Source organism: Kumtagia sp. (genome assembly GCF_059502445.1).
The window spans coordinates 1-54766 of record NZ_JCACER010000038.1 but is presented as its reverse complement, the minus strand read 5'-3'; the positions used below and the strand labels follow the sequence as shown (position 1 = coordinate 54766).

55 protein-coding genes and 1 pseudogene (1 of these 56 cut by a window edge) are annotated in these 54766 nt (G+C 66.5%); 29 read left to right on the top strand and 27 right to left on the bottom strand.

The features are described from left to right. On the top strand, positions 1-469 hold the 3' portion of the coding sequence (locus AC5JDC_RS14350; protein WP_495842077.1) for a tetratricopeptide repeat protein. Its footprint begins 197 nt before the window's first position; the window shows 469 of its 666 coding nt (coding positions 198-666); its start codon lies beyond the left edge, outside the window; its stop codon occupies positions 467-469. A gap of 124 nt (positions 470-593) precedes the next feature. On the opposite strand, the gene AC5JDC_RS14345 is transcribed toward AC5JDC_RS14350, so the two are convergent. The 11 genes from AC5JDC_RS14345 to AC5JDC_RS14295 form a co-directional block, all read right to left on the bottom strand. Then, on the bottom strand, positions 594-1793 hold the full coding sequence (locus AC5JDC_RS14345; protein WP_495842075.1) for an aromatic ring-hydroxylating oxygenase subunit alpha: 1200 nt from the start codon (positions 1791-1793) through the stop codon (positions 594-596). Positions 1794-2190: 397 nt separating this feature from the next. Then, positions 2191-3282 (bottom strand): ABC transporter ATP-binding protein, encoded by a 1092-nt coding sequence (locus AC5JDC_RS14340; RefSeq protein ID WP_495842073.1) that lies wholly within the window; start codon positions 3280-3282, stop codon positions 2191-2193. Further along, positions 3275-4300 carry an ROK family protein gene (locus AC5JDC_RS14335; protein WP_495842071.1) on the bottom strand — a complete coding sequence of 342 codons (1026 nt, stop codon included), beginning with the start codon at positions 4298-4300 and terminating at the stop codon, positions 3275-3277. Before AC5JDC_RS14335 ends, AC5JDC_RS14340 begins: the two co-directional genes overlap by 8 nt. Then, positions 4300-5022, bottom strand: a complete 723-nt coding sequence (locus AC5JDC_RS14330; protein WP_495842069.1) for a ribulose-phosphate 3-epimerase — start codon at positions 5020-5022, stop codon at positions 4300-4302. The genes AC5JDC_RS14335 and AC5JDC_RS14330 overlap by 1 nt, the downstream gene beginning before the upstream one ends. After that, positions 5019-5849, bottom strand: coding sequence for an alpha/beta fold hydrolase (locus AC5JDC_RS14325; protein ID WP_495842066.1), 831 nt, complete (start codon positions 5847-5849; stop codon positions 5019-5021). Before AC5JDC_RS14325 ends, AC5JDC_RS14330 begins: the two co-directional genes overlap by 4 nt. Then, complete coding sequence (locus AC5JDC_RS14320; RefSeq protein ID WP_495842064.1) at positions 5846-6667, bottom strand: sugar phosphate isomerase/epimerase family protein; 822 nt, start codon at positions 6665-6667, stop codon at positions 5846-5848. Before AC5JDC_RS14320 ends, AC5JDC_RS14325 begins: the two co-directional genes overlap by 4 nt. After that, the gene (locus AC5JDC_RS14315) at positions 6667-7743 is read right to left on the bottom strand and encodes a Gfo/Idh/MocA family protein (RefSeq protein ID WP_495842062.1); all 1077 of its coding nucleotides are present in this window, start codon (positions 7741-7743) and stop codon (positions 6667-6669) included. Before AC5JDC_RS14315 ends, AC5JDC_RS14320 begins: the two co-directional genes overlap by 1 nt. 9 nt (positions 7744-7752) lie before the next feature. Further along, on the bottom strand, positions 7753-8574 hold the full coding sequence (locus AC5JDC_RS14310) for a sugar phosphate isomerase/epimerase family protein (RefSeq protein WP_495842060.1): 822 nt from the start codon (positions 8572-8574) through the stop codon (positions 7753-7755). A gap of 4 nt (positions 8575-8578) precedes the next feature. Continuing rightward, positions 8579-9415 carry a carbohydrate ABC transporter permease gene (locus AC5JDC_RS14305; RefSeq protein ID WP_106773995.1) on the bottom strand — a complete coding sequence of 279 codons (837 nt, stop codon included), beginning with the start codon at positions 9413-9415 and terminating at the stop codon, positions 8579-8581. Next, positions 9412-10344 (bottom strand): carbohydrate ABC transporter permease, encoded by a 933-nt coding sequence (locus AC5JDC_RS14300; protein WP_495842057.1) that lies wholly within the window; start codon positions 10342-10344, stop codon positions 9412-9414. Before AC5JDC_RS14300 ends, AC5JDC_RS14305 begins: the two co-directional genes overlap by 4 nt. A gap of 4 nt (positions 10345-10348) precedes the next feature. Continuing rightward, a complete protein-coding gene (locus AC5JDC_RS14295; RefSeq protein ID WP_495842056.1) occupies positions 10349-11695 on the bottom strand; it encodes an ABC transporter substrate-binding protein in 1347 nt (448 codons plus the stop codon). A 163-nt stretch (positions 11696-11858) separates the two neighbouring features. On the opposite strand from AC5JDC_RS14295, the gene AC5JDC_RS14290 reads away from it, so the two are divergent. Then, positions 11859-13010, top strand: coding sequence for a Gfo/Idh/MocA family protein (locus tag AC5JDC_RS14290; RefSeq protein WP_495842054.1), 1152 nt, complete (start codon positions 11859-11861; stop codon positions 13008-13010). A 23-nt stretch (positions 13011-13033) separates the two neighbouring features. Then, positions 13034-14005, top strand: a complete 972-nt coding sequence (gene lipP1 / locus AC5JDC_RS14285; protein ID WP_495842052.1) for a LipP1 family hormone-sensitive lipase — start codon at positions 13034-13036, stop codon at positions 14003-14005. Between the two features lie 18 nt (positions 14006-14023). Here lipP1 and AC5JDC_RS14280 read toward each other — a convergent pair whose 3' ends face one another. Further along, a complete protein-coding gene (locus tag AC5JDC_RS14280; protein WP_495842050.1) occupies positions 14024-15037 on the bottom strand; it encodes a LacI family DNA-binding transcriptional regulator in 1014 nt (337 codons plus the stop codon). 368 nt (positions 15038-15405) lie between these two features. Here AC5JDC_RS14280 and AC5JDC_RS14275 point away from each other — a divergent pair, with 368 nt between their 5' ends. From AC5JDC_RS14275 to AC5JDC_RS14265, 3 genes are read left to right on the top strand one after another with little or no spacing between them, the layout of a single operon-like run. Further along, entirely contained in the window at positions 15406-16317 is a 912-nt protein-coding gene (locus tag AC5JDC_RS14275; protein ID WP_495842048.1) for a tagatose-bisphosphate aldolase, read from the top strand. A 4-nt stretch (positions 16318-16321) separates the two neighbouring features. Next, positions 16322-17200 (top strand): ROK family protein, encoded by an 879-nt coding sequence (locus AC5JDC_RS14270; protein WP_495842046.1) that lies wholly within the window; start codon positions 16322-16324, stop codon positions 17198-17200. Next, positions 17197-17724 (top strand): P-loop nucleotide/nucleoside kinase family protein, encoded by a 528-nt coding sequence (locus AC5JDC_RS14265; protein WP_495842044.1) that lies wholly within the window; start codon positions 17197-17199, stop codon positions 17722-17724. Before AC5JDC_RS14270 ends, AC5JDC_RS14265 begins: the two co-directional genes overlap by 4 nt. Positions 17725-17727: 3 nt before the next feature. On the opposite strand, the gene AC5JDC_RS14260 is transcribed toward AC5JDC_RS14265, so the two are convergent. The 7 genes from AC5JDC_RS14260 to AC5JDC_RS14230 all read right to left on the bottom strand — a co-directional run bounded on the left by AC5JDC_RS14260 (position 17728) and on the right by AC5JDC_RS14230 (position 24592). Beyond that, positions 17728-18789 carry an ABC transporter ATP-binding protein gene (locus AC5JDC_RS14260; RefSeq protein ID WP_495842042.1) on the bottom strand — a complete coding sequence of 354 codons (1062 nt, stop codon included), beginning with the start codon at positions 18787-18789 and terminating at the stop codon, positions 17728-17730. 10 nt (positions 18790-18799) lie between these two features. Continuing rightward, entirely contained in the window at positions 18800-19843 is a 1044-nt protein-coding gene (locus AC5JDC_RS14255; protein ID WP_495842040.1) for an NAD(P)-dependent alcohol dehydrogenase, read from the bottom strand. 50 nt (positions 19844-19893) lie between these two features. After that, entirely contained in the window at positions 19894-20133 is a 240-nt protein-coding gene (locus AC5JDC_RS14250) for a DUF2160 family membrane protein (protein ID WP_106773986.1), read from the bottom strand. A 4-nt stretch (positions 20134-20137) separates the two neighbouring features. Then, the gene (locus AC5JDC_RS14245) at positions 20138-20974 is read right to left on the bottom strand and encodes a carbohydrate ABC transporter permease (protein ID WP_106773985.1); all 837 of its coding nucleotides are present in this window, start codon (positions 20972-20974) and stop codon (positions 20138-20140) included. After that, positions 20974-21855, bottom strand: coding sequence for a carbohydrate ABC transporter permease (locus AC5JDC_RS14240; RefSeq protein ID WP_495842037.1), 882 nt, complete (start codon positions 21853-21855; stop codon positions 20974-20976). Before AC5JDC_RS14240 ends, AC5JDC_RS14245 begins: the two co-directional genes overlap by 1 nt. Positions 21856-21969: 114 nt before the next feature. Continuing rightward, positions 21970-23403 carry an extracellular solute-binding protein gene (locus AC5JDC_RS14235; RefSeq protein ID WP_495842035.1) on the bottom strand — a complete coding sequence of 478 codons (1434 nt, stop codon included), beginning with the start codon at positions 23401-23403 and terminating at the stop codon, positions 21970-21972. A gap of 211 nt (positions 23404-23614) precedes the next feature. Continuing rightward, complete coding sequence (locus AC5JDC_RS14230; RefSeq protein WP_495842033.1) at positions 23615-24592, bottom strand: helix-turn-helix domain-containing protein; 978 nt, start codon at positions 24590-24592, stop codon at positions 23615-23617. A gap of 384 nt (positions 24593-24976) precedes the next feature. Here AC5JDC_RS14230 and AC5JDC_RS14225 point away from each other — a divergent pair, with 384 nt between their 5' ends. The 8 genes and pseudogenes from AC5JDC_RS14225 to AC5JDC_RS14190 all read left to right on the top strand — a co-directional run bounded on the left by AC5JDC_RS14225 (position 24977) and on the right by AC5JDC_RS14190 (position 33215). After that, the gene (locus AC5JDC_RS14225; RefSeq protein ID WP_495842031.1) at positions 24977-25861 is read left to right on the top strand and encodes a sugar phosphate isomerase/epimerase family protein; all 885 of its coding nucleotides are present in this window, start codon (positions 24977-24979) and stop codon (positions 25859-25861) included. Between the two features lie 149 nt (positions 25862-26010). Next, positions 26011-27225 carry an ROK family transcriptional regulator gene (locus AC5JDC_RS14220; RefSeq protein ID WP_495842029.1) on the top strand — a complete coding sequence of 405 codons (1215 nt, stop codon included), beginning with the start codon at positions 26011-26013 and terminating at the stop codon, positions 27223-27225. A gap of 187 nt (positions 27226-27412) precedes the next feature. Continuing rightward, positions 27413-28411, top strand: coding sequence for a tagatose kinase (locus AC5JDC_RS14215; RefSeq protein ID WP_495842027.1), 999 nt, complete (start codon positions 27413-27415; stop codon positions 28409-28411). Beyond that, the gene (locus AC5JDC_RS14210; protein WP_495842025.1) at positions 28408-29688 is read left to right on the top strand and encodes a D-tagatose-bisphosphate aldolase, class II, non-catalytic subunit; all 1281 of its coding nucleotides are present in this window, start codon (positions 28408-28410) and stop codon (positions 29686-29688) included. The genes AC5JDC_RS14215 and AC5JDC_RS14210 overlap by 4 nt, the downstream gene beginning before the upstream one ends. A 36-nt stretch (positions 29689-29724) precedes the next feature. Then, complete coding sequence (locus AC5JDC_RS14205; protein ID WP_495842023.1) at positions 29725-30489, top strand: SDR family NAD(P)-dependent oxidoreductase; 765 nt, start codon at positions 29725-29727, stop codon at positions 30487-30489. A 65-nt stretch (positions 30490-30554) separates the two neighbouring features. Then, entirely contained in the window at positions 30555-31283 is a 729-nt protein-coding gene (locus tag AC5JDC_RS14200) for an SDR family oxidoreductase (RefSeq protein ID WP_495842021.1), read from the top strand. A 26-nt stretch (positions 31284-31309) separates the two neighbouring features. Next, positions 31310-32081: pseudogene (locus tag AC5JDC_RS14195) on the top strand (SDR family NAD(P)-dependent oxidoreductase). Between the two features lie 135 nt (positions 32082-32216). After that, positions 32217-33215, top strand: a complete 999-nt coding sequence (locus tag AC5JDC_RS14190; protein ID WP_495842019.1) for a LacI family DNA-binding transcriptional regulator — start codon at positions 32217-32219, stop codon at positions 33213-33215. 5 nt (positions 33216-33220) lie between these two features. Here the strand turns inward: AC5JDC_RS14190 and AC5JDC_RS14185 are convergent, their stop codons facing one another. From AC5JDC_RS14185 to AC5JDC_RS14170, 4 genes are all read right to left on the bottom strand, one after another. After that, a complete protein-coding gene (locus AC5JDC_RS14185) occupies positions 33221-33961 on the bottom strand; it encodes an ATP-binding cassette domain-containing protein (RefSeq protein WP_106773973.1) in 741 nt (246 codons plus the stop codon). After that, the gene (locus tag AC5JDC_RS14180) at positions 33954-35006 is read right to left on the bottom strand and encodes an ABC transporter permease subunit (protein ID WP_207771044.1); all 1053 of its coding nucleotides are present in this window, start codon (positions 35004-35006) and stop codon (positions 33954-33956) included. The genes AC5JDC_RS14185 and AC5JDC_RS14180 overlap by 8 nt, the downstream gene beginning before the upstream one ends. 70 nt (positions 35007-35076) lie before the next feature. Beyond that, positions 35077-36066, bottom strand: a complete 990-nt coding sequence (locus AC5JDC_RS14175) for an ABC transporter substrate-binding protein (RefSeq protein ID WP_495842016.1) — start codon at positions 36064-36066, stop codon at positions 35077-35079. Positions 36067-36264: 198 nt separating this feature from the next. Next, positions 36265-37248 carry a cupin domain-containing protein gene (locus tag AC5JDC_RS14170; RefSeq protein WP_495842014.1) on the bottom strand — a complete coding sequence of 328 codons (984 nt, stop codon included), beginning with the start codon at positions 37246-37248 and terminating at the stop codon, positions 36265-36267. A 191-nt stretch (positions 37249-37439) separates the two neighbouring features. Between AC5JDC_RS14170 and AC5JDC_RS14165 the strand changes: the two genes are divergently transcribed. The 13 genes from AC5JDC_RS14165 (at position 37440) to AC5JDC_RS14105 (ending at position 49485) form a co-directional block, all read left to right on the top strand. Next, the gene (locus AC5JDC_RS14165) at positions 37440-37937 is read left to right on the top strand and encodes a flavin reductase family protein (protein ID WP_495842012.1); all 498 of its coding nucleotides are present in this window, start codon (positions 37440-37442) and stop codon (positions 37935-37937) included. Between the two features lie 27 nt (positions 37938-37964). Further along, positions 37965-38750: an SDR family oxidoreductase gene (locus AC5JDC_RS14160; protein ID WP_495842010.1), complete on the top strand. Its 786-nt coding sequence runs from the start codon at positions 37965-37967 to the stop codon at positions 38748-38750. Between the two features lie 29 nt (positions 38751-38779). Next, positions 38780-40018 carry a styrene monooxygenase/indole monooxygenase family protein gene (locus AC5JDC_RS14155; RefSeq protein WP_495842008.1) on the top strand — a complete coding sequence of 413 codons (1239 nt, stop codon included), beginning with the start codon at positions 38780-38782 and terminating at the stop codon, positions 40016-40018. Between the two features lie 84 nt (positions 40019-40102). Beyond that, positions 40103-41080, top strand: coding sequence for an AraC family transcriptional regulator (locus tag AC5JDC_RS14150; protein ID WP_495842006.1), 978 nt, complete (start codon positions 40103-40105; stop codon positions 41078-41080). A 114-nt stretch (positions 41081-41194) separates the two neighbouring features. After that, the gene (locus tag AC5JDC_RS14145) at positions 41195-41950 is read left to right on the top strand and encodes a tryptophan synthase subunit alpha (protein ID WP_495842003.1); all 756 of its coding nucleotides are present in this window, start codon (positions 41195-41197) and stop codon (positions 41948-41950) included. Then, entirely contained in the window at positions 41943-43418 is a 1476-nt protein-coding gene (locus tag AC5JDC_RS14140) for a xylulokinase (protein WP_495842001.1), read from the top strand. The genes AC5JDC_RS14145 and AC5JDC_RS14140 overlap by 8 nt, the downstream gene beginning before the upstream one ends. A gap of 34 nt (positions 43419-43452) precedes the next feature. Beyond that, complete coding sequence (locus AC5JDC_RS14135) at positions 43453-44364, top strand: sugar ABC transporter substrate-binding protein (RefSeq protein WP_495841999.1); 912 nt, start codon at positions 43453-43455, stop codon at positions 44362-44364. A gap of 2 nt (positions 44365-44366) precedes the next feature. Further along, positions 44367-44702: an ATP-binding cassette domain-containing protein gene (locus AC5JDC_RS14130; RefSeq protein WP_495841996.1), complete on the top strand. Its 336-nt coding sequence runs from the start codon at positions 44367-44369 to the stop codon at positions 44700-44702. Then, entirely contained in the window at positions 44632-45879 is a 1248-nt protein-coding gene (locus AC5JDC_RS14125; RefSeq protein WP_495841994.1) for a sugar ABC transporter ATP-binding protein, read from the top strand. The genes AC5JDC_RS14130 and AC5JDC_RS14125 overlap by 71 nt, the downstream gene beginning before the upstream one ends. After that, positions 45879-46808, top strand: a complete 930-nt coding sequence (locus tag AC5JDC_RS14120; RefSeq protein ID WP_495841992.1) for an ABC transporter permease — start codon at positions 45879-45881, stop codon at positions 46806-46808. The genes AC5JDC_RS14125 and AC5JDC_RS14120 overlap by 1 nt, the downstream gene beginning before the upstream one ends. A gap of 2 nt (positions 46809-46810) precedes the next feature. Continuing rightward, positions 46811-47998, top strand: coding sequence for a pyridoxal-phosphate dependent enzyme (locus tag AC5JDC_RS14115; RefSeq protein WP_495841990.1), 1188 nt, complete (start codon positions 46811-46813; stop codon positions 47996-47998). Positions 47999-48048: 50 nt separating this feature from the next. Further along, positions 48049-48843 carry a tryptophan synthase subunit alpha gene (trpA, locus tag AC5JDC_RS14110; protein ID WP_495841988.1) on the top strand — a complete coding sequence of 265 codons (795 nt, stop codon included), beginning with the start codon at positions 48049-48051 and terminating at the stop codon, positions 48841-48843. Between the two features lie 243 nt (positions 48844-49086). Continuing rightward, the gene (locus AC5JDC_RS14105) at positions 49087-49485 is read left to right on the top strand and encodes a hypothetical protein (RefSeq protein WP_495841986.1); all 399 of its coding nucleotides are present in this window, start codon (positions 49087-49089) and stop codon (positions 49483-49485) included. Between the two features lie 183 nt (positions 49486-49668). Here AC5JDC_RS14105 and AC5JDC_RS14100 read toward each other — a convergent pair whose 3' ends face one another. Next, positions 49669-51747, bottom strand: coding sequence for an ATP-binding protein (locus tag AC5JDC_RS14100; RefSeq protein ID WP_495841984.1), 2079 nt, complete (start codon positions 51745-51747; stop codon positions 49669-49671). Between the two features lie 30 nt (positions 51748-51777). Next, entirely contained in the window at positions 51778-52557 is a 780-nt protein-coding gene (locus tag AC5JDC_RS14095) for a response regulator (protein ID WP_207771043.1), read from the bottom strand. 45 nt (positions 52558-52602) lie between these two features. Between AC5JDC_RS14095 and AC5JDC_RS14090 the strand changes: the two genes are divergently transcribed. Then, entirely contained in the window at positions 52603-53289 is a 687-nt protein-coding gene (locus tag AC5JDC_RS14090) for a winged helix-turn-helix domain-containing protein (protein WP_106773957.1), read from the top strand. Between the two features lie 13 nt (positions 53290-53302). Here the strand turns inward: AC5JDC_RS14090 and AC5JDC_RS14085 are convergent, their stop codons facing one another. After that, positions 53303-53461, bottom strand: a complete 159-nt coding sequence (locus tag AC5JDC_RS14085) for a hypothetical protein (protein WP_165816145.1) — start codon at positions 53459-53461, stop codon at positions 53303-53305. Positions 53462-53617: 156 nt separating this feature from the next. Further along, positions 53618-53788: a hypothetical protein gene (locus AC5JDC_RS14080; protein WP_495841981.1), complete on the bottom strand. Its 171-nt coding sequence runs from the start codon at positions 53786-53788 to the stop codon at positions 53618-53620. Positions 53789-54120: 332 nt separating this feature from the next. Here AC5JDC_RS14080 and AC5JDC_RS14075 point away from each other — a divergent pair, with 332 nt between their 5' ends. Continuing rightward, a complete protein-coding gene (locus tag AC5JDC_RS14075; RefSeq protein ID WP_106773956.1) occupies positions 54121-54582 on the top strand; it encodes a L,D-transpeptidase in 462 nt (153 codons plus the stop codon). Positions 54583-54766: the final 184 nt, after the last annotated feature.

Genomic DNA, 54766 nt, shown 5'->3' with positions numbered 1-54766 from the left:
CGTGGCGCTCGACGCCATTCGCCGGGCCCAGGAACGCGATCCGAACTCACGGGCCATCCTCGCCAACAAGGCGCTCATCCTGTATCACGCCGGTCAAGTGGAGGAATCCGGCAAGCTACTGAGGGAATTCGCTGAAAGCGCCCCGACTATCCGCCGCCGCATTTCTATCTCGCCGACATCTATTTCGACCAGGGCCGCTACCGGGAGTCGCTCGCTGAATCACTGGAAGCGGCGCGGATCGTCGGGGACGAGGGCATGGCGAAGATCTACCGGGCGGCGCAGCAGGGCTATGCCGCCGATGGCCGGGAAGGCCTGCTGGAGGCGATGCTGGCCGAACAGCTTGGGCAGCATGCGCAGGACAAGGTATCGGCCTACAAGGTCGCGCGCACGCTGGCGTTTCTCGACCGGACCGAGCCGGCCCTCACCCATCTCGCGCTCGCCGTCGCCGAGCGCGAGCCGGACAGCCTAGGCATAAAGATCGATTCGGCGTTCCGCAGCCTGCACGGCAATGCCCGCTTCCGCGGGATACTCGCGCAGGCGGGACACGCCATGTCCTTTTCCGGAGAAGCCGTCGAACTCACGGTCGACGGCGGTCAGGAGGGGGACCGAAGCGCCTCGTTGAGACCCCACATGTCCTTCTCTTCGGGCGCCGTCTCCAGTTCCAGGATCGGCAGGAGCCCGCGCAAATGGTCGTGGTGGCTGCGCACGCCGTATTCGAGATCCGACAGATAGAAGCCGGAGAAAGCATCCGACAGCATGGATTCGTTCGACCACACGGTGAGCTGGATGTCCTCGGCGGTGGTCTCGCGGTCGATGCGCCAGGCCAGATAGCGCGCCGCCGCCTGCTGGCGCGTCTCGTCGGCATAGCGGTAGATGGCGCCGCGCAGCAGCGTCTGTCCGGTGGAGAGCGGGAATTCCTGATAGAACTGTGCCGTCTCCGGCGTGACGGCGATCACCGCGTTGGGGAAGAGGCCGTAATAGATCCAGGCCTTGCGCAGAGTCTCAGGCAGGCGCTCCGGCTGGGGCGCGATGCGGACATAGTTGCGCACGCTCCAACGCCGCCCGGCATGCGGATTGTAGGTGGCGAAGGAGCGCGAAACGCCGTTGGCGAAGGGCTCGTCGAAATAGGTCGCGCCGTAGAGATCCTGCAGGGCCGGGTGCGCCATGGCGACATGGTAGCCCTCGTTGTCGACGTCACGCACCGACTTCCAGTTGACCGGTGTCTTCTGCGTCCACACGCCATAGGCCGGCACCATGCCGGCAATACCGTAAGGGGCGATCTCCGCCTCGACCGGACTGAGGAGTTCGGCGACCGAGGGTTGCGGCCCTTGCCGGAAGCGTACGAAGATGAAGCCCATCCAGATGTCAAGCTCGAGCGGCGACAGCCCGAACTCGGCCTTGTCGAGATCCGGGAAGGAGCCCGGCCGCGCCGCGCCGCGCAGGGTACCGTCGAGATTATAGACCCAGCCGTGAAAGGGGCAGACCAGCGCATTGCGGCAAGTGCCCTTGTCCTCGGCGACGACGCGGGAGCCGCGATGCCGGCACATGTTGTGGAAAGCCCGCACCACGCCGTCCTTGCCGCGCACGACCAGGGCGCGCTCGCCGACGACGTCCATGGCGAGGTAGTCGCCGGCATTGGGCACGTCGGAGACGTGGCCGACGATCTGCCAGTGATTGCGGAAGACGTGTTCCTTCTCCAGGTCGAGAAGGGCAGGGCTATGATAGCTCCAGCCCGGCAACCCGCGGCGGTCCCAATCGTTGGGGATGGCCACGTCACGGCTGTGCAGGTTCATAAATAGGCTCTTGTTTTGTTTGAACGCTCATTCAATATAATCATGTTTTTCTATTTTTTGCAATGTGTTGCGGGTTGCGTTCGTGTCTTTGTTGGTGGACAGGATGCCTCGCTCCCTACCCGGAAGCGCCGGCGAGGCAGATGAAAGCTGGGCATTCCCAGCGGCTTAGCCGACCACACGCGCGGGAGCCCTGCCTCGGAATCGCGAACTCGATCCGACGGCAAATGATCCGTCTTCGGACGAGTCATGCATGGTAGGTCAGGGCTAACGAGCGGACTTGCGCGATTTTTGGCGACGAACCGCTCGCGCTGCTCAATCAATCGGATCGGCTGCAGCGCCGGCGGTGGCCAGCCCTCATGTCAGCCTGGTGGCCGACGTCCGCCAATGCCTGCCGCCGCTACTTCGCGTGGAGCGAAGGCAAGGCCTGCCCATCCTGGCGGAAGAGGTGGCAGGACGCCGGGGCGATATCCAGGGCGATCGGACTATGGAGAGGCGTCGCGTCGCCGCCGTCTGCCTGCACGACCAGCGTAACCTCAGGTGCGACCTTCACATGCAGGATGGTCAGGCTGCCCAGTCTTTCGGCGAGCATGGCCTCGCCCCTGAACTGCCCGTCCGGCGCCACGCGCAGATGTTCCGGGCGGATGCCGAGCAGCACCTCGTTGCCGACACTGACCGTATCGGCGACGGCGGGAACGGTAATCGTGTGGCCGCCGGGCAACGTGACCGACACGCCGTCGGGGCCGGTCGAAGCCACCGCCGTCGTCAAGAAATTCATCTTGGGCGAGCCGATGAAGCCGGCGACGAAAATGTTCGCTGGCCGGTGGTAGAGGTCGAGCGGCGAGCCGACCTGCTCGATCTGGCCGCCGTTCAGCACCACGATCTTGTCGGCCATGGTCATCGCCTCGATCTGGTCGTGGGTGACGTAGATCATGGTGGCGGCCAGTTGCTCGTGCAGGCGCATCAGCTCGAGCCGCATGCTGACGCGCAAGGCGGCGTCGAGGTTGGACAGCGGCTCGTCGAACAGGAACACTTTCGGATTGCGCACGATGGCGCGGCCGATGGCGACGCGCTGGCGCTGGCCGCCCGACAGTTCCTTGGGCCGGCGGTCGAGCAGTTGCGAAAGCTGCAGAGCTTCGGCTGCCTCCAGCACCTTGCGGCTCCGCTCCTCCAGGGACACGCCGGCGATCTTCAGGGCAAAGCCCATGTTCTCGGCCACCGTCATATGCGGATAGAGCGCGTAGGACTGGAACACCATGGCGAGCCCGCGCTCGGACGGATCGATGTCGTTGGCGCGCTCGCCGTCGATGACGAGATCCCCGGCGGTGATCTTTTCCAGACCGGCTATCATGCGCAGCAGCGTCGATTTTCCGCAGCCTGACGGGCCGACGAAGACCACGAACTCGCGGTCTTCGACGTCAAGGTCGACGCCCTTGATGATCTCGACGGCGCCGTACGACTTGCGCACGCCGCGCAGCTTGAGTTCAGCCATGAAGTGCCTCGCCGGAAACGGTGTTTTCGGATGCGTCCTCGTCCTGCGCGATCGCGATCGGTGCGCCGGGCTCGCCTTCCCACAGGATCAGGCTGGCGGCGCCCACCAACCCGGCATTGCCGCCGAGCTGTGCCGGCATGATGGGGACATCGCGATAGGCGGGCATCGCACGCCGGCTGACGGTCCGCCGGACAGTGCCGATCAGCAGGTCGAAGCCGTTGGATAGACCGCCGCCCATCACCAGCACGTCCGGCGAATAGAGATGCAGCAAGTTGGTGAAGCCGATGCCGAGCCACTGCGCCTCGTCCTCGATCAGCGCCAGCGCCGCATGGTCGCCGGCGCGCGCCGCCTCGACCACATGCCGCGCCGTGACGTCGCCGTTCGCCGATAGCCGCCGCATCGGCGAGCCGTCGCCGGGCGCGGACAGCGCCGTGGCGCGGCGGCCGAGCGCCGTGCCGGAGGCGACGGCCTCGAAGCAGCCCACGGCGCCGCAGAAGCAGCGCTCGCCCTCGCCGGTGATGGTCATGTGGCCGATCTCGGCGGCGAGCCCGCGCCGGCCATGGTAGAGACGGCCTTCGGCGATGACGCCGCCGCCGATGCCGGTCGATACGGTGACGAAGACCAGCGACTCCGCTCCGCGCCCGGCGCCGAAGCGCAATTCGCCCAGCGCGGCGGCGTTGGCATCGTTTTCGAGCCGCACCGGCAGGCCGAACCGGCTGATGAGGATGTCCATCAGCGGCACCTCGTGCCAGCCCGCCAGCGTCGGCGGGCCGATGACGATGCCGGCCTTTGGATCGAGCGGACCCGGCGCGCCGAGCCCGATGCCCGCCACCTCCGCATCCGGCCGCATCGCCCGCAACTCGCCGGCGAGCCCGACGATCTGGCCGATCACCGCTTCCGATCCGGCCAGCGCCAGTGTCGGCGCCGAGGCGGAAGCGAGGATGCGCCCGCCGCTCTCGACGAGCGCGCCGCGCAGCTCAGTGCCGCCGAGGTCGAAGGCGAGGGCGACCTTTGGCATCAGGCGGCGACCTTCAGCCAGTGCAGCCAGGCCATCCGTTGCGCGAGGTCGGGGGCGCCGAAGGCGAGCGATCCCAGCACGACCGTCTCGGCACCGGCGGCGCGCAGCCGCGGCACCGTCTCGTCACGGATGCCGCCGTCGGCAGCGAGCACGACCTCGGCTTCGCGGCCGGCTTCCCGCAGCAGCTTGCGCGCGGCGATCAGCCGGTCGCACGCATTGTCGGCAAGGCCGACGCCCTTTATGCCGATGGGGGTGCCGAGCAAGGTGACGAACTCGACCTCGGAGAGGAACGGTTTGACCGCCTCGACCGGCGTCTCCAGCTTGAGCACGACGCCGGCCGCGGCGCCACGCTCGCGCGCCAGCCGCACCGCGCGCAGCCCAGCCTCGCCGTTTTCGGCATGCACGCTGACCAGATCGGCGCCAGCCTCGATGAACTGGCGGGTCTGCTCCTCGACGATGTCCGCTTCGACCATGAGATGAACATGGACCGGCTTCGCCGTCAGTTTTGCGATGCGCGCGACGAAGTCGGGGAAGAACAGCAGGCCCGGCGTGAAGCGGGCGTCGGCGACGTCGATATGCTGGAGATCGACATGCGCCTCGATGCGGTTGAGGTCGCGCTCCATGTTGGCGAGGTCGGCCGACCACAGCGAGAACTCGCCGATGAGCCGGTTGCGGGGCAGGGCGGCGATGGCGGCGCGGCCGGAAAGGGGTTTGGTCGTCATGAGGATGCACCGTTGGGGATGTCGAAATGGCTGTGCAGGAAGGCTGCGATCGCCGCCTGCACCTCGGCGAAATGGCGGTTCTTGTCACTCGCCTTGGGCGTGACGATTCGGAAGGCGGCGCCGGGGATGGCGGCGGCAAGTGCTTGAGCCATCGGCAGCGGATGGATCGCGTCCAGCGCGTTGCCGATCACCAGCGTGGGGATGGCAAGTGCGGCCGCATCCTGTTCCGAGACGCCGGGCCCGTCGCTGGAAATATCCTCCAGCACCTCGGCGAACCGAAGGATGTCCGGACGGTCGAAATAGCCGAGCAGCGAGTTCAGATTGTCGGGGGCCTCAACCTTCAGCCGCACCGCCGTCTGCGATCGCTCGAAGTTGGCGCGGGCCTCGGCGAGCGGGTGGCTGCGCACCAGCCGCGCGACTTCGGCGATCGGCGCGAGGTTTTCGGGAGCGGCGGAAAATGCCCAGGCGGGGCGCACCAGGAGGAGCCCGCTCACGCGATCCGGATGACGGATGGCGAGGCGCAGCGCCAAGCCCGCGCCCATGGAAATGCCGCCGGCGACGAAGCGCTCGATACCCGCTTGCTCGGCGGCGACGACGATGTCGTCGGCGAACATGGCGAAGGAGAAAGGACGCTTGCCGCCGAGGCTGGAGCGACCATGGCCCCGGCACTCCAGCGTCAGCCGCCGGCAGGGGAGCGATCCCGGGAAAGTCTGCGCCACCTGCGCCTCGTCGCCGCCCAGACCGTGCTGGAACACCACGGCGGGACCTTGCCCGCGGTCGAAGATTTTCAGCAGCGCGCCGCCGCGTTCGAGCGTGGCGACGGTCATCGCACCAGCCCTTGCAGAAAGCGGGCGACACCGGGTGCCTCCTCGGCGGAGAGGCCGTGGGTGACCAGCGGGCCGTCGAAGCCGGTTGCTTTCAGCCGGGCGACGAAATCGGAGAAGTCGACGATTCCATGCCCGGCGGTGGCGAAGCGGCCGTCGGCAAAGCGGTCTTTCGCATGGGCCATGGCGACATGGCCTGAGCCGCGCTCCACCGCATCTGCGACGACGGCGCGGGCCTGGTCCGGCGTTGCGCGTTCGAACAGGTTCGCGGGATCGAGCACGATCCTCAGCCGTTCCGATCCCATCTCGGCGATCAGGCGCATGGCATCGGCGGCCGACGTGACGATGTTCGCCTGCTCCGGCTCGATGCCGAGATCGACGCCGTGCCGCTCTGCAAGCGCCAGCGCCTTTTCCATCTCGCGGGCCATGTCGGCCCAGGCGGAGGGGTCGGCGTTGTCCGGATGGTGCACCCACTGATCATGGGGATCGCGGGTGCCGGTGCACAGCGTGACCAGCGGTATGGACAGCGTCGCCGCCGCCTCGATCACCACGCCCAGCCGGCGTAGGCCGTCTTCACGCACCGCCGTGTCGGGATGGGCCATGTTGTAGGTGCCGGAGAGCGCCGCCAGCGACACGCCGGATGCCGTTGCCGCCGCTGCGATCGCGGCTATCGTTTCCGCCGGTACCACGTCCGGCATGGAGGGCAGGCCGGCGCAGGTGAGATTGAACTGCGTGATCGCGTAGCCAGCCTCGCGCACCGCCGTAAGTACGGCGGCGGGGTCCGTGCCCGGAAAAGTCTTTGCGAAAATCCCGACCTGCATCAGACCGCGCCCGTCACGCTGGCGAGCTCGACGCGCTCGCCGCTTTCCACCGAACGGGCGATCGCCACCATGGCGCGGATCGAGGCGATGCCGTCCTCGACGTCGGCGCCGCGCATCGGCGCCCCGGTGAGCACCGTGTCGGCAAGACCTTCCAACTGGCGGCGGTAGAAATGCCCGTCGGCACCGAGCGGCTTTCGTACCGTCGCGTCCTTCTCGTGAAAAATTTCCACCTCGCTGGAGCGGAAGAACCACGGGTTGAAGGTCTTGGCGATCACCGAGCCGTTCTGGCCGTAGAGCTGGAAACCCTCGTGCCAGTCCATGCGCACGGCGACGGTGAGGTCGAGATGGCCGAGCGCGCCGCCGGCGAATTCCGTCTCGACGAACCAGCAATAGGCGCCGAACCGCTCATGGATACGCGCGCGCACGGCGACGATGTCGCCGCACAGGAAGCGCGCCGTATCGACCAGATGCGAGCCGTGCGCCAGCATGAAGTATTGCCGCAGATCGGCCTTCGGGTTGCCGGACGGTTTTCTGACCAGCTTGCTGGTGACCGGAAGCGGCTGCACGGCGTCCGTGTTGGTGTAGCGGTGGGTGGAATCGCAGTACCACGCCTTCAGCGCCAGCACCTCGCCGATCTCGTCGCGGATGAAATCGCGCGCCGCCTCGATCGGCTGGTCGAAACGTTTCATATGGCCGACCTGTAGCACCTTGCCCGTCCGCTTCACGGCCTCCGCGAGTTGCTGGCCCTCCTCGACCGAGACGCCGATCGGTTTTTCGCACAGCACGTGCTTTCCCGCTTCCAGCGCCTTGATCGACATCGGCACATGGTAGGCGTCGGAGGTGGCGATGATCACCGCTTCCAGCTCGGGATCCGCCAGCATTCGGTCGTAATCGTCATAAAGCTTTTGCGGCTCCCAGGTAGCGCCCATGCGCTGGAGAAGATCGGGCGCGACATCGCAGATGGCGTAGAGGTCGGCGTTCCTGGCCTTGGCGCAGGATTCGAAATGCGCGAACTGGGCGATCGGCCCGGCGCCCAGCACCCCGACGCGAAGACGACGTTCGTCCTTCCTGATCATCGCCGGTCCTCAGTAGCCATAGCCGCGCATGGTTTCGCGATTGACCTTTACCGCCTTGGCCGGATCGGCGGCGGCGGTCTCCGATTCTTCCTCCAGCACCAGCCAGCCATTGAAGTGCGGAGCGGCGGCGACGATGTCGATGACCGCAGGCGTGTCGCAGATACCCTTGCCGAGCATGGCCCAGGTGCCGGCCGCGTCGACGTCCTTCAGATGCAGGTAGCGGATGCGGTCCCGGTAGGTGCGCAGCGTGTCCAGCATGTCGGCATGGCCGCGCAGGATGTGGCCGGTGTCGGGCACCCAGCCAACGAGAGAGGGATCGAGCAGGCCGAAGATGCGGTCGTAGTCGGGACGATCGTAGAGCAGCGTGTTGTGGTGCGAGCTTGGATGCACGGCGACCTGCACGTCGGCCTTGCGGCCGACCTCGCCGGCGCGGTTATAAGCCTCCGCGGCTATGGCGAACTTTTCCTCGCGCGGTCCGTCGGAAACCACTGTCGCCGATCCCATGGACACCAGCGCGCCCGGGAAATTGGCGGCGAAATCGATCCAGCGCCGGGCGCTTTCGAGATCGGCGTCGATCTCTTCCCTGACGGTAAAGCCGCTGTCCGAGCCGAAGGCGAAGGAGACCAGCGTCAGCCCCGCCTGCTTCAGCGTTGTGGCGAACTCCACCGGCTTGCCGGCATAGCGGCCGATCATCGTGTCGGTGATCTCGATGCCGGAATAGCCGCCGTCCGAGATCGCCCGGACCAGATCGTCCGGGCCGCCGGCAAAGCGATCCCCGAGCATTTCCCAGGTAAAGGTCTGGCAGCCGACCTTGAGGCTTCTGGCAGTCATTTCATCATTCCTTGATGCCGCCCTGGGTCAGGCCTTCGATGATGTGGCGCTGGAAGAACAGCACCAGCACGATCAGCGGCACTGTCACCACGGCGGAGGCCGCGGCGATGTCGCCCCAGGGCACGTAATATTGGTTGGTGAAGTTGGCGATGCCGACCGGAATCGTCTGGCGGTCGATATTGGAGGTGAAGGCGAGCGCGAACAGGAATTCGTTCCAGGCGGTGATGAAGGCGAGCAGGCCGGTGGTGACGAGGCTGGGCAGCGACATCGGCAGGATGATGTGCCAGAGCAGGCCGAGCACGCCGACCCCATCCATGCGCGCCGCCTCGTCGATCTCCCGCGGCAGCGTCTCGAAATAGCCGAACAGCACCCAGGTGACGAGCGGCAGTCCGAGCGCCAGGTAGGTGATGATCAGCGCCGTATAGGTGTCGAGCAGGCCGAGATTGCTCGCCACCAGATAGAGCGGCCCGACCAGCGCGATCTGCGGAAACATCGACACCGACAGGATGACCATCAATATGCCGAACCGGCCCCTGACGTTCAGCCGCGACAGCGCGAAGGCGGCGAGCGAGCCGACGAACAGGCACAGGAAGGTGGTGGCGAGCGACACGACCAGCGAGTTCCAGACATAACGGTGAAGCTGCTTTTCGACAAAGGCGTTGTAGTAGTGCTCGAAGGTCAGCGGATCGGGGATCAGCGACGGTGTGCCGGAGGTCAGCGCCTTGTCGAGCTGGAACGAGGTCGAGAACTGCCAGATGAAGGGCCCGGCCGACCATAGCAGGATCAGAGCCGCGCCGAGATAGAGGACGAAGCTGCGCAGGGGCGAAGAGAGGCCGGTCATCGCGCTCTCCTGATCTGCCGCATCAGGTAGAGGCAGAAGGCCACCGCTATGGCGAGCTCGGTGACGAACATGGCCGTCGACACGGCCGAGCCGTAGCCGAACTCCAGGGTGGAGAAGAGCACCTTGTAGGACAGCGTCGACAGCGTCTCGGTCGAATCCGCCGGACCGCCGCCGGTGAGCACATAGACCAGATCGAAGACCCGGAAGGCGTCGAGCGCGCGGAACAGGCCGGCGATCAGCAAGGTCGGCATGAGCAGAGGCAGGCGAATGTGCCAGAAGGTGGTCCACGCCTTGGCACCGTCCATGCGCGCCGCTTCCAGCAGTGAGGTCGGCACGGTCTGCAAGCCGGTAAGCAAAAGCAGCGCCATGAAGGGCGTGGTCTTCCAGACGTCGGCGATGATGATGGTGGTCATCGCCGTGTCCGGCGAGCCGTACCAGTTGACGTTCTGGTCGATCAGGCCGGCATGCAGCAGGATGTAGTTGATAATGCCGTGCTGGCCATCGAACAGCCAGCCGAACATTTTTGACGTCACCACGGTCGGCATCGCCCAGGGGACCAGCATGGCGGCGCGCACCAGCCCCCGTCCCTTGAACGCCTCGCACAGGATGAGCGCCATGCCGAGCCCTATCACCGTCTCCAGCACCGTCGACGCGAAGGTGAACCACATGGTGTGCCACCAGGCGTTCCAGAATTGCGCGTCGCTCCAGAGCCGCAGGAAATTGGAAAAACCGGTGAACTCCTGCTCCTGGGTGATCAGGGAAGTGTTGGTGAAGGAAAGATAGAAACCGTTGACGATCGGATAGAAGGAAACCGACGCCAGCGACAGGATCGCCGGCGTCAGCAGAATCAGCGGCCAGAGCGCGGCCGGCAGCAGCTTCGAACGTCGGCGCGGCCAGCCGCTTGCTGATGAACTGACCGCCGCCGACATCGGATCAGCCGACGATGCCGTCGATCTGGGTCGCCAGTGCGTCCATCTCTTCCTGGACCTTGCCGGAAACCAGCGCCTTGGAGATGCCGGACTGCAGGGCGAGCGTCACCTTGGCGTATTCCGGCGTGATCGGGCGCGCCGTGGCGCCGGTGAACACTTTTTCCAGGCTCGCCATGAACGGCTGCTCGGCCTTGATCTTCTCGTCCTGGAACAGCGCCGGCCGTGTCGGCGCGAGGCCGAAATTGAGCGCGATGCGGTGCTGGGTTTCCGAAGACGACAGCCAGGTCAGCAGCTCGATGGCTGCTTCGCGCTGCTTCGAGTTGGCGTTGACGCCGAGCTGGTAGCCGCCGAGGCAGGCCGAGCTCTTGCCGCCGGGGAAGGCCGGCAGCGGTGCGACGCCGACCTTGTCGACCACCTGCGAGGCCTTCGCATCCTGGGCGATCGGATAGACGTAAGACCAGTTGCGCATGAACATCGCCTTGCCCGAGGTGAAGGGCTGGCGCGACGGCTCCTCGTCCCAGGACAGCACGTCCTGCGGGCTGATCTTGGTGGTGTTGATGGTGTCGTGGAGGAACTGGATGGCCTCGACGGCTTCCTTCTTGTTGATCAGCGACGACTTGCCGTCCGGCGCCAGGATCGAGCCGTTGTTGGAGGTGATGATCTCGACCGCGTCGCAGACCAGCACTTCGGCCTGCTTGCCCTGCCAGAGATAGCCGAAGTCGACGTCGCCGCCCTTCTGCGCGGCGGCGGCGATGGTCGCCATGTCGGCCCAGGTCTCCGGAACCTTGCCGCCATGCTTCTCCAGCACGTCCTTGCGGTAATAGAACATGCCCGAATCCATGAACCAGGGCAGGGCGGTCAGCTTGCCGTCATAGGTACAGGCGTTGAGGGTGCCGGAGAAGTAGGCTTCGCGCTTGTCGGCGGGGAAATATTCGTCGAGCGGCAGCGCCCAGCCGGCGGAGGCGAAGCCGGCGATCCAGATCACGTCCTGGCTGAACACGTCCGGCGTGCCGTTGCGGCGGGCGAGCTGCTGGACGAGACCCTGATAGACCTCGGTCGACGAGCTCGGCGGCGGCAGCTCGATGTTCTTGACCAGCACCCGGTCCTGGGATTCGTTGAAGGTCTTGATCAGGTCGCCGAACGTCTCCTTGCCGAAGAAGGCGGCGCTGGCGAAGCTGATTTCGGCGCGTCCCTGGGCGCGGGCGGGGCGGGTGCCGAGCCCGCTACCGATGCCGAGCGCGGCGGTGCCGAACAGCCCGGCGCTTCCGATGAGAAATTGCCGGCGATCGGCCTTGGTCACATGAGCGACGAGTTTCGAGCCGGAGCGCGGCCCCTTTCCGGTGTCAGACATTGCTTCCTCCCTGAAAGCTGGCAGCGTCACCAGCATTACCGCATGTTCGATAAAAAATTAACGCGCGTCAATATTTAAAGTGTTCCATAGTGATTTTTAGCTGTTCGCCACCGGGCAAAAGGAGTATCGGACAGAGCGTCCGCGACGTCGGGAGGAGCTTGGAATGCATGGAAATTCAGGGGCGGCGCTGGGAATAGGCGTCGTCGGATGCGGCAACATCTCGATGACCTATCTGCGGAACGCGGCGCTGTTCGATGGCGTGGAACTGCGGGCCTGCGCCGATATTTCCGCTGATATGGCGGCGCTGCGGGCGCGGGAATACGGCATCCGGGCAATGAGCGTCGACGCGCTGCTGGCCGATCCGGAAGTCGACCTCGTGCTCAACCTGACCATCCCCGCCGCGCATTTCGACGTGACGCTGTCGGCGCTTTCCGCCGGGAAACATGTCTTTACCGAAAAGCCGCTGGCGACTTCGGCCGCCGACGGCAGGCGCCTTGTGGCGGAGGCGGAGAAGCGCGGCCTGCTGATCGGCTCGGCCCCGGACACGTTCCTGGGTGCGGCCGGCCGCCGCGCCCGCCGGCTGATCCACGAGGGCGCCATCGGCCGCCCGGTCACCGGCACCGCCTTCATGATGGGGCGCGGCATGGAGCACTGGCACCCCAATCCGCAATTCTACTACCAACCGGGCGGCGGTCCGGTCTTCGACATGGGGCCGTATTACCTGACCATGCTGGTCAATCTGCTAGGCCCGGTCGCCGGCGTCATGGCGATGGCGACCAGCGGCCAGGAGGAGCGGCTGATCACCGCCGACGGGCCGTTCAGGAACACCACCTTCAAGGTCGGCACGCCCACCACCGTGCAGTCGCTGCTCGAATTCCGCTCCGGCGCGACGGTGACTTTCGGCGCGTCGTGGGACGTGTTCCGGCACTCCAACCACCCGATCGAGCTGCACGGCACCGAAGGGTCGCTGCGCCTGCCCGATCCCGATACGTTCGGCGGTACTGTGTCGCTGTCGGAGCGCGGCGCCGAGTGGAAGGATTTCCACAGCGAGGAAGAACTCTACGGCGCGCGCAACTGGCCTTTCGCCGCACCGGACCGCGCCAACTACCGCATGCTCGGCGTTGCCGACCTGGCGCGGGCCTTGACCACCGGCGCCGCCCCGCGCGCTTCGGGCAGGCTGGCGCTGCATGTGCTGGAGATCATGGAGGCTATTCTCGTGTCGGGTGAAAGCCGCGAGGCCGTTGCCATTGTCGAGGGGCCGACCGTCCAGCCGCCACTGCTCGGCGAGGAAGAGGCTGGTAGTCTGCTTGCGTGACCTGCCGGCCGGAGGAGCCAGCCATGTCGATATTGCCTTCTGTTGACCTCGATCCGGGTGCCCGGCACGTGCTGGAACTCGGAAGGGAGGCCGCCCTCCCACCCTTCGAGACCGGAACGCCGGCCGAAGCCAGGCGCGCCTACGATGCCGGCGTTCCGACGCTGCAAGGCGAGCGCGAGCCTGTCGCCTCTGTCGGGGAGCGCGTCTTCGCCGGACCCGGCGGAGCGCTGACCGTCAGGATCTATTGCGGGCAGGGCGCGCCGGAGACAGATGCCCCGGCGCTGCTCTATCTGCATGGCGGCGGCTGGGTGATCGGCAATCTCGACTCGCATGACGAGGTCTGCCGCTGGTTCGCCAACATCGCCGGATGCGTCGTCGTCTGCCCGGATTATCGGCTGGCGCCCGAGCACAAGTTTCCGGCCGCCGTCGAGGACTGTCTTGCGGCGCTCTCCTTCATCCGCGGTTCCGCCGATGCGCTCGGCATCGACGGAAGACGCATCGCGGTCGCGGGCGACAGCGCCGGCGGCAATCTTGCCGCGGTCGTCGCGCTGACGGTGCGCGATACACGGGATGCTCCGCTGACGGCGCAACTGCTCCTCTACCCCAATACGGATGCTTCGCAGACGGCCGGCAGCTATCGCCGCTTCGCCGAGGGTTTCGGCCTGACCGCCGCGACCATGGCCTGGTTCCGCGACCACTACATCCGCGACAAGGCGGACATCGACGACTGGCGCGTGTCGCCGCTGAAGGTGAAAAGCCTCGCAGGTGCGCCGCCGGCCTTCGTCGCCATCGCCGGCCACGACATATTGGCCGACGAGGGTGAGGCCTATGCGCGGCGACTTGCCGAAGACGGCGTGGAGACCGTCCTGCGCCGCTGGCCGGATCAGATCCACGGTTTTGTGTCCATGGGCCGCCATATCCCGGCGGCACGGGAGGCCGTCGAGGCCGCGGTCGATGCCTGGCGCGGCTTCGATCCGGGTTTCGCGCGAGAATAGGCGCCGCCTCGCCGCCGTTCACGCCGACTGGCGCATCACCAGAGTGGCGTCGAGAGCGACCTTGCCGGCGGCCTTGCCATTGTCATCCTCCAGCAGCGACAGCAGCGTCTCGACGCCGCGGCCGGCCATGGACGCGAAATCCTGCGCCATGGTGGTCAGCGCCGGGCAGGTGTAGCGGCTGAGCGGGTGGTCGTCATGCGCGGCGACACGCAGGTCGCAATCGCCCTTCCGCCCGACTTTGAGCCCGTGCGAGAAGGCGGCGGCCATGACGCCGAAGGCCAGCCGATCATTGGCGCAGAGTAGGGTCTTCGGCAGCCCGCCTTTGGCCAGCATCGCCTGCGTCTGCTCGTAGCCGATCCGCTCGAAGTCCCAGGTGTAATCGCGTGTATTGCCGATCACTACATGCTCGTGCCCCAGCCTTTCCATCGTGCCGACATAGCTTTGCAGCCGTTCCGGGGAGTTGTGGTTGACGTGCGGTATATCGAAATAGACGGGAGCGTCGCCGGACCGGCAGAGATAGTCGACCATGGTCGACACGCTTTGCGTGTTGTTGTTGCCGACGAAGGGCGTGTCGCCTTCGACAAACGTGTCGAAATAGACGGTCGGTATCGTCCTGGTCAGCTTCTCGAGCACGCGCTGATCCGACCGCAGCCCCAGAGGGGCGACCAGCGCGCCCGAGACTTTCAGCGACAGCATGGTGCGGGTCGCCTCGATCTCCAGTTCGCGCGAGCCATGTGAGGAAATGACGATCGGCCAATAGCCATCGCCGCGCAGGCGCAGTTCGATACGGTTGACCATCTCGGAATAGAACGGGTCGGCGATGGTCGGCACCACGATGCCGATATTGCGGGTCTTCTTGCGATTGAGGTTCCGGGCATAGAGATTGGGCTGGTAGTCCGACGATCGCAGCGCGGCCTCGATCCGCTCTCTGGTCGCCGGCTTGACGCTGGTCGGATCGTCGAAATATTTCGACAGCGTCGGCCGCGATACGCCGCAGGATTTCGCGAAATCCTCCATCGTCTTGTGCGTCATTGTTCGATAGCCCTGGACGCCCGCGTTGCCGAAACCATGGCGCTTAGATAGAGCGCGGCGACGAGAGGCCGCAAGGCAAAATTTTACACAAAACGTCGACGTCTTTGGTGCGTAGCCTAAAATCTTGTCATGCGTAAATTTGCTGAGTGCCACGGCCGCAAGTCGTACGACTCATACGAGTGTCGGTCGAGCGTCTCGTCCGTCCGCCGCGAGATGGAGTTCGCAGCCGATCGCAGCAGCGTTCCGAACTCTAACTTTACGCACGTTGGTTTCAATATTGACACGAGTAAATTTGTGACTGATTGTGCAGCCACTGCGCGGGGCCGCAAAGCCCCAAGCGTCCTTTCAAGCGAAACCGGGAAGTCGCCATGTCCGAAATGACCACCTCCGAACGCCGCGGCTACCAGCAGATATGCGGGGCGAACGGCGTGATCATGGCGATCGCCTGCGACCAGCGCGGCGGCATCCGCAAGCTGCTCGCCGCGACGCCGGAGGAGGAGGCAAAGATCAGCAATGACACGCTGGGCGACACCAAGGCCGACGTGGTGCGTTATCTCGCCAGCCACGCGCCCTGCATATTGCTCGACGCGGTCTGCGCGGTGCCGCGCGTCGTCGACGAGGGCGTGCTGCCGCGCGACGTGGCGCTGCTCATCGGCCTCGACGCTTCCGGCTACGACACCGACGCAAACGGTTATTGGCTGTCGCGGCTTACGCCCGGCCTGACCGCGCGGCGTGTCCGCGAGCTGGGCGGCACGGGCGGCAAGATCATGGTTTATCTGCGCTCCGACCGGCCGGAGGCCAATCGCCACAACGTGGCGATCATCGAGCAGTGCATCGCTGATTTCGCCCGCGAGGATCTGCTGCTGGTGGTGGAATTCCTGACCTACGCGCTGCCCGGCGAGGACAAGGCGGCCTATGCGGAAAAGTTTCCGTCGCTGATCGAGGGCGGCACGCGGCTTTGCCTCGATGCCGGCGCAAAGGTGCTGAAGCTGCCCTATCCCGGCAGCGAAGAGTCCTGCGCGGCAATCACCGCCATGTGCGGGTCCGTGCCCTGGTCGGTCCTGTCGGCGGGCGTCGACCACGAGACGTTTCTCGGCCAGGTCGAGATTGCCATGGCCAACGGTGCAGCCGGCGTCATCGCCGGGCGGGCGCTCTGGAAGGATTGCGTCTCGCTCGACCGCGAGCGTCAGCGCGAGCTGCTGGTGAGCCGGGCGGTGCCGCGGCTCAGGCAGATCCAGGCGGTGCTGGATCGCTATCCCCGCACCGGCGCGGCCGCCTGATCCCATGGCCACCGCGGTCGGCGTCGATGTCGGCGGAACCCGCATCCGCGCCGCGCGGATCGACGCCGCCGGCGCGGTGCTGGCCCGGCTGGAGCAGCCGACGGCGGGCGCGCCGGAACCGGTCTGTGCGCAGATAGAAGACCTCGTGCGCGCCCTTGACGATGCGACGGTGGAAGCGGTCGGCATCGGCGTGCCGGGACGCGTCGACATCAGGCATAATCGCATGATGTCCGGCGGCTACGTCGATCTCTCCGGCATCGATCTCGGCAACATCCTCGGCAAAACCTTCGGGCGGCCGGTCGTGCTCGACAACGACGGCAACATGGCGCTTTTGGCCGAGCATGCCGTGGGTGCCGCCCGGTCGGCCGGAACGGCTGTCATGTTCACCATCGGCACCGGCATCGGCGGCGCCGTGCTTGCCGAGGGCAGGATCTTGCGGGGCAAGGCGGCGGCCGGCCAGCTCGGCCATCTGACCGTAGACAAGAACGGCGCGCGCTGCCTGTGCGGGCGGCGCGGCTGCGTCGAAACCACCAGCTCGGGCACGGCGCTGGCCGATCATCTGGCCGCCGCGGGGTTGCCGACGGCGACGTCCGTGGACCGGCTGCTCGAAGAGGCCCGCAAAGGATCGGAAGCAGCCAGGTCGGTGCTGGCCGCCTGGGCCGGGCCAATGCGTTTCGCCGTTGACACGGCGATCGCCGCCCTCGACCCCGACGTGGTCGTGCTCGGCGGCGGGCTGGGAGCTGCCATGCACGAAGCCCTCGCGGAAATTCCGGTCGAGGCCGTATGGTATCGATGCCCGGTCGCGCCGGCCATGCTGGGCGACCGCGCCGGCGTCATCGGCGCCGGCCTTGCGGCATTGAGCTGGCAAGGGCTTGTCCGATGAAGCGCGTGCTGCTGGTCAACGGCGTGCCTGCATCGGGTAAGAGCACGGTGGCGCGCGCTCTAGCCGACGCCGGCGGCTGGCCGCTGCTGGCGCTCGACACGGTCAAGGAGGCCTTCTTCGCCCATCTCGGCACCGGCGACCGCGACTACAACCGCCTGCTCGGCGAGGCGAGCTACCAGGCGATCTTTGCGCTGATCGGCGATTTTCCGGAAAACAGCACTACCGTCATCGACGCCTGGTTCGGCTTCCAGCCTGCTGCCGTGCTGAACACCCATCTGGAGAACGCGAAAGTCTCCCGCATCGCCGAGATATGGTGCCACGCGCCGCCCGCCGTGATCGGAAAACGCTACCGGTCGCGACTGTCGTCCCGCCACGCCGGCCATCTTGGCGAAGCCTACGTGCCCGAGTTGATCGAGCTCGCCGGCCGCGCGGCGCCGCTCGGCACCTGGCCGCTGTTCAGCGTGGACACGACGCTGCCGCTGGACCTTGCGGCGCTGATGGACTGGGTCGCATCCCTCGACTGACCGCTACAGCCGCGCGCTGCTCTGGCGGTCGAAGATGTGCACGCGGCTGGGGTCGATCCTCAGCCGGATCTCTTCGCCCGGACGAACCTTCAGCCGCGCCTTGACCACCGCGTCGATCGGATCCTCGCCGATCCTGGCGAAGATCTGGGTCTCCGAGCCGGTCGGCTCGAGCACGGAGACGGTCGCCGGCAATCCGTCGCCGTCGAGGTCGATGTGCTCGGGCCTGATGCCGTAGACGACCGGCCGGCCGCTTTCGGCATTGACCCCGCTTACCGGCAGCACCGCGCCCGCGTCCGACACGAAGATCTGCCCGCCGTCGCGCGCATCGATCCGGCCCTTGATGAAGTTCATCGCCGGCGAGCCGATGAAGCCGGCAACGAAGACGTTGCCGGGATTGTCGTAGAGGTCGAGCGGCGCGCCGACCTGCTCGACATGGCCGTCGCGCATCACCACGATCTTGTCGGCCATGGTCATCGCCTCGATCTGGTCGTGGGTGACGTAGACGATGGTCGTCCCGAGCCGCTGGTGCAGTTCCTTGATCTCGACGCGCATGGCGACCCTGAGCTTGGCGTCGAGGTTGGACAGCGGCTCGTCGAACAGGAACACCTGCGGGTCGCGCACGATGGCGCGGCCCATCGCCACGCGCTGCCGCTGCCCGCCGGAAAGCTGCCGCGGAAAACGGTCGAGCAGCTTGGTCAGGTCGAGGATCTCCGCCGCCTTGCGCACCTTGGCATCGATCTCCGCCCTTGGCCGGCCCTTGATCTTGAGCGAAAAGCCCATGTTGTCGGCGACGTTCTTGTGCGGGTAGAGCGCATAGTTCTGGAACACCATGGCGATGTCGCGGTCTTTCGGCGCGACATCGTTGACCACCTTGCCGCCGATGGCGATCTCGCCGTCCGAGATCGCCTCCAGCCCAGCGATCATGCGCAGCAGGGTGGACTTGCCGCAGCCGGACGGCCCGACGAGGATGACGAACTCCCCGTCGGCGATCTCGACGTCGACGCCATGGATGACCTGCACGCTTCCGTAGCGTTTGACGATGTTCCTGACGCTGACACCGGCCATGTGGCTTCCTCTATTGCGGCAATTCGATCTGCATCTTTACCTCGCCCTTCGGTGCCGACGCGGCGATCTCGAAGGCGCGAACGCTCTCCTCGAAGCCGAAGGTGCGGGTGATGAGCGGCTTCACGTCGATCGCGCCGGACGACAGCATGGCGACGCAGCGCGGGAAGACGTGGGCGTAGCGGAACACGTGCTCGACACGCGCCTCGCGCACCATCGCCTTGCCGACGTCGTAGGCGATCGGGTGCATCTGCACGCCGATGAAGACCACCCGGCCCGCCGGGCAGAGCGCGTCGAAGACCGCCTCGGCGGCGCGCGGGCTGCCGGCGCATTCGAAGACGATCTCGACGCCCCAGCCGTCGGTCGCGGTCAGGATCTCCTGGGTCAGATCCTGCCTTGAGACGTTGACCGGCGTGATCGCACCGAGCTTCGCCGCCAGCTCGAGCTTGCTGTCGTCGATGTCGGACACGAACACCTTGGCGCAGCCGGCGGCGAGCGCCGCCAGCGCAGTGACCAGGCCGATGGGCCCTGCGCCGATCACCAGGGCGATGTCGCCGGGCTTCACCTGGGCCTTGGTGGCGGCATGCACGCCGACGGCCAGCGGCTCGACCATCGCGGCCTCGGCGAAGGAGACGTTGTCGGGAAGCTTGAAGGTGAAGTTTTCCGGATGCACGACGCTCGGCCGCAGCACGCCGTGCACCGGCGGCGTCGCCCAGAAGCGCACGGCGGGATCGACATTGTAGAGGCCGAGGCGCGTCGCGCGGCTGTTGGGGTCGGGAATGCCGGGTTCCATGCAGACGCGGTCGCCGACCTTGAGGGTCGAAACCTCGCTTCCGGCTTCGATCACCGTGCCGGACGCCTCGTGGCCGAGGATCATCGGTGCCCGCACCTGGAAGATGCCGGCGCCGCCATGGGTATAGTAGTGGACGTCCGAGCCGCAGATGCCGACGGTGTGCAGCTTTATGCGCACGTCGCGCGGGCCCAGCGTCTCCTCGCGCTCGATCGGGAAATCCCGCAGCGACAGTTTCAGCTTCTCTTCGAGGACCAGCGATTTCATGGTCGGGTATCCCTGCTTGTTCGGGGCGCGGCACGCCCCGGTTCCGTTTGCTATCCACGCCAGACGATCAGCGCTCCGAGCGCCAGCGCCAGAACATGGCAGACCGTGAGCGGTATCGCCTGTTCCAGAAAACGCATCCACAACAATTCGAGCGCGACGAACAGGTAGATGCCGATGAACACGCGGTCGAACCAGTTGGTGACGATCGGCAGGAAGCCGGTGCGCTCCGGCGTGGCGGCGAGCGTACCGGCCTCTTCGTCGGCCTGGTCGAGGTCGGCGGCGTGCTTCATGATCCTACTCCTTGACCGCGCCGAAAGTCAGGCCGGCGACGATCTGGCGCTGCACCACCGAAAAGACGATCAGGGCCGGCACCAGGGTAATGATGGCGATCGACGCCATGGTGCCCCATTCGGTTCCGGTGGTGGTGACGTATTCCGACAGGCCGGTGGTGATGGTGCGGGCGTTGAAACTCGTCAGCGTCGCCGCCAACAGGAACTCGTTCCAGGCGAACACCCAGGTGAGGATGAGGGTGACGGCCAGGCCCGGCCGCGCCAGCGGGAAGATGACCTCGCGGATAACCTGCCAGGTCGAGGCGCCGTCGACCGTCGCCGCTTCGTCCAGTTCCTTCGGAATGGCGTCGATGGTCGGCCTCAGCGTCCAGATGGCGAAGGGCAGGTTGAAGGTGCAGTAGAGCAGGATCATGCCGATCTTGGTATCGTAGAGCTTCCAGTCGCCGATCACGAAGACCTGCGTGAACAACAGGAAGAACGGCAGCAGGAACACGGCGGCCGGCGCCATGCGGTTGGTGATCGTCCAGAAGAAGATGTTCTCCTTGCCGGCGAGATCGAAGCGCGACAGCGCGTAGCACGCCATGAAGGCGAGCGTGGTCACAAGCAGCGCGTTGCCGGACGAGATGACGATCGAGTTGTACATGTAGCGGCGCAGCGTGCTGTCGTTGAGCACCTTGACGTAGTTGTTCCAGTAGACCGTATCGAGCAGCACGCTCGGGGTGGTAAACAGCTCGACCGCCGGCTTCACCGAGATGACGAACAGCCAGTAGATCGGGAACAGCGTCAACAGGCTGAGCAGGGTCCAGAGGAGGACGGTGAGATAAGGGCGGTCGGCGCGCATCAGCTTGGCCTCTTCCGGTCGCGGCGGGCGACAAGCCCGACATAGAGCAGCCAGCACATCACCAGGGTGAGATAGAGCACGATCACCGAGATGGCCGAGCCGTAGCCGTAGTCGGTCTTGGGGAAGACGAGCTTCCAGATGTGCAACCCGACATAGCGGGTTGCCGCGCCGGGGCCGCCGCCGGTCAGCATCCACACTTCGTCGACGGTGCGCAGCGCGTCCATGAGACGGATGAACACGGTCGCCAGGATCGCCGGGCGGATCATCGGCAGGGTGACGTGCCAGAAGATCTGCCAGCGGTTGGCGCCGTCGATCTGCGCCTGCTCGAAAGGCTCCTTGGGCAGCGACACCAGCGCGGCCAGCAGCGTCAGCGTCACCAGCGGAGTCCAGTGCCAGATATCCATGATGACGGTGATGACGAAGGCCGAGGTGGCGTCGCGGCCGATGTTGAGGTCGTAGCCGAACCAGTCGTTCAGCAGGTAGGGGATGATGCCGATGCTGGGCGTCGTCATCAGCCGCCACACCGATCCCACCACGATCGGCGCCACGATCAGCGGCAGCGTGTGGATGGTGCGGAAGAAACCCTTGCCGGGGAAATCCTTCATGAAGAGCTGCGCGAGCAGATAGCCGAGCGCGACCTCGCTGGCCACGGCGAAGAAGGCGAACTTCAGCGTGAACCAGACGGAGGTGAGAAATTCCGTGTCGAAGACCAGGCGGCGGAAATTGTCGGCGCCGTTATAGATCATGTTCGGATTGGCACCGAACGGGTTCCACTGGTGGAACGCGACGTAGAGGACGTAGAGAAAGGGCACGATGCCGAACACGGCCAGGATGAGAATCGTCGGGGCGAGGAGCAGCCAGCCCACCCTGTTTGATCGCATGAAACCACTCTCCTGGCGCCGGTCTGCCCGGCAGTTCCGCACGCCGCGTGGCGTCGGATGCGCATTCGGGCCGCCGCGCCCGGCGGCGGCCCGTGGAGTCCTTGGGAGGTTGGACTACTTGCGGTAACCGAGATTCTTCAGTTCGGCCTCGGCGGCCGCGGCCATCTGGTCGAGACCTTCGTCAGGCCCGACCTCGCCGGTCAGGATCCTGTAGAAGATCGGTGCGGTGGCCTCGCGCACCTGGGCGTGGAACGGATAGGGCGGAGCGCCGGCGAACAACTTTCCCTGGTCCTTGAGCATGGTGTAGTAGCCGCCGAGCGTCTTATCCATTTCGACGACCTTTGGATCGTCGTAGGTCGCCGTGTTGGTGATGCGTGGTGCCGCGACCGCCCAGTCGCCCTGGACGGAGTCCTGGCCGATATATTGCAGGAAGAGCAGGGCTGCTTCCTTGTTCTTGGAGGTGACCGGCAGGCCGAAGGCGCCGCCGTCATAGTAGCCGATATAACCCTTGCCGGCCTCGGCCTCCTCCATCACGCCTGGTTCCACCGGCGGCAGGGCCACGCCGACATTGCCGACCACCTTCGACTTCTCGGCGTCGGACGCGATCCAGGCGGCGTTCTCGCCGTAGACGAAACCTTGGGCGGCGCGCCCGGCGGCGAAGGTCGTGCCGACTTCGGTCCAGGTGCTGGCGGCCGATTCCGGCGGCGCGATGTCGCGCAGGTGCAGCCACCATTTCAGCGCGGTCTTGGCCTTGTCGCTGTTCATGGAGCCGCCCTCGGCGACGGAGGCGGCGTAGTTCTTCGATGCGTCGATGCCCCAATTGTAGACGCCGAAGGTCGGCGCGACGGATTCGAAGAACTCGTACCAGGACGCGGGGTGGCCGGTATGCGCCTGGGCCGTGGATCCCCAGAGATCCTTGCCGTTGTCCTTGCCCCACTTGGTGAAGAACTCGGCGATCTGCGTGTAGTCCTCATGGGTCTTGGCGGGGGCCAGGTCCTTGCCGGTCTCCTTCTTGAAGGCCTCCTTGATCGCCGGATCGTTGAACAGGTCCGTGCGGTAGAGGTAGAGCTTGATGAAGGCTTCCATCGGAATGCCGAACAGGTCGCCGTCGGCATTCTTGAAGTAGTTGGCGAAGGTGGTGAAGCGGCTTTCGTCGAAGTCCGGCGCCTTGAGCGACGGGTCGTCCTTCAGCGACTTCGTGATGTCGACGAGGAAGTCGCGGGCAAGATAGGCGTAGATGATGTCCTGCTCGATATAGACCATGTCATAGATGCCGGTCTTGGCCTCCATGTCCTTGATGGCCTTGTCGTACATCTGGTCCCAGGACGTCGTTTCGATCTCGACCTTGATGCCGGTCGCCTTCTCGAAGGCGGGGGCAAGCACGTCCTTGATGTAGTTGGACGGCGGCGTGCTCTCGGTCACGCCGTGCAGCGTCACGCCCTGATATTTCGCGCCCGCGTCCGACCAGAAGTCGGCCATGGCCGGTGCCGCGGTCGCGAGCAGGCCCGCCGCCAGTGCGGCGACAATCGTTCCACTTCGTCTGAACATACACTCCTCCTGTGTTTTCCAGCGCTCGCGGCGGGTCGCCGCCAAGCTCATTCCCCACGCCGGATTGTTCTTCAGCGTCTTGGAAAGCCCGGCCGCACGGCTCCTCCCGGCGTTCGAGCATTCGTTCCGCATTTACCGGATCGTTGCGGCGGTCTTCCGTCGCGCCGATCCGGTAGCGTCCATCGAGCTTATGGACCGGCGGCCGGCGCCGCTACGCGCGGTTTGAAGCCGATCTATACTTTTCCGCCGGCTGTACTTGCTCCAGGCGATAGGCGCCGATGTCTCGGAAGGGGTCGGCGCGGGCCAGCGTTCCGATCATATGGGCGTTGCGGCGGTAGTCGGACGGCGTGCGGCCGCAGATCTTGAAGAACTGCCTGTTGAAATTGGCGACGTTGTTGAAGCCGACTGCAAAGCAGATGTCGGTAATCGGCTGGTAGGTCTGGATCAGCAGCGAGCAGGCGGCGTAGATGCGCGCAAGGATCACGTAGCGCGCGAAGGTGTGCCCGGTGTGTCGCTTGAAGAAGCGGGAGAAGGCCTGCGGTTCCAGCCCGCACAGCCTGGCCACGGAGGCGAGGTCGACCGCCTCGCTGTAGTGCTCCAGCACATGCCGCATGGCGACATCGAGTTCCGGAGGAAGCTCGAGCCGCGCCGCCGCCGGCGCGAGCCGCGAAAGCCGCCGCCGTTCGGCGGGATTGCGGGAAAGCGCGATCATGAGCTGGAGGAACAGGACCACGCGGTCCGCACCGCGCGCCGAGCCGATCTGGGCCAGGAGCCGCTGCCCTGCCACCGCCGTCGCGCCGGTGAACTCCACGCCGTGGACGGCGTCGTCATACAGCTCCCGGATGGAGCCGAGCTCCGGGCAGAAGCCGGTGACGCGATTTGCCCATTCGGCGCTGAACTGGATGAGCATGTCGCGGTTGCGGATAAGCGTGCCCGGCTCGATGTCGCTCACCCAGTTGTGCGGGACGTTGGGCCCGGTCAGGACCAGGCAGCCAGGCTCGAACTCGCCGATGTGATCGCCGACCATCATGACGCCGGACGTGGCGCGGGTCAGATGCAGTTCGTATTCCGGGTGATAGTGCCATTTCGCCTTGTGGAACGGGTAGTCGTGCATGTTCCACCGGAAGGATTCGGCGGGTGGGCATATGATCATCTCGAAATCCGGAACGATCCTCGGATCGGCCTTCATGAAACGGCTCCTCTCCCCGTAACACAGCCATCGGGCTCACTCTGCTCCGTATTCTCTGCTGCAGGCACTGGCGAAGGCTCCTCTTCCTTTCGCGAGGCCTAGTGCAATCCCGGGCGCGTCCTTCCTATTATGTTGTTTAACAGGACAAATTAGAGCTTCTCTCGGGCATGTCAATTGAAAACATGGCTCGCCAGCACGAGGCGTCGGAGCCCTCTGTCGGAAGTAGGCAGCCCGCAATTGCGCTCCTGGCGTCATCGGGACGTCATGCTCCCACGAGGACCGAGTTCGTGCCGATGCGGTTCCGCGAGGCCTTGACATCGGGCTGCTTCGGCTATTTTGTCGCGTAACCCAACATATATAGGCAGACTTGCCCGGGAGGGGATCATGCGCAGACTGGGGATTCATTCGTTCGTCTGGACGGGCGGCGGCACGCAGGCGATGCTCGAGGAGGCCATGGAGAACTCGGCGGCCTGCGGCTACCGCCTTATCGAGTTCGCCTATCTGCGGCCCGAGAAATTCGACCTGGACAGGCTGGCGAAACGCGCCCAAGCCCTCGATCTGGAGATCGCGGTGACCATGGGACTCCCCGCGAGCGCCGACGTCTCCAGCGAGGACAAGGCGGTGGTCCAGGCGGGCGAGCGGCTTCTGGCCGATGCCGTCGCCGCGGTCAGGGATGTGGGCGGCACAAAACTCGGCGGTATTCTCTATTCGGCGCATACGAAATATTCGACCATGCCGACCGACCGCGGGCGCAAGAACAGCGTCGCGGCTATCGCCGGGACGTCCGATGTGGCCAAGGCCGCCGGCGTCGACCTGGTGCTCGAGGTGGTCAACCGGTTCGAGACCAATCTGCTCAACACCACCGCGCAGGGCCTCGACTTCATCGCCGCGACAGGGTCCGATCATGTCAGGCTGCACCTCGACACCTTCCACATGAACATCGAGGAGGCCAATCCTGCGGCGGCGATCCGCCTGGCCGGCGACAAGATCGGTTATTTCCACATCGGCGAGAGCAACCGCGGCTATCTCGGCGACGGCACCATCGATTTCGAGCGCATCTTCGACGCGCTGCTGGACATCGGCTACGCCCGCGACATCACCTTCGAATCCTTCTCCAGCAAGGTGGTGGACGAGGCCCTGTCGCTCGCCTGCGCGATCTGGCGCGATACCTGGACCGACAACATGCCGCTCGCCCGGCACGCCAAATCCTTCATCGACTTGAAGATGGACGAGGCGGTGCGGCGGCGGGCAACCAATGCCCGCCCGTAGATGGCAGTCATGCCGGCCCCGGCGAGATCGCGCATAGCCGACGAAGTCGGCTGGTCGGGCGCCGGTTGCTGGCGTCGGATACGGCGTGTATCCCGAGCCGGCCCGCCATGGCCTCGCCGGAGCGGCGCGGGCAGCCTGGGGAGCCTTCCGTGAACGATCCGGCGCTGACCGCCAACTCGCCGCGCAGAATCCGGCAGAGCAACGAAGTCGCCGTGCTTCGGGCGCTTCACCAGTCGGGGCGCCTCAGCCGCGCCGATCTGGCGCGTCGGCTTCGCCTCAACCGCTCCTCGTCGGGCCACATCATCGCCGGTCTGACCGCCGACGGCCTCGTCCGCGAGGCGGACGAGGCCGCGCCGGGCGAGGCAGGCCGCGCCAGGGCAGGCCGGCCCGGCATCATGCTCGAGCTGGTGCCCGAGGCAATCTGTTTCCTCGGCGTCGAGATCGGCGTCGAGCATATCAGCACCGTGGAGATCGATCTCGGCGCGAGGATCGTTTCGACCGGCTTCGAGCCGTTCGACGGGCCGAACACCAGCGTCGAGGCGGCGGTGGAGCGCGCCGTGGCGCTCGCGCTCAACTCCATACCGTCCGAGAGACTGGCACGCTGCGAAGGTTTCGGCGTGTCCATTCCCGCGCATATGGACAAGAGCGGCTTCGTTCGTCTCGCGCCGCTGCTTGGCTGGCGTGATGTCAATGTCGCGGCGATGGTGCGCGAGATGCTGCCTATCCGCGTCCCGGTCATGGCCGAGAACGATGCCAACGCCTTTGCCCTCGGGGCCACTCACGGCCGCAACGAGGCGCATGCCGGCGTCACCCTCTTCCTTGTCATGGAAAGCGGTGTCGGCGGCGGCATCGTCATCGACGGCAGCGTCTTCCGGGGCGGCGGCGGATTGGCCGGCGAGATCGGGCATCTGCCGATGAACGGTCCTCAGGAACCACGGCGCACCCTCGAACAGATGATCGGCCTGAAGCAGATCATGACCGAGTACCGCAAGGCGAGCGGCCGGGCCGATCCGAGCTTCGCGACCTTCCTCGACGACGTCCGCGACCGGCTGCCGAGCGCCGTGGCGATCGCCGAGGATTGGGCGCGCGCCCTTGCGGTCGGTGTCGTCCATGCATGCCGCATCATCGACCCCAGCCATATCGTGCTCGGCGGCTCGGTGGCGGCGCTCTACCCGCTGATGGCGGCGCGGGTGGCGGCGCACATCCAGGCGATCCAGGAGCCCAGCTTCCCGATGCCGGCGATCGTCGTGAACGACGAGGGCACCGTCGGCTCGGCTTTCGGCGCCGCCTGCATGCTGCACCAGCGCTATCTGTCGATGGAAAGCCGCCGCTTCAGCGAAGGCGGCGCGGAGGGGAGCGACTGAGCGTGTTCGCAGCGCCAGGCAATATGTTGTGCAATGCTGCAATCTCAACTATCGTGACTTCCGGAGGAGTGTCAGAGGCATCGCTGATGTGACCGCGCCGGCCCGTGCATGCCGATCGCAGCGATCGGGCGCCGAGGCCGGGTCGCGCATGGCATGCGCCCCCGAAGTCCAACCAGAGTACCGTGCAATGCCCGTAGCTTCGATCGAAACCCGGACCAGACTGGCGCCTGATGCGCTTGGGCCCACCATCGTGGTAGGCGAGATCCTGGTCGAGATCATGGCGCGCACGCGTGGCGTCGGCTTTCTCGAGCCGATCGACCTGATCGGCCCCTTTCCCAGCGGGGCGCCGGCGATCTTCATCGACCAGTGCGCCAAAATCGGTGGCGCTGCCGGCATCATCGCCTCGGTCGGCGACGATGATTTCGGCCGCCTCAACGTCGAGCGGCTGCGCCGCGACGGCGCCGACGTGTCGGCCATCTCGGTCAGCACAGATTATCCGACCGGCAGCGCCTTCGTCCGTTACCGTACCGACGGCTCGCGCGACTTCGTCTACAACATAGCCAAGTCCGCGGCGGGGCTGCTGGCGCTGACGGCGGACGCCAAAGCCATGATCGCGCGCGCCGGCCATCTGCATGTGATGGGCACGGCGCTCGCCATTCCCGAGGTCTGGGCGATCCTCGATCATGCGATAGGCATCATCAAGGGGCGCGGCGGCAGCATCTCGCTCGATCCGAACCTGCGCAAGGAACTGCTCGGCGGTCAGACCGAGGAGCGTTTCGCAAGGCTGATCGACGTGGCCGATCTGCTGCTGCCCTCCGGCGACGAGTTGTTCGTCGCGGGCAAGGCCGACGGCGAGGCTGCGGCGACGGCGGCGCTGTTCGGCCGCGCCGTCACCGAGATCGCGCTGAAGCGCGGCGAGGGTGGATCCACCTTCTTCGGCGCCGACGGCTCGCGCATCGATTGCCCGGCTTTCGCGGTTGACGAGGTCGATCCGACCGGGGCCGGCGACTGTTTCGGCGGTGCCTATATCGCCTGCCGGCGGCTCGGCATGCCGGCTGCCATGGCGCTGGAATACGCCAACGCCGCCGGCGCCCGCAACGTCGCGGTGCTGGGCCCCATGGAGGGGGCCGGTTCGCGCGCGGAACTCGAGGCCTTCATCGCCGCCACCCCGAGGCGTGGCGTATGACGCTGCTCATGGACCTGGCTGCGGCGCGCCGCGGCAACTCACCGCGGGGCATCACCTCGGTCTGCTCGGCGCATCCGCTGGTGATCCGCGCCGCGGCGCGCAATGCGGCAAATCACGGCGACACGCTGCTGATCGAGGCGACCTGCAATCAGGTCAACCAGTTCGGCGGCTATACCGGCATGCAGCCGGCGGACTTCGTCGCGCTGGTCGACCGCATCGCCAGGGAAGAGCGGCTTCCCGCCGAGCGCATCATCTTCGGCGGCGACCATCTCGGCCCCAATCCCTGGCGCAAGGAAAGCGCCGATGTCGCCATGCACAAGGCCGAGGCCATGGTCGCCGCCTATGTAGCGGCGGGGTTCCGCAAACTCCATCTCGACGCCTCCATGGGCTGTGCCGGCGAGCCGGCGGCGCTGGACGACGCGACGACGGCGGCGCGCGCCGCGCGTCTGGCCCAGGCGGCCGAGGCGGCGGCCGCTTCCGGCGGCGGGCCGGCGCCGGTCTACATCATCGGCACAGAAGTGCCACCGCCCGGCGGCGCCGACCATGCGATCGCCGAGCTCGAGCCGACCGATCCGGCCGCGGCGCGCCAGACGATCGAAATCCATCACAAGGTGTTCGTCGAGAACGGTCTGGAGCAGGCGTTTTCCCGCGTCATCGCGCTAGTGGTGCAGCCCGGCGTCGAGTTCGGCAACGAGAACGTCGTGCTCTACGACCGCGCGAAGGCCGCGGGCCTGACACGCCTGCTCGACGAGGTTCCGCAATTCGTCTACGAGGCGCATTCCACCGACTACCAGGGGCGCACCGCCCTGCGGCAACTGGTCGAAGACGGCTTTCCCATTCTCAAGGTCGGTCCGGAATTGACGTTCGTGCTGCGCGAGGCGCTGTACGGGCTCGACCTCGTCGCCACCGATCTGCTGCCGGACTATGGCGACCGGCCGCTCTGCCAAGCCATGGAGCGGCTGATGCTTGCCCAGCCGGGCTATTGGCAGGGGCACTATCACGGCTCGCCGGCCGAGCAGCGGCTGCAGCGCCACTACTCATTCTCGGATCGTATCCGCTACTACTGGAACCAGCCCGAGGCGGAAGCCGCGGTCGCGCGCCTGCTGGAGGCCTTGCGTGGAAAGAGCGTGCCGGCGACGCTGATGCGGCAGCATCTTGCCTCGTTCGAAGTTTTTGCCGGTGTGGCGCTCGATCCGGAAAAGCTGCTGGTCGCCGCCGTTCAGCGCTCGCTCGATGACTACCGCTTCGCCGCGACCGGCGAGGCGGAGGCGGCCTGACGCGCCGCCGGGATGCACGAACAAGAGGAGGAAAAAATGTCGCTCAACCAATTTCGGCTGGATGGAAAAGTCGCCCTGATCACCGGCGGCAACAGAGGCATCGGCCTGGCGGTCGCGGAGATATTCGGGGAGGCTGGTGCGAAATCGGTCCTCACGGCGCGTCGCGACAATCCCGATGCGGACGAGATCCTGACGAAGAAGGGTTACGACTACGATTTCGTGTCCGCCGACGCGACTGACCCGGAAACGCCGGAAAAACTCGTCCGGCACACGATTGCGAAATACGGACGCATCGACATCCTGGTCAACAATGCGGGCGTCGCCGTCCATGGCGATACGCCCGAATTCAGCGACGAGAAGCTGGAAAAGATCATCTCGACCAATGTCGTCCAGGTGTTCCGGTTCTCGCGCGCGGCGCTGCCGGCTATGCGCGAGCAGGGTGGCGGGGTCATCCTCAACGTCGGGTCGATGTCAGGGCTGGCGTCCAATGTTCCGCAGAACCAGGTCGCGTATAACAGCTCGAAGGCGGCCGTGCACATGATGACCAAGAGCCTTGCCAGCGAATTCGCCGCCGAGGGCATCCGCGTCAATGCCGTGGCGCCCGGCTACATTGACACCGACATGTCACGCGGTGGCTTCAGCAATCCCGATTGGGATCCGGTCTGGCGGCGCATGACGCCGATGGGACGCTATGGCCAGCCCGAGGAAGTGGCCAACTGCGTGCTGTTTCTGTGTTCGCCCGCGTCGAGCTACGTCACCGGCGCGGTGCTGCTCATCGATGGCGGTTATCTCACCCGCTAGGGCAGCCCGCTCGCCAAGTGCAGCAAGGCAGATCCGGCAGGGTCGATCATGAGTGGAGGACGAAGATGAGCGGACAACTTTCGGGAAAGGTCGTGGCAATCACCGGCGCGGCTTCGGGCATCGGCTTGGCCTGCGTGCGTGGCTGTCTCGATGCCGGCGCCAAAGTGGTGTTGGTCGACTATGCCGAGGACAAGCTGCGCGACCTGACTGCCGAACTCGGTCCCGATGCGATCCCGCTCAGGATCGATCTCACCGATCCGGCGAGCGTGGCCACTATGCTGCCGGGCATCCTGCAGAAGGCCGGGCGCCTTGACGCGTTTCACGCCAATGCAGGCGCCTATATCGGCGGCGACGTCGTCGACGGTGATCCCGATGCCTGGGACCGCATGCTGACACTCAACGTCAATGCGGTGTTCCGCACCATCCACGCCGTGCTTCCGCACATGATTGAAAGAGGAGAGGGCGACATCGTGGTGACCAGCTCGGTCGCCGGCCATACGGCGGTCCCCTGGGAGCCGATCTACACCGCCTCCAAGCACGCGGTCCAGGCCTTCGTCCATGCGCTGCGGCGGCAGGTCGCCAAGCACAACATCCGTGTCGGCGCCATCGCGCCAGGGCCGGTGCTGACGCCGCTGGTCGCCAACTGGCCGAAGGAAAACCTCGACCGGGCGATCGCGGCCGGCAACCTGTTCGACCCGAAGGAGATCGCGGAGGTGCTGGTGTTCATGCTGACGCGCTCGCGCGCGGTGACGATCCGCGACATCGTTATCCTGCCGCGCAACTTCGACATCTGAACGGCATCGGAATCAGGGAGGACGACATGTATCAGAAGCGTTTCTGGACGGAGGACGACGTTGCGGTGGTCACGGGCGGCGGGCGCGGCATTGGCTTGTGCAGCGCCGAGGCGCTGGCCGAATCCGGGGCGCGGGTGGTCATCGTCGAGCGCGACGAAACGGTCGGCCGGGCGGGCCTCGAGGCTGCTCGCCGCCGGCCATGAGGCCGAGCTGATCGTCGGCGACGTCACCTCCTCGGCGCGGATGACCGAGATCGCCGACGAACTGGCGGCGCGCGGCAAGACCGCCTCGATCCTCATCAACAACGCCGGCATCGACCGCGGCGGCGTGCCCTCGCAGGATGTCGGCGATGCCGAATGGCTCGAGACGATGGACGTCAACGTCAACGGCGTGTTCTGGTGCTCGCGCGCCTTCGGCCGCCACATGATCGCGGCCGGCCGCGGCTCGATCGTCAATCTCGGCTCGATGTCAGGCACCATCGCCAACCGGCCGCAGCCGCAGACCCCCTACAACGTGTCGAAGGCGGCCGTGCACCACATGACGCGGTCGATGGCGGCGGAATGGGCGCCGCACGGCGTGCGCGTCAACGCGGTCGCGCCCACCTATATCGAGACGCTGATGGTCACGGCCAATCCGGAAAACGCCAAGCGCATGGAAGAATGGCTGCACGACACGCCGATGGGACGCATGGGCCAAGCCTTCGAAGTCGCCAGCGCCGTGCTTTTCCTGGCGTCCGAGGCGTCGAGCCTGATGACTGGCGCCATCGTTCCCGTCGACGCGGGCTATACCTGCTGGTGACAGGGGAAACTTCAACCGGCGAGCATCAAAGTTTACACCCGTAAACTAATTCCGACCGTTGTAAACTTACGACCCGGCTGTTAGTCAAGTGAGACAGCCGGAATCGCAGCATTGCAGTCGAAGAAGATCGGTACGATGGAAGAATTCGCGCGGGCGGTCGGCCTGTCGCGGCCGACCGTTTCGAAATTCTTCCACGACCCGATGTCCGTCCGCCCCAAGACACGGGCGAGGATCGAGGCAGTCCTGCAGAAGTCGGGCTTCCGACCCAACCTGTTTGCCGTGAACCTCAACCGGCGCAGGTCCAAGATCATCGGACTGATCATCCCCGATCCGACCGACCCGTTCTACATGACGCTGGCGCAGCGCGTGGAGACCGAGGCGACCGACGCAGGCTATCTGGCGCTGGTGCTGAGTTCCAACGGACGCCCGGAGATCGAGGCGCGCGCCATCGAGACGATCACCGCGCTCAACGTCGCCGGCGCGCTGATCGCGCCGCTGGGCGAGACGTCGCACCATGCCCGGTTGAAGAGCCTGGCGCGGGAGACGCCGCTGATCTTCGTCGACGCTCCGCTCGATGAGGATGGTCCGTTCGTCGGCACCGACAACCACCAGACCATTCCGCTCATCACCGAATATCTGTGCCGGTCGGGCGAGCCGCCGACCTATCTCGAAATGCCGCGCACCAACAGGAACTCCTCGGACCGGCGGGCCGCCTATACGGCGACGATGGAGCGGCTCGGGCTGCAGCCGCGCTATGCCGGCCTGTCGCCGTCGGACTGGGACTTCGAGAAGGTGGCCTTCGAGGAGACGGCGCGCATCCTGCGCGAGGGCGGTTTCGCGACCCGCACCGTGCTCTGCCCTAACGACCGGATGGCGCTCGGGGTGATGGCCGCCATGTACGAGGCGGGGCTGAAGGTCGGCTACGGTCCGGACTGCGACTACCGTGTCGCCGGCCACGACAACCAGCGTTTCAGCGCCTACACCTCGCCGCCGCTGACGACCGTCGCGCAGGATTGCGACGAGATGGGGCGAGTGGCCGTGCGCATGCTGCTCGACCATATCGCCGGCGACGGTGCGGCCGCCGGCGACAGGATCCTGCTGACCGGCGCCCTGGTGCTGCGCAAGTCGGCCTGACGGAACTATTTGCCCACCATCAGCCTGACGATCTCGTCGCCCGTGGTCTCGCCCGGGATGCGCTCGCCGGCGTTCTCGCCGCGCCGGAACACGACGATCCGGTCGGCAACCTCGAAGATGTCGCGCAGATTGTGCGAGATGAAGATGATGCCCTTGCCCTGCGCCTTAAGCGACTGGATCAGCGAGATCACCTTGCGCTGCTCCGGGACACCCAACGCCGCCGTCGGCTCGTCCATGATCACCAGCCGCGCGTTCCAGTACATGGCCCGGCCGATCGCCACCGCCTGCCGCTGGCCGCCGGAAAAAGCCGAAACCGGCGCATCGAGGCGGCTGACGTGGAAATCCAGCTTTTCCATCGTCACCCTCGCTGCCTCGGCCATCATCTTGCGGTCGATGACGGGAAGGAAGCCGAACAGCCTGGTCATCGGCTCGCGACCCAGGAAGATGTTGGCGCCGATCGACAGATTGTCGGCGAGCGCGAGGTCCTGGTAGATCGTCTCGATGCCGTTCTCGCGCGCCTCCTGCGGGCTGGAGAAGGCGATGCGCCGGCCGTCCAGCTCTATGTCGCCCTCGTCGTAGCGGAACACGCCCGAAATCGCTTTGATCACCGTCGACTTGCCGGCGCCGTTGTCGCCGGCGAGCGCCACCACCTCGCCCGGATGGATGTCGAACGAGACCTTGTTGAGGGCCTGCACGCCGCCGAAATGTTTCGAGACGTTACGGACGGAAAGGATGGTTTCACTCAACCTGGCGTCCTCCGGTGAAGCGGCGCTGCGTCTGGTCGACCAGCACGGAGATGATGATGACGGTGCCGACGGCGATGAACTGCCAGAACGGCTCGACGTTGATGAAGACCAGGCCGTACTGGATGACGGCGATGACCAGCGCACCGGCGACGGTGCCCAGGATGGTGCCGGAGCCGCCGAACAGGCTTGCGCCGCCGATCACCACGGCGGCGATCGAATCGAGCAGCAGCGGCTCGCCGGCCTGCGCCGCACCTGCCGAGAAGCGCCCGGTGTAGAGCACGCCCGCCACCCCTGCCATGATGCCGGACAGCAGGTAGATCTTCATCGTCAGCTTCTTGACGTTGATGCCGGCCCGCCGCGCCGCAGCCTGGCTGGCGCCCATGGCGTAGGTGTGCTGGCCGAAGCGCGTCTGCGACAGCAGGTAGTGCATGATCAGGCAGGCGATCGCCACCAGGATCACCAGAACGGGTATGCCCAGCACCCGGCCGTTGCCGATGGTGCTGTACCACGAGTTGCTGACCGAGATGGTCATGCCGCCCGCGAAGAGGTAGGCCGCGCCGCGCGCCACGCCGTACATGCCGAGCGTGCCGATGAAGGGCGGCACCTTGAGATGCGCGATCAGCCAGCCGTTGACGAGGCCGGGGATGATCGTCATGGCGATGCCTGTGAGCATGCCGACGAGCATGGCCGCCAGCGGCGGCAGGCCGAGCTGCAGGGCGGCATAGTTGGCGACATGCGCGGCGATCACCGACGCCAGGCCCATGACGAAGCCGAGCGACAGGTCGATGCCGGCCGAGATGATGACGAAGGTCTGGCCGAGCGCCAGCAGCAGCGGCGCGGTCGCGAACACCGAGATCGACTGCAGATTGTAGGTGTTGAGGATGAAGCTCACGCCGTAGGCGGAGCGTGACCAGACTTCGAAGAAGGCGATGAGGACGACGAGGAACAGCCATGCCCGCATATCGGCGATGCGCATGAGCAGCGAGCGTCTGGGCATGTAGATGCCGGACTTGCCGGTGGGGACGACGGTTTCGGGAGCGGTCATTTCACTTTCCCTGGAGCGCGGATGGAACGACCGCCGCGCACCGGCGGCGGTCGTTCGGCGAAGGGGAAGGTTATGAGCTCTTGTAGAGGTATCTGCTGACGTTCGGATCATCGATATTGGCGGCCGTCATCACGGTGAAGCCGGTTCCGATATGGGTCGGGACGGGATTCCCGGTGGCGTGGGCATAGGCGGCCATGAAGCCGAAATAACCGATTTCCGCCGGATGCTGGGCAATCGTCAGTTCGAAGGTTCCGTCCTTGAGCTGAGCGACGATCGATTCCGGCGCGTCGAAGCCGGCCATCTTCACCTTGCCGGCGACGCCGGCCTGCTTGGCGCCGTTGGCGGTGCCGCCCGCCGAGAACAGGTTGGCGCCGAAGACGCCGGCGAGATCCGGCACGCGGCCGAGCACCGCCTGGAACTGTGCCGCCGCCTTGTTGGCGTCGTCGTCGTTGAACTGCGTCTCCAACACCTCGATGTCCTTGTGCTGGGCGATCTCGAGCTTGAAGCCTTCCTCGCGCTGGTCGGTGGTCGAGATGCCCGGCTTCACGTTGGAGACGTAGACCTTGCCCTTCTCGCCGATCGCCGCGGCCAGCGCGCGCGCCGCCATGCGGCCGCCGAGCACGTTGTCGGAGGCGACGTAGGAGATCGGGAAATCCGCATCGCCGGCGCCGGTCTGGAACACGCCGGTACCAATAAAGGTGTCGACGCAGACCACAGCGATGCCGGCGTCATGCGCCTTGCGCAGCGGCTCGATCATCTGGGTCTTGTCGTTGGGCGCGATCAGGATGGCGGCCGGCTTCTTGGCGATGACGGCGTCCAGGATCGGCACCTGCAGCGACACGTTCCATTCCGCCGCGCCCTGGTAGATCAGTTGCGCGCCGACCGCCTCGGCCGCCGCCTGCGCCCCCTTGTGCATGGTCACGTAGAAGCCGTCGGCGGTGAGGCCGGGGATCAGCGCGATGGTCGGCTTGTCCTGGGCTGAGGCGCGGCCGGTGGTCAGGATCGCCGGCGCGGCAAGGCCGGCGGCTCCCATGAATTTGACGAATGAACGACGTTCCATTTGCAGGTTCTCCTCCCTTATGCAAACGATCGGGACAAGGCCAAGGCAGGCCGTCCCGTGAACGAGGATTGCAATATTCTTGATCCTCGTCAACTCTGTTTTTTACATGCGTAAACTATCGGTCGCCGGGCCTGATGCCCGTCGCGACGGTCCCGGCGTGCCTTCCTCGTCTGCCGCTCCCCGCGTTCCGCGGGACCGCTACTTTTTCCGCCGCAGCGTCTCGACAGGCGTCTCCCCATAGCGCCGCCGATAGGCGATCGCCGCCCGGCCGAGATGCCCGAGACCCGCTGCGTAGGCGGCCTCGGTCACCGTCTGCCGGCCCGACGGATCGGTGAGCGCCGCACGGAACCGGTCGAGGCGGATTGTCTCGACCATACGCATCAGCGTCGTGGCCTTCTGCCTGCGCAGCCCCTCCTGCAGCGAACGCAGGCTGGTGCCGGCCGCCTCGGCCACGTCGGCGGCGGTGAAAGGCCGGTCGACATTGTCCCGGATCCACTCCTCGGCGCGCGCCACGGCATTACGCCCGAGCGCGGCGGGGGGCGGCCCGTCGAGTGCTGCTCGCTGCGAATGAGGCAGGGATGACAGCAGCAGGTAGCCCAGGCTTTCACCCAGCCGCGCCAGATAGTTCGCCGCCATCGGCCCGCCCGCCGCGACGCTTTCGGCCATCAGCCCGACATGGTCCACGATCAGCCGTCCCGGCGCGGCTGCGATGTCGATCGCGGTGGCGAACTCGATGTCGCCGATGCCGCGCTCCGCCAGTGCCGCCCCTTGCAGTTGCAGTGCCTCGCGCTCGATGAGCACGATCAGCTTGTCGCATCCGTCCGACCATCGCATCACCGTCGGCAGGGTCGGCGACAGCAGCGAGGCGACGCGCCCCGGACTGGCCAATGCCGTCTCCTTGCCGCAGCGCACGCTGGCCGTCCCCGACAACGGCATCTGCAGCAGGAAGAAGCGCGACAGCTCGCCCGGATCGATGTCGACGGCGCAGCCGTAGCTGACGAAGTTGAGTGAGAAGCCTCGCTGCCGCGACGATCGATGGACGGCGTGAAAACCTTCGCGGCCCACTGGCGACAGGAAGTGCGGGCAGAAGATGCGGCCGATCTCCTGGCGCGCTTCCTCGGGCGAGCGCGTGTCGACCAGCGTGTGCGCCGCGAGCATGCCGCTGTGACTGACCGCCTCCACTCCGGCAACCCTCCAACGATACCCCGTCGATCGTTCGGACTGCGCAATCGGGATAGTCGCCGCGCAATCCGGATTGCGGGCCGGCCCATCCGATTGTCAGACTAGTTGAAGTCTAAAAGAAATGCGAGCCCGGACTTCGGCCCTGCGCCGCGGCCATCGCATCGGACGGGAACGGATGATGGAGGGTTCCGATGTCGATGGACCTATTCCTTGCGGGCATGCGCAAGGTGGCGGGCGCCGTTACGGTCGTCACGACGATCGGCAGTGATGGTGAACGCCGCGGCCTGACGGCGACGGCGATCTGCTCGCTCTCGGCCGAGCCGCCCTCGCTTGTTGCATGCGTCAACCGCAAGACCTGGGTGGCGCAGTTCGTGCCGGCCTCCGGCGTCTTCGCCGTGAACGTGCTGTCGCATGCACAGGAGGACGTCGCGCGTGCCTTCGCCGGCCAGACGGCACTCGCCGCAGGCGAGCGGTTCTCGATCGGCGAATGGCAGGCGGGCGCCACCGGAGCGCCGGTCGTCAGGGATGGTCTCGCCACCTTCGAGTGCAGGCTGGAGCGGCTGATGCACCATGCCACCCATGTCATCCTGATCGGCCATGTGGTGGCGACCGTTCTCGGCGAGGGGCATTCGCTGGTCTATGTCGACGGCGGCTTCTCCCCGGTCCTGCGCCAGCTTTCGGCGGCCTGAGCAACACATGACGATAAGGAGGTCCCGATGAAGGGATTGGATGGGAAGACGGCGATCATCTCCGGCGGCGCGACGCTGATCGGCGAGAAATGCGCCGAGATATTGGCAGGCTACGGCGTCGACGTGGTGATCGCCGACATCGATGCGGAAGCGGGTGCGCGAGCTGCCGCCGGCGTCGGCCCCAAGGCGAGCTTCGTGCGCGCCGACGTTACCAGCGACGCCGACATCGCCGCCCTGGTGGCGGCGACCGTCGAGCGCCACGGCCGTCTCGATTTCCTCGTCAACGTCGCCTGCACCTATCTGGACAATGGCGCGGAGACGGTCCGTGCCGACTGGCTGAAGGCGCTCGACGTCAACATCGTCGGCTCGGTGATGCTGATGCAGGCGGCGCGGCCGCATCTGGCGAAAGCGGGCGGCGCCATCGTCAACTTCGGCTCCATCTCGGCACGCGTCGCGCAGGTCGGGCGCTGGGTCTATCCGGTGTCCAAGGCGGCAATCCTGCAACTCACCCGCAACCAGGCGCTCGACCTTGCGCCCGACGGCATCCGCGTCAACGCCGTGTCTCCCGGCTGGACGTGGAGCAACATCATGAAGCAGCTGACCAATGACAACCGCGCCAAGACCGACGGCGTCGCCGCGCCCTTCCATCTGCTGAAGCGTACCGGTGACCCGTCCGAAGTGGCGGAGGCCGTCGCCTTCCTGCTCTCCGATTCTGCGAGCTTCATCACCGGCACCGACCTGCGCGTCGACGGTGGCTACACGGCCATCGGCCCCGAACGGGTCGACCCGGCGATACCGCTGCTGATGCAGTGACGGCGACGACGGAAGAAAGGGGACCATCGATGACCGGCAAGCGAAAGATCACCATTCTGGGCGGCGGCCAGGCCGGCCTGCAGCTCGGCTGCGGCCTGCTCCGGCATGACTACGACGTGACCATAGTGCAGAACCGCACCGCCGACGACGTGCGCTCCGGCAGGGTGATGTCCAGCCAGTGCATGTTCGACTCCGCCCTGCGGAACGAGCGCGACGTCGGTCTCGACTTCTGGGGCGCCGAATGCCCGACGGTCGATTCGATCAACTTCGTCGTACCCTCGCCGGAAAGGGCGAGCGAAAAGCTGATCGCATGGAACGGGCTGCTCGAACGCCCGGCCCAGAGCGTCGACCAGCGGATGAAGATCCCCGTCTGGATGGGCGAGTTCGAGCGCCGTGGCGGCATCCTCGAGATCCGCGACGCCGGCATCGGGGACCTGGAAATACACGCGGCCGCCTCCGACCTCACCATCGTCGCGGCCGGCAAGGGCGACATCGGCAGGCTGTTCGAGCGCGATGCGGAGAAGTCGCCATTCGACAAGCCGCAGCGGGCGCTGGCGCTGACCTATGTCCACGGCATGACGCCGCGTCCCGACCATTCGGCGGTCAATTTCAACCTGATCCCAGGCGTCGGCGAGTATTTCGTCTTTCCGGCGCTCACCCATTCGGGCCCGTGCGAGATCATGGTGTTCGAGGGCATTCCGGGCGGCCCGATGGACTGCTGGAAGGATGTCGCCACCCCGTCGGAACACCTCGCCCGCTCGAAATGGATTCTCGACACCTTCCTGCCGTGGGAGGCGGAACGCTGCCGCGCCGTCGAACTCACCGACGCCAACGGCATCCTTGCCGGCGCCTTCCCGCCGACGGTGCGCAAGCCGATCGGCCGGCTGCCGTCCGGCCGGCTGGTGCTCGGGCTGGGCGACGCCGTCTGCCTCAACGACCCGATCACCGGGCAGGGTTCGAACAACGCCTCGAAAGCCGCCCGCATCACCATGGACGCGATCCTCGCCCATGGCGACAGGCCATTCGACGGGAACTTCATGCAGGCGACGTTCGACGCCTATTGGAACTATGCCCGGTTCGTCGTCGGCTGGACGAATGCGCTGCTGCAGCCGCCCCCGCAGCATGTCCTGTCCCTCATGGGGTCGGCGCAGGCCTTTCCGGCGCTGGCGAAGCGCATCGCCAACGGCTTCGACAACCCGCCGGACCTGTTCCCATGGTTCGCGGTGCCGGAGGAAGCCGAACGCTACCTGCAGCAGCTCGCGGCTTGATCCGACGCCCTCGGCATATTGACCTTTGCCTGGCGGCGCCGCAGATTTTCGGTGTCATCAGCGATTGGCAGCGGGAGGGGAATGATGCCGGACGCGCCGTCCGCCGGGCAGGACTGCCGTGCCGCCGGAACCACCGTGCATCGCAAGCGGGCGACGGATCTGTCCGACGCCGCGGCCTACATGTCGCAACGCTATTGCGGCCACAGGCTGGACGTCATGCCCGGCAGCCAAGCGCTGGATTTCCGCCACATCGCCATGGAGGGCGGTAATTCCGCCTTCAACATCCTTCAATACGGCGCGGAAGTCTCCATCGCCTCGAGCTTCGAGGATTTTTACATGCTCGAACTGCCGCTTGACGGCGGCGTGAACATCGATTTCGGCAGCGACAGCTTTCGCACCGGCCGCGGCCTTGCCCTGTTGCTTTCTCCCGGCCCGCGTTTCGTGTCTCACTGGCGCGGCGGCACGCGGCAGTTGATGCTGCAGATCCGCCGCGAGCTGGTGGAGGCCAGGATCGAGCGCTTTGCGCGGCGCTCGCCGAGCAGCCCGCCGGTGTTCAACCCGGTGATCGATCTGCGCAGCGCCTGCGGCCGCCACATCGAGCAGGTGCTCGGCCACCTCGCCGATGCGGTCACCAACGGGCAGCCCGCGGCTGACCGGGAACTCGATGCCGTGGTGCCCAGCCTGATCGACGACCTGCTGCGCAACATCGCCTTCCGCCAGGCCGGCTCCATCGTCCTGGAGCGCCTGCACGCCACCCCGCGCCAGGTCAAGCTGGTCATCGACCTGTTTAGGGCGCGATACGGCGAACGTCTGTCCATGCCGGACGTGGCGCGCGCCGTAGGCATCTCCGAACGGTCGCTGTTCGACGGGTTCCAGCGCTATTACCAGCGCTCGCCGCTGGCTGTTCTCACCGACATCCGCATGGAGCAGGCGCGCCGCTTCATCCGCGAAGGCTTTTCGGCGGCCGAAGCGGCGAGGCGTGCGGGCGTCCATCATCCCGGCCGGTTCTCGTCGGCCTACAGGCGTGCGTTCGGCGTGCTGCCGTCGGAAGACCGGGCCTGACCTGTCCATATCCTGCAGATTTCGAGCGCTATCCCGGCGGTCCACCTGACGGCGACGAAAAAAGCCGGCTAGACAACGTCCTCGTTACCCGACGAGGCGTTGAACGTGCCGGAAATGGTCAAACACGGAGCAGTTGCCGCCGGCAAAACGCCGCTGCTCTCCTGCTATTTTCCGCTCGGCGATCCCCTCGTTCCGGTCGAACTCATCGACGTCTACGCCGGAGAGGGCGTCGACGTGATCGAGATCGGCCTTGCTTCCCCCGATCCCTATCTGGACGGGTCCGCCGTGCGGCAGTCGATGGCGCGTGCCGACCGCAGCCGTGCCCGACGCGACCTCGACCTGCTCCTGGCGCGGCTCTCCCGGCACCGTCTGCGCCCCGCCGCGCTGCTGATGACCTATGCGGACGAAAATCATCCGGGCCTGGTGGATGAGGATTTCTGGAACGGGCTCGACAGCCTGCTGGTGGTCGCGCCGGAAGCCGATCCCCTCCGCCAAACTCTCGAAGCCACTGCCGGGCTGGCGGGACTCGAACGCTCGGCCTTCGTCGCCTTGCCGATTGGCAAGGACGCCGTCGAAGCAGCGCGCCGTGCCGAGTTCTATGTGATGCTCCAGGCCGCGGCCGGCGTCACCGGACCCCGCGCCGCGGTGGATCCCGGCAACGCCGAACGCATCGCGGGCTTGCGCCGTGCCGGCGTGGCGGCGCCGATCCTGCCCGGCTTCGGCATCTCCAGCGGCGAGCAGGCGCGCGCCGTGGTCGAGCTCGGTGGCAGCGGCGTCGTCGTCGGTTCGGAAGCGCTGCGGGCCGCCCTGTCGGGTCCGACGCGCCTTGCCGGACTGCTCGGCGACCTGCGGAGGGGGCTGGATGGCTGAGCTGTTCGTCGGGTTCGACATCGGCACCACCCAGGTCAAGGGCGGCCTGTTCCGCGCCGACGGCGCCGCCGTCGCCAGCTGGAGCCGCGCCTACCCCACCGAACGGCCGGGCTTCGGCGTGGTCGAGCAGGACCCGCGCCACTGGCTGGACGGCGTCCGCGACGGCATCGCCGCGCTTGCCGCCCATGCCGATCCTGCCGACATCGCCGCGGTCGGGCTTTGCAGTCAGGTTAACACCGACGTCTTCACCGACCGGAATGGCGTGCCGCTGGCGCCGGCGATCGTCTGGCAGGACGTGCGCGCCTTCGACGAGGCCGCCGCCCTCGGCGCCTCGATTGGCGCGGCCGACAAGGCCGAGTGGTGGGGGGAGGGCGTCGACGTCCCCATCGGCGCCAGCCATGTGCTCGCCAAGATGGCCTGGTTCGCCAGACATGATCCCGCGCTGTGGGAGCAGACGGCCTACGTCTTCTCGCCCAAGGACTACTGCATCTTCCATCTGACCGGCGTGGCGGTGACCGACCCGATGTCGGCCTGGGGGCAGGTCGGGCCGGACCACCGCTATGTCGCCGGGCTTCTCGCACGCGTGGCCGGGGCGGCCGAGCGTCTGCCGCCAGTGCGTCCGATGACCGAGATCGTCGGCAGCATGCGCGTCGGCGGCCGCACCGTCCCTTTGGTCGCCGGCACCATGGACGCCTGGGGCAACCTGTTCGGCTGCGGCGTCTTCCGACCCGGACAGGGCATGTACATGAGCGGCACCAGCGAGATCCTGGCGATGGCTGGGGACCGCCGTGTGGGCGCGCAGGGCGTGGTCACGTTCCCGGAACTGGAGGGCATGGTGGTGCATGCCGGCCCCACCCAGAGCGGCGGCGACAGCCTGCGCTGGTGGGCGGGCGTCGCCAATGTCGAGCCGCTCGACGTGCCGCGGCTGGCCGGGCAGGCGGACCGCTGCGGCCGGCCGGTGCTTTTCCTGCCGCATCTAGAGGGCGAGCGGGCGCCGCTCTGGGATGCCGATATCCGCGGCGCCTTCATCGGCCTCGACAGCCGCGCCTCGGCGCCCGAATTTGCACTGGCCGTGCTCGAAGGCGTTTCGCTCTCGGGACGGCTGCTGTTCGAGGCACTGACCGCCGCCGCCGGGTTCCGCCCCGGCCACCTGCTCTATGGCGGCGGCGGGTCGCGCTCGGATCTGTGGAGCCAGATCCGCGCCGACTGCCTGGGTGTGCCGATGCATCGCCTCGCCCATCCCGACATCGGCTGCCTCGGCGCGGCGATCATGGGCGCCGTCGGTGTCGGGCGCTTCGCCCGCATGGCCGATGCCGTTCCGGCCATGACGGTGGTCGAGCGCGTGTTCGAACCGGACCCGGCCATGCAGCCGCGCTACGACGCCCTGTTTTATGCCTACCGTGGCGCCATCGAGGCGTTGCGTCCGATTCAGCTCTTCGGTCAGCCAGGCAGCAAGGGAACGGCCTGATGCGAACCGCTTTGCCAGCAAGGAGGACTAGCCCATGAAACTGACAGCGATCCCGATCGCCTTGGCGGCCATGATGACGGCCACCGCGGCCTTCGCCACCGACGTGACCATCCTGACGCCCTACATCAGTTCCATCCCCACCAACGAAATGGCGCAAGCCTTCAAGGCCGAGGGCGACAAGCGCGGCTGGAACACGACCATCATCGACACGCGCAACGACTTCGGCCAGCTCGCCTCGCGCATCGAGGACACGGTCAACGCCAGGCCGGACGCCATCGTCCTGATCTCGGTGGACCACGCCCAGGTCGGCGACCAGGTGGCAGCCGCCGCAGCGGCCGGCATCCCGGTGGTGTCGCTCGACGGCACCGCCGGAAAGGACGTGACGGTCAACGTTACCTCCAACAACTTTGATCTCGGCGTGATGTTGTCGGAGGAGCTGTTCAAGGCCATCGGCGGCAAGGGCAAGATCGTCAAGTTCTACCACTCCGCCCATCCCGGCGTGCACCAGCGCGAACTCGGCCTCGACGAGGTGCTGAAGAAGTACCCCGACGTGCAGATCGCCGCCGCCCACTTCGTCAAGGTGCCCGGTCCCATCGACGACGGCCGCATCGCCATGGAGAATTTTCTGCGCCAGTTCGGGGACGACATCGACGCCGTCTGGGCAGCCTTCGACGATCCGGGCATCGGCGCCGAGCTTGCGGCCGAATCCGAGCGCCCCGACGCGAAATTCATCATCATGGGCATCGACGGCAATGCGCAGGCCGTGGACATGATCAAGTCGTGCACGCACTTCAAGGCGACGCTCCGCCAGGACTTCGGCAAGATGGCGGCCATCGGCGCCGAGCAACTCGACAAGGTTTTGGGCGGCGGCAAGGTCGACAGCGGCGAGATCTACGTGCCGGCGGTCATGATCACGCCGCAGACCCTCGGCGTCACCTGCAACTAGCCATGCTGCTGGAAGTCCGCGATCTCGGCAAACGGTTCGACGGCGTCCGGGCGCTCGACGGCGTCGATCTCTCCGTCGCGGCGGGGTCCGTACACGGCCTTCTCGGCGAGAACGGCGCCGGCAAGTCGACGCTGATCAAGACGCTGTCGGGTCTCGTCACGCCCGATTCCGGCGAGATCAGGGTCGACGGCGCGCTGCGCGGCATCGCCCGGCGTGCGCGAAGCGGAAGCCTTAGGCTTCCGCTTCATCCACCAGGAGCTCAGCCTGGTGCCGCATTTCACCGCGGTCGAGAACTGCTTCGTCGGCAGGCCCTATCCCAGGCGCGGTCCGATCATTGATCGGGCGGCCATGCGCGCTCGGGTCGAGCCCGCCGCCCGGCTCGTCGCCCCCGATCTGCCGCTCGATCTGCCGGCCGGCCGCATGACCACCGGCCAGAAGCAACTGGTAGAAATCGTGCGCGCGCTGATGACCGACGGCGCCCGGCTGATCGTCATGGACGAGCCGACCGCCTCGCTCTCCGACGGCGAGGCGGAGCGCCTCCACCGGGCGGTGCGGGCGTTGGCGGCGCAGGGGGTTGCCGTCATCTTCATTTCGCATCGGCTCGACGAGGTCCTTGCCATCTGCGACCGCTACACGGTCCTTCGCAACGGCCGCACGACGGGCACCGGTGGCATCGTGGGCACGACCCGGGCGGACCTCATTCGCCTGATGTCCGGCCATGAGGAGCGCCGGCCCGCGCCATCCGCGCCCGTCGCTCCGGGCAGACCGGTGCTGGAGCTTTCGGACCTGCCTTTCGGCCCTTCGGGCGGGAGCGTTTCGCTGACCGTCCGCGAAGGCGAGATCGTCGGGCTCTATGGCCTGGTGGGAGCCGGCCGATCCTCGCTGCTCAAGCTCGTCTGGGGTGCGCGGCACCATGCCGGCGGCCGCATCCGTATCGACGACGTCGAACTCGCGCCCGGCCGGATCGACCGGCGCATCGCCGCCGGCGCCGCCTACGTGCCGGAGGACAGGCGCGGCGAGGGTTTGGTCACACAGCGCAGCGTTGCCGACAATCTCGCCATCGCCGACCTTTCCGCCGTCCGGACCCACGCCCGTCTGCCGGTTGCGAGCGCGCGCATGCTTTCGGCCCGCGCCATGGCGATCCGGGACCAGCTTTCGATAAAGATGGCGTCGCCATGGGCGAAACCGCTGACACTGTCGGGCGGAAACCAGCAGAAGCTGCTTTTCGGCCGCTGGTCCGGCCGAAAAATCCGCCTGCTCATCCTCGACGAGCCGTCGCGAGGTGTCGACGTAGGCGCCAAGGCGGAGATCCACGCGATTGTCCGGCAACTGGCCGCGCAGGGCGCGGCGGTGCTGATGGCGACCAGCGACATGGACGAATTGCTGGCCCTGTCGAGCCGCGTGCTGGTCATGGCCGGCGGCGTCATGACCGCGGAACTCGCCGGCGACGACATCGTGCCCAAGACGATCGTTGCCGCGGCTTTCGCCCATTCGGACCGCAAGGAGCAACGATGATGAGCGACCTATTCGGCAAATACGGTACGCTCTTCGCGCTGATCCTCATCGTCGCGGCCTTCGCCGTCGCCTCTCCGGGCGCTTTCGGCACGCCCGGCAACCTGATCAACATCACTCAGCAGATGTCGCTGCTGGCCATCGTCTCCGTCGGCGTCACGCTCGTCATGGCCGCCGGCGAGTTCGACCTGGCCACGGCCTCACTGGTCTCCTTCGGCGGCATTCTGGTCATGGTCCTGTTCGCCGCCGGCGTTCCGGCCCTACTGGCTTTCGTCATAGTCCTGATGGCCGCCGGCTGCTTCGGTGCCTTCTCCGGCTTCATCGTCTCGCATTTCCAGGTGCTCTCCTTCGTCGCCACGCTGGCCGTGGGCACCATCGTCGGCGGGGTCACCTTCATGCTGTCCGACGGCGCCACCCTGTTCGGCGGCATGCCGCCCGGCGTGCGCGACATCGCCCGCGGCTGGACGTTCGGCCTGCCGACGCTCACCTGGTGGATGATCGGCATTTCGGTGGCGGCCTGGCTGCTGCTCGACAAGATCGAGTTCGGCAGGCGCCTCTACGCCATCGGTGGCAACCGCGAGGCGGCGCGGCTTGCGGGCGTCCGCATAGTGCACAACACCATGGCGGCCTTCGCGCTCTCGGCCATGCTGGCGGCGCTGGTGGGCATGCTCCTGACCGGCCGCATCGGCAGCGCCAATCCGACTGGAGGTGGCGGCTATCTGCTCACTGCCTATGCCGCCGTCTTCCTCGGCATGACCGTCTTCCGCGACGGCGAGGCCAACGTCCCCGGAACCCTGGTAGGCGCCACCATCATCGCCGTCATCAGCAACGGCCTGACCATTCTCGGGGTCTCGACGTTCCTGCAGGACATCATCACCGGCAGCATCATCCTTGCCGCCGTGCTGGTCCGCCGCATCGGCAAGGCGAAATGACCATGACTTCCGCACAGCCTCTCGCGCCGGACCGTCCCGGCCGCTATGGCAGGTTCGGCGGTCAGTTCGTGGCGCCGGTGCTGCTGCCCGTCCTCGACCGCCTGGAGGCTGCCTTCGAGGAGGCCTGGATCGATCGCGGCTTCCGCATGCGGCTGGACGGCCTGCTGCACGACTTCGTCGGGCGCCCCACGCCGCTGTCCGAGGCCGTGGCCAGGCTGCTGCCGACGGCGGGCGCCCGCATCCTGCTCAAGCGCGACGATCTCACCTTCAACGGCGGCAACTACGCCAATTCGGCCCTCGGTCAGTGCCTGCTCGCCGACCGCATGGGGCTTTCCTGCGTCGTCACCGACACCGGTTCGGGCCAGAACGGCATCGCCACGGCGGCCGTGGCAGCCCATCTCGGCATGGCCAGCATCATCTACATGGGTGCGCGCGACGCCGCGCGGCATCCCGGCGCGGTCAAGAAGATGCGGGCGTTCGGCGCCGACCTCAGGATCGTCGAGGATGCCGACGGTACGCTGCACGCGGCCACCAGCGCGGCGGTTCGTCACTGGATGGGATCGAGCGGCACAACCGCCTATGTTGCTGGCGCGCCCATCGGCGCACATCCTTTTCCGCGCATCGTCGGCGCCTTCCAGGCCGTGATCGGCAGCGAGACCAGGCTGCAGCTGATCGCTGCCGGGCTGATGCCGGGCGCGGTGATCTCGGCGGTCGGCGGCGGGTCCTCGACCGTCGGCATCTTCTCGGCCTTCGTTACCGACCCTGGCATCCGCCTGATCGCCGTTGAGGCCGGGGGAAGCGGCGAGGGGCAGCCGCATTCGGCGCGGCTGGCCTCGGGGCGCACGGGCATTCTGCATGGCGCCGAGACTTTCGTGCTGAGCGACGAGAACGGGCACATCCTGCCTGCCGGTTCGATCGCCTCCGGCCTGGCCTATCCCGGCTCGCCGCCGGAACTGGCCGATCTGGTGGCGGGCGGCCGTGTCGAGACAGTGCGAATCATGGACGAGCAGGCCCGCGACGCGGTGCGCCGCCTGGCGTCAGGAGAGGGCATCCTGATCTCGCTGGAGGCCGGCCATGCGCTGGCCGCCGCGGAGGCTTTGGTGCAGACCCTGTCGCCGTCGCAAGCGGTGGTGGTCATGGTGCCCGCCGCCGGCGACAAGGATCTCGACATCGTCTGGCCGGAGAGCTGACCATGCCCACCTCGATCTGCCCCGATCGGTCCATCTCCCGGATCGACGCCATGTTCGACCGCCTCCGCGCGGCGGGCCGCAGGGCATTCGCCACCTACGCGGTCGCCAGCGACCCCAGTTTCGAGGAAAGCCTGGCGGAACTGCACGGCTTCGTCGCGGCCGGCATCGACCTCATCGAACTAGGCTATCCGTTCTCCGATCCGATCCTGGACGGTGCTACCATCCAGAAGGCCAACCGGCGCGGCATGGCGGCCGGCGGCAATCTCGCCCGCACCCTCGACCTCGTCGCCGCCTTCCGCGAGACCGACGGCGCGACCCCGATCGTTCTGATGGGCTACGCCAATCCGCTCGCCGTCATGGGCTATGAGGCGTTCGCGGCGCGGGCGGCGGCCAGCGGCGTCGACGGCATCATCGTCGCCGATATGCCGCTGCGCGAGGCCGGGGCGCTGCTGGCGGCGCTGGCAATGCATGGCATGGTGATGATCCCGCTCTTTGCCATGACGCTGGAAGAAAACGATGTCGCGCCGCGTCCGGGCGTCGGCGGTTTCCTGTACTGCATTCCGGTGGTCGGACCGACCGGCGGCCCGTCCGCCACCATCGAAACCATCGGGACGGCCGTCGCGTGCTGCCGACGCTCGACCACCCTGCCGGTGATGGTGGGTTTCGGCATCAAGACCCCGGAGGCGGCGGCGGCAGTGGCCACCATCGCCGACGGCGTTATCGTCGCGAGCGCCCTGATCGACCTCGTCGACGCCGAAGCCGGACCAGCCGCCGGCGTGCAACGCCTGTCCCGCTATTCCCGCCACATCGGGGCGTTCAGACAGGCGATCGACCTGGTGTCGTGATTTGACCCTGGCGGTCGCCAGAACGCGGCCAGGCGACCCGTCGCGGATCGGCTGGCTGGCCTCGTCGACTTGGCGCGGGCGCACACCTCGCATCCCTATAACGAGCGTGCGCCACATGCTGCCCGGTTCGGGTGTTTCCCTTGCGTTACAATCCACAAAATCGGGCAACACCGGTCGGAAACAAAGTTGGGCTAATTTCGTAGCCACAGGGAAAATACAATAAGAACCAACAGGCTGACGACGATGACCGCGCTTTCCGACCGCGCCGACCTCGGTTCCCGTTTCCAACATCGGGAACGCCACCGTTTCGTGCCGTCGCTGGCGCTGCGCAGGCGCTCCGCCGACCATCCGATCGTGATGTTCTCGCTGGCCGTGAGCGCGGCCTTCCTGTCGATGGCCTTTGTTCCGAGCGCGGGAGGTCCGGCTTTCGCGTCGTTCGCCGCGCCGGCCAAGGCCGAGGAAGGTGTGCGGACCACGGCGAAGACGTCGCGCCTGCGGTTCCGCGAAGCCGATCCGGCCTGCTTCGGGCTGCCCTCCGGAATGGTCGACCTTGAATGCCTGGTCCGGGTGGTGAGGAGCGAGCAACTTGAACCGCAATGGGCCGCTGCCGCCACCTCCACCGGCATCGCCCAGATCCTCTGACATCCTCCCACGCCGTCTCAGGCGTAGAGCGGGGGCTCCTGTCGTCAACGGCGGCAGGGGCCCTTTGCCTGAGGGCTACAGCATGATCCTGAAAAGTTGCAGAAGTTACAGCCTTTCGGACAAAAATCATGCGACAAACGAGAGACAGAGCGGAATACCGATTAATCTTGGCCGTATTCCGCGCTACCGTTTCAGCTGGTCGTTGACGACCGCGAGAACGCCGCGCACGTCGAGCGTGCTGAACGGCTTTTCCAGGATCTGCGGACGGTGGTCGGCCGGCAACTCGTCGACTTCCGCGCGTGCCCCGATCATGTCGCCGGTCACCAGAACGAAGCGGTCGGCGAGGTCGGGACGTTTGGTGATCAGCTCGCGGAAGATGGCGAGGCCGTTGGCACCGGGCATCCTGAGATCGCTGAAGACGATGTCGATGTCCTCCTCGCCAAGCACCTCCTCCGCGGTCGTCCAGGTCAGGACGCAGCGGGATTTGATGCCCATCAGCAGCAGCAGGTCCGACAGCGACGCGGCGACGTCCGGCTCGTCGTCGACGATGAGCGCATAGCTGATGCCGCTCGCCGACGCCGGGCCGACGGCGAAGGAGTCGGCACCGCCGTTCACCGCCGGCAGCTCGACCACGAAACGGGCGCCGGTCGGGAAGGCCGATTCATACCAGATGCGGCCCTTGTGGCGCTCGACGATCGACTTCGAGATGGACAGCCCGATGCCGGTGCCGACGCCCACCGGCTTGGTGGTGAAGTAGGATTCGAAGATGCGGTGGCGGATGTTGATCGGGATGCCGGGACCGTTGTCCTCGACCAGGAAGCCGCATTTGCCGTTGTCGCGGCGGAAGGTCCGCACCTTGATGCGCTTGTCGCCGGTCGGGGCGGCGAGGGCGTGCTGGCTGTTGACCAGCAGGTTGGCGGCGACCTGGGTGAGGTGGTCGGAATCGGCCATGACCGACAGCGCCCCGCGCACCAGGTCGGTCTCGATCATGATGCCGCTCGAGCGTGCGCCATAGGCCGTCACCTCCAGCGCGGCGCGGACCGCGTTGTTCAGGTCGACCTCGCCCTGGCTCGGCGGATGCAGGCGCACCATGCCGAGGAAGCTCTTGACGATGCGGCCGCAGCGCTCCGCCGCCGCGCGCACCTTCTCGGCCCGCAGCTTGGTCTGCGGGTCGGGCGCGAATTCGTGCAGCAGGGTCGATTGCGCCACCACCACGGCGAGCGGATTGTTCAGTTCGTGCGAGACGCCGGCCAGCAGCGAGCCCATCGCCGCCATCTTCTCGTTCTGGTGCAGCCGGTCGCGCTGGCGGTTGATCTCCTCCTCGGCGCGATGCTTGTCGCGCAGGTCGCGGATCGAACCGAAGATCAGGCGGCGGTCGGCGACCTGGATCTCGGTGGCGGTGAGCTCGATCGGAAAGACCTCGCCGGAGGCGTTCTGCGTCACCGTCTCCATGCGCTGGCCGATCATCGGCGCGCCGCGCCCGGCCATGTATTCGGCGCCGTTGGCGTAGCCCTCGCGGTAATATTGGGGGATCACGGTTTCCAGCAGGTCGCGGCCGAGAATCTCGTTGCGGCTGTAGCCGAACATCTTCTCGGCGGCGGGATTGAATTCCATGATGCTGCCGGTCTCGTCGATGACGATGATGGCGTCGAGCGACGCCTTGACCATGGTCCGGCGGATGATCTCGCTCACATGCGCTTCCGAGAAGGAGCGCTCGATGGCGTCGCCGACGGCCATGGCGATGATCTCGATCGTCGCCACCTCGTCGTCCGACCATGCGCGCTCGCGCACGCAGTCGTTGACGGCGAGCGTGCCCCACAGATGGCCGTGCGCGAAGACCGACACGGACAGGAACGACTTGATATGCTGCTCCTCGAAATCCCGGCGAAGGAAACCTTCGATGTCGCGGGTCAGGCCGGTAAAGATCTTGCCCTGCCGCACCTCGGTCGACAGGCGGTGCAGCAGTGGATCGGCTTCGGCGATCTCCTGGCTGATCGTCGTCGGGGAGCCGGCGATGCCCTCGAGCGATTCGTCAGCCCAGTACGCCGCGATCGACTGGGAAAAGCCCTTGTCGGGCAGTTCGCGCAGCCGGAACAGGATACCGCGATGGCTGTCCGTCCCGCGGGCGAGCGCCTCCAGCACCTCCGGTACGACCCGCTGCCAGTCAGGCGCCTGCCGCAGCAGACGGGTCAGCCGGAGCGCCGCCACGGTGGTGCCGTCGCCCCCGGGCCTCGCAGCCTCTCGGATGTCCCGTTCATGCATCGGTGCAGTCTCCGGCGGCTTTGGTCCGCCTCAGTGCGTGTCTTCCGGCAACGCGAATATGTAACCCTCGCCGCGTACCGTGCGCAGGTAGCGCGGATTGGCCGGATCGGCCTCGATCTTCTTGCGCAGCCGCATGACGCGGATGTCGACGGCGCGGGACGTCTCCGGCTCCTCGCCAAGGCCGATCGCCTCGGACAGGGCGGCGCGCGTAAGCAGGCGGTTCGGGCGCGACAGGAAAACCTCCAGCACGTCGAATTCGCTCTTGGCCATCTCTATCACGGTGCCGCCGCTGCCGGTGAGCACCCGGCCATCGAGATCGGCGCTGAAGTCGCCGAAGGCAACCGCGCGCCGCGCCGGCTCTTCGCCGGCGGTCCGGTGCGGCGGAATCTCCTCGGGCGGCGGGACCCGGCGCAGCACGCTGCGCACGCGCGCCAGCAGTTCCCTGAGCTCGTACGGCTTCACCATGTAGTCGTCTGCGCCCAGTTCCAGGCCGACGATGCGGTCGATCGCGGTGCCGGCGGCCGTCGCATAGATGATGCCCACCGGCATCCTCGAGCGTAGCCAGCGGCCGAGCGACAGGCCATCCTCGCCGGGCATGGCGATGTCGAGGATCGCCAGATGGAAGGAAGAGGTCTCGACGGCGGCGCGCATGGCGTCGGCGCTTTCCAGCGCGGTCACGTCATAGCCGTTGGCGCCGAGATATTCGGCTACCGCCTCCCGCAGGTCGGGCTCGTCCTCGACGATGGCTATTCTGGCGCGCAGGTCCGTCTGGCCTCCAAATTTGCCGGAAACTAGATTAGGTTGCAACATGATGTCCAGTCGGGTTCGCGTTGCGGACAGAATATCGGGATAAAGATGACGCGAAGACCAACGGTTGCACTTGCTTGTCTCCCGGAAGCATTTGCCGAACAGTTCGGCGATTATCTCGATCGGCGCGGCTATGACGTGCGTCGCGCCGACGAGGAATGGGAACTTCGGCCGCTGCTGGCATCACCGCGGATCGACGTGCTCGTGCTCGGCGACGAACTGCCGTCGGCGGCGGTTTTAAGCCTGCTGCGCCGGCTGCAGGGCGAGTCCGATCCGTGCGTCGTGCTGTTGCGCACCAGGACCGAACTGGTCGAAACCGTGCTCGCGCTCGAACTGGGCGCGGCCGATGTCATCGATGCGCCGGCCGACATGCGCGAGCTGGCGGCTCGCATCGCCGGGCTGCTCGTCCGCCGCGGCAGGCCGGGACCGGAACTGGTCTCGCTGGAGAACGCCACCGTCGACGTGCGTTCGGCCCTGGTCATGCATCGCTCCGGGGAGGAGGAGCAGCTGTCGCCCGGACAGGTGGCGCTGCTCAAGCTGTTCCTCGCCAATCCGCGCAAGGTGCTGAGCCGCGACGACATCATCGCGGCGGCGCCGGCCGAGAGCACCGAGGCGTTCGACCGGTCGATCGATTCGCGCATCGTGCGGCTGCGCCGCAAGCTCGACACCGACACGATCGTCACGATCCGCGGAACCGGATACCGGTTCGATCCGCCGGCCGACTGGCCGGAATGATCGGCGTGCGCTTCTACAGGCGGACGGCGTCCGCCGGCACGACCGTCTCGGCGGCGACATTCTGCGCGCTGACGCGATCCCGCAGCAGGACGGTGGCGGCGCCCGCGAAACACAGCACGACCTGAACATAGATCAGGGCGGTCAGGACGCCCGAGGCGAGTTTGGAGTTCATGTCCAATTTCCCAAAACCGGCGCATCGCTCCGCGATGATCCGATGAGCCGAGTGCATTTGAAACCGTGTCGGCGCAGGTGTGTCGGATCGTCGACGCCGCCTTAACGCGCGGGGCCGCGGAAGGTTCAACGCCGAACCTCCACCGGCCGTCTTTTCTCAAGCGGCGGGAATTTCCCCGATCTGGGTTGCCGGCTCGGCCGGCAACCGGCTTGCGCCGCCGTCTTCCGTCCGCGCTGCCCGGCCCGCATCGGCCAGAAGGCCGATCACAGCCAGGGCTGCCGTCGCGATGACGACCCGCTTCAGCCACAGGTAAGTGCTCCCCCGCATGCGTTCTTCAGTCCACTTTCGTTACTGAGCACAATCATGTCCGGATGTATCGGGACGATGCCGCAACGATGAGGCATTGTTGCATTCGCGTTACCAAGCCTCTTGGCCCTGGAATGCGGCACCTTGCCGGGCGACCGGATAGTGGCATGGAAACCGAAGTGCAGCCTTCAATGACCATATGTGACCGAACTTGTCCAGATTATTTATTCATTTCGGGCAAATTCGGGCGAAATCGGATACAAAATCGAAACGGAGCGACAAACAAGCGAAATATAATCGAAACATGACGTTGCGATAAGCCCGCCCGGAAAGACGAGGGGAGGGACCGGGACATGAGCAGGATTCTTTCGGCGAAACTCATCAACATCGCCGCCGCCGGAACGATGGCGGCCATGGCGCTGCTTCTCGATGCCGGCGCGGCCGAAGCGTCGAGCGGAAAGCTCGTCGCGCAGGTGTCGCTGTCGACGCAGACGATGCACGTGTCGATCGACGGCCGGCCCACCTTCGCCTGGAAGGTGTCCACGGCGGGGAAGGGCTACGTGACCCCGACGGGTTCGTTCAGGCCGACGCGCATGCACCGGATGTGGTACTCGCGCAAATACGACAACGCGCCGATGCCGCACTCGGTGTTCTTTCACGGCGGTTATGCCGTGCATGCCACCGACGCCATAAAGCGGCTCGGCCGCCCCGCCTCGCACGGCTGCATAAGGCTGCACCCCAGCGACGCCGCCGATTTCTACGGCCTGGTCGAGACGTTCGGGCCGACCAACACCAGCATCGTGATCACGCAGTAGGGCAGTAGGGCAGTAGGGCAGTAGGGCAGTAGGAGTCTCCCTCTCGGGAACAGCGGGTTAAGCGCGCATCGATGAATACCGGTTATCCCACCGGGATAAAGGTTGACGTCTGCGTGAACTCGCGTTCCCTTCTACTGCCCTACTGCCCTACTGCCCTACTGCCCTACTGCCCTACTGCCCTACT

What these genes read in the sequence shown, in the direction of transcription:
- AC5JDC_RS14345 (WP_495842075.1), bottom strand. Translation starts at nt 1,793, where the DNA reads ATGAACCTGCACAGCCGTGACGTGGCCATCCCCAACGATTGGGACCGC.
- AC5JDC_RS14340 (WP_495842073.1), bottom strand. Translation starts at nt 3,282, where the DNA reads ATGGCTGAACTCAAGCTGCGCGGCGTGCGCAAGTCGTACGGCGCCGTC.
- AC5JDC_RS14335 (WP_495842071.1), bottom strand. Translation starts at nt 4,300, where the DNA reads ATGCCAAAGGTCGCCCTCGCCTTCGACCTCGGCGGCACTGAGCTGCGC.
- AC5JDC_RS14330 (WP_495842069.1), bottom strand. Translation starts at nt 5,022, where the DNA reads ATGACGACCAAACCCCTTTCCGGCCGCGCCGCCATCGCCGCCCTGCCC.
- AC5JDC_RS14325 (WP_495842066.1), bottom strand. Translation starts at nt 5,849, where the DNA reads ATGACCGTCGCCACGCTCGAACGCGGCGGCGCGCTGCTGAAAATCTTC.
- AC5JDC_RS14320 (WP_495842064.1), bottom strand. Translation starts at nt 6,667, where the DNA reads ATGCAGGTCGGGATTTTCGCAAAGACTTTTCCGGGCACGGACCCCGCC.
- AC5JDC_RS14315 (WP_495842062.1), bottom strand. Translation starts at nt 7,743, where the DNA reads ATGATCAGGAAGGACGAACGTCGTCTTCGCGTCGGGGTGCTGGGCGCC.
- AC5JDC_RS14310 (WP_495842060.1), bottom strand. Translation starts at nt 8,574, where the DNA reads ATGACTGCCAGAAGCCTCAAGGTCGGCTGCCAGACCTTTACCTGGGAA.
- AC5JDC_RS14305 (WP_106773995.1), bottom strand. Translation starts at nt 9,415, where the DNA reads ATGACCGGCCTCTCTTCGCCCCTGCGCAGCTTCGTCCTCTATCTCGGC.
- AC5JDC_RS14300 (WP_495842057.1), bottom strand. Translation starts at nt 10,344, where the DNA reads ATGTCGGCGGCGGTCAGTTCATCAGCAAGCGGCTGGCCGCGCCGACGT.
- AC5JDC_RS14295 (WP_495842056.1), bottom strand. Translation starts at nt 11,695, where the DNA reads ATGTCTGACACCGGAAAGGGGCCGCGCTCCGGCTCGAAACTCGTCGCT.
- AC5JDC_RS14290 (WP_495842054.1), top strand. Translation starts at nt 11,859, where the DNA reads ATGCATGGAAATTCAGGGGCGGCGCTGGGAATAGGCGTCGTCGGATGC.
- lipP1 (WP_495842052.1), top strand. Translation starts at nt 13,034, where the DNA reads ATGTCGATATTGCCTTCTGTTGACCTCGATCCGGGTGCCCGGCACGTG.
- AC5JDC_RS14280 (WP_495842050.1), bottom strand. Translation starts at nt 15,037, where the DNA reads ATGACGCACAAGACGATGGAGGATTTCGCGAAATCCTGCGGCGTATCG.
- AC5JDC_RS14275 (WP_495842048.1), top strand. Translation starts at nt 15,406, where the DNA reads ATGTCCGAAATGACCACCTCCGAACGCCGCGGCTACCAGCAGATATGC.
- AC5JDC_RS14270 (WP_495842046.1), top strand. Translation starts at nt 16,322, where the DNA reads ATGGCCACCGCGGTCGGCGTCGATGTCGGCGGAACCCGCATCCGCGCC.
- AC5JDC_RS14265 (WP_495842044.1), top strand. Translation starts at nt 17,197, where the DNA reads ATGAAGCGCGTGCTGCTGGTCAACGGCGTGCCTGCATCGGGTAAGAGC.
- AC5JDC_RS14260 (WP_495842042.1), bottom strand. Translation starts at nt 18,789, where the DNA reads ATGGCCGGTGTCAGCGTCAGGAACATCGTCAAACGCTACGGAAGCGTG.
- AC5JDC_RS14255 (WP_495842040.1), bottom strand. Translation starts at nt 19,843, where the DNA reads ATGAAATCGCTGGTCCTCGAAGAGAAGCTGAAACTGTCGCTGCGGGAT.
- AC5JDC_RS14250 (WP_106773986.1), bottom strand. Translation starts at nt 20,133, where the DNA reads ATGAAGCACGCCGCCGACCTCGACCAGGCCGACGAAGAGGCCGGTACG.
- AC5JDC_RS14245 (WP_106773985.1), bottom strand. Translation starts at nt 20,974, where the DNA reads ATGCGCGCCGACCGCCCTTATCTCACCGTCCTCCTCTGGACCCTGCTC.
- AC5JDC_RS14240 (WP_495842037.1), bottom strand. Translation starts at nt 21,855, where the DNA reads ATGCGATCAAACAGGGTGGGCTGGCTGCTCCTCGCCCCGACGATTCTC.
- AC5JDC_RS14235 (WP_495842035.1), bottom strand. Translation starts at nt 23,403, where the DNA reads ATGTTCAGACGAAGTGGAACGATTGTCGCCGCACTGGCGGCGGGCCTG.
- AC5JDC_RS14230 (WP_495842033.1), bottom strand. Translation starts at nt 24,592, where the DNA reads ATGAAGGCCGATCCGAGGATCGTTCCGGATTTCGAGATGATCATATGC.
- AC5JDC_RS14225 (WP_495842031.1), top strand. Translation starts at nt 24,977, where the DNA reads ATGCGCAGACTGGGGATTCATTCGTTCGTCTGGACGGGCGGCGGCACG.
- AC5JDC_RS14215 (WP_495842027.1), top strand. Translation starts at nt 27,413, where the DNA reads ATGCCCGTAGCTTCGATCGAAACCCGGACCAGACTGGCGCCTGATGCG.
- AC5JDC_RS14210 (WP_495842025.1), top strand. Translation starts at nt 28,408, where the DNA reads ATGACGCTGCTCATGGACCTGGCTGCGGCGCGCCGCGGCAACTCACCG.
- AC5JDC_RS14205 (WP_495842023.1), top strand. Translation starts at nt 29,725, where the DNA reads ATGTCGCTCAACCAATTTCGGCTGGATGGAAAAGTCGCCCTGATCACC.
- AC5JDC_RS14200 (WP_495842021.1), top strand. Translation starts at nt 30,555, where the DNA reads ATGAGCGGACAACTTTCGGGAAAGGTCGTGGCAATCACCGGCGCGGCT.
- AC5JDC_RS14190 (WP_495842019.1), top strand. Translation starts at nt 32,217, where the DNA reads ATGGAAGAATTCGCGCGGGCGGTCGGCCTGTCGCGGCCGACCGTTTCG.
- AC5JDC_RS14180 (WP_207771044.1), bottom strand. Translation starts at nt 35,006, where the DNA reads ATGACCGCTCCCGAAACCGTCGTCCCCACCGGCAAGTCCGGCATCTAC.
- AC5JDC_RS14175 (WP_495842016.1), bottom strand. Translation starts at nt 36,066, where the DNA reads ATGGAACGTCGTTCATTCGTCAAATTCATGGGAGCCGCCGGCCTTGCC.
- AC5JDC_RS14165 (WP_495842012.1), top strand. Translation starts at nt 37,440, where the DNA reads ATGTCGATGGACCTATTCCTTGCGGGCATGCGCAAGGTGGCGGGCGCC.
- AC5JDC_RS14160 (WP_495842010.1), top strand. Translation starts at nt 37,965, where the DNA reads ATGAAGGGATTGGATGGGAAGACGGCGATCATCTCCGGCGGCGCGACG.
- AC5JDC_RS14155 (WP_495842008.1), top strand. Translation starts at nt 38,780, where the DNA reads ATGACCGGCAAGCGAAAGATCACCATTCTGGGCGGCGGCCAGGCCGGC.
- AC5JDC_RS14150 (WP_495842006.1), top strand. Translation starts at nt 40,103, where the DNA reads ATGCCGGACGCGCCGTCCGCCGGGCAGGACTGCCGTGCCGCCGGAACC.
- AC5JDC_RS14145 (WP_495842003.1), top strand. Translation starts at nt 41,195, where the DNA reads ATGGTCAAACACGGAGCAGTTGCCGCCGGCAAAACGCCGCTGCTCTCC.
- AC5JDC_RS14140 (WP_495842001.1), top strand. Translation starts at nt 41,943, where the DNA reads ATGGCTGAGCTGTTCGTCGGGTTCGACATCGGCACCACCCAGGTCAAG.
- AC5JDC_RS14135 (WP_495841999.1), top strand. Translation starts at nt 43,453, where the DNA reads ATGAAACTGACAGCGATCCCGATCGCCTTGGCGGCCATGATGACGGCC.
- AC5JDC_RS14130 (WP_495841996.1), top strand. Translation starts at nt 44,367, where the DNA reads ATGCTGCTGGAAGTCCGCGATCTCGGCAAACGGTTCGACGGCGTCCGG.
- AC5JDC_RS14120 (WP_495841992.1), top strand. Translation starts at nt 45,879, where the DNA reads ATGAGCGACCTATTCGGCAAATACGGTACGCTCTTCGCGCTGATCCTC.
- AC5JDC_RS14115 (WP_495841990.1), top strand. Translation starts at nt 46,811, where the DNA reads ATGACTTCCGCACAGCCTCTCGCGCCGGACCGTCCCGGCCGCTATGGC.
- trpA (WP_495841988.1), top strand. Translation starts at nt 48,049, where the DNA reads ATGTTCGACCGCCTCCGCGCGGCGGGCCGCAGGGCATTCGCCACCTAC.
- AC5JDC_RS14105 (WP_495841986.1), top strand. Translation starts at nt 49,087, where the DNA reads ATGACCGCGCTTTCCGACCGCGCCGACCTCGGTTCCCGTTTCCAACAT.
- AC5JDC_RS14100 (WP_495841984.1), bottom strand. Translation starts at nt 51,747, where the DNA reads ATGCATGAACGGGACATCCGAGAGGCTGCGAGGCCCGGGGGCGACGGC.
- AC5JDC_RS14095 (WP_207771043.1), bottom strand. Translation starts at nt 52,557, where the DNA reads ATGTTGCAACCTAATCTAGTTTCCGGCAAATTTGGAGGCCAGACGGAC.
- AC5JDC_RS14090 (WP_106773957.1), top strand. Translation starts at nt 52,603, where the DNA reads ATGACGCGAAGACCAACGGTTGCACTTGCTTGTCTCCCGGAAGCATTT.
- AC5JDC_RS14085 (WP_165816145.1), bottom strand. Translation starts at nt 53,461, where the DNA reads ATGAACTCCAAACTCGCCTCGGGCGTCCTGACCGCCCTGATCTATGTT.
- AC5JDC_RS14080 (WP_495841981.1), bottom strand. Translation starts at nt 53,788, where the DNA reads ATGCGGGGGAGCACTTACCTGTGGCTGAAGCGGGTCGTCATCGCGACG.
- AC5JDC_RS14075 (WP_106773956.1), top strand. Translation starts at nt 54,121, where the DNA reads ATGAGCAGGATTCTTTCGGCGAAACTCATCAACATCGCCGCCGCCGGA.